General features: G+C 69.4%; 48 protein-coding genes and 1 pseudogene. 21 read left to right on the top strand and 28 right to left on the bottom strand.

The window, feature by feature from the left end; all coding sequences use genetic code 11:
- The 6 genes and pseudogenes from FFS72_RS26685 to sdhC all read right to left on the bottom strand — a co-directional run.
- A pseudogene (locus FFS72_RS26685) lies at positions 1–776 on the bottom strand (hypothetical protein); the annotation flags it as partial.
- 3 nt (positions 777–779) lie between these two features.
- A complete protein-coding gene (locus FFS72_RS22855; RefSeq protein ID WP_050063738.1) occupies positions 780–1,199 on the bottom strand; it encodes a helix-turn-helix domain-containing protein in 420 nt (139 codons plus the stop codon).
- A gap of 221 nt (positions 1,200–1,420) precedes the next feature.
- A complete protein-coding gene (locus FFS72_RS22850; RefSeq protein WP_137876088.1) occupies positions 1,421–2,197 on the bottom strand; it encodes a succinate dehydrogenase iron-sulfur subunit in 777 nt (258 codons plus the stop codon).
- Positions 2,197–3,948: a succinate dehydrogenase flavoprotein subunit gene (gene sdhA, locus FFS72_RS22845; RefSeq protein WP_137876087.1), complete on the bottom strand. Its 1,752-nt coding sequence runs from the start codon at positions 3,946–3,948 to the stop codon at positions 2,197–2,199. Before sdhA ends, FFS72_RS22850 begins: the two co-directional genes overlap by 1 nt.
- A gap of 6 nt (positions 3,949–3,954) precedes the next feature.
- Positions 3,955–4,398: a succinate dehydrogenase hydrophobic membrane anchor subunit gene (locus tag FFS72_RS22840; RefSeq protein WP_137876086.1), complete on the bottom strand. Its 444-nt coding sequence runs from the start codon at positions 4,396–4,398 to the stop codon at positions 3,955–3,957.
- 2 nt (positions 4,399–4,400) lie between these two features.
- On the bottom strand, positions 4,401–4,736 hold the full coding sequence (gene sdhC / locus FFS72_RS22835; protein ID WP_502704150.1) for a succinate dehydrogenase, cytochrome b556 subunit: 336 nt from the start codon (positions 4,734–4,736) through the stop codon (positions 4,401–4,403).
- 336 nt (positions 4,737–5,072) lie between these two features.
- Here sdhC and FFS72_RS22830 point away from each other — a divergent pair, with 336 nt between their 5' ends.
- The 3 genes from FFS72_RS22830 to FFS72_RS22820 are packed head-to-tail and all read left to right on the top strand — an operon-like array spanning position 5,073 to position 7,913.
- Complete coding sequence (locus tag FFS72_RS22830; protein WP_137876084.1) at positions 5,073–5,474, top strand: cytidine deaminase; 402 nt, start codon at positions 5,073–5,075, stop codon at positions 5,472–5,474.
- Positions 5,471–6,766, top strand: coding sequence for a thymidine phosphorylase (locus FFS72_RS22825; protein ID WP_137876083.1), 1,296 nt, complete (start codon positions 5,471–5,473; stop codon positions 6,764–6,766). Before FFS72_RS22830 ends, FFS72_RS22825 begins: the two co-directional genes overlap by 4 nt.
- 10 nt (positions 6,767–6,776) lie before the next feature.
- The gene (locus tag FFS72_RS22820) at positions 6,777–7,913 is read left to right on the top strand and encodes an adenosine deaminase (protein ID WP_137876082.1); all 1,137 of its coding nucleotides are present in this window, start codon (positions 6,777–6,779) and stop codon (positions 7,911–7,913) included.
- Here the strand turns inward: FFS72_RS22820 and FFS72_RS22815 are convergent.
- Genes FFS72_RS22815 through FFS72_RS22795 form a run of 5 tightly spaced genes read right to left on the bottom strand, consistent with a single transcriptional unit; the run spans position 7,910 to position 11,455 of the window.
- Positions 7,910–9,169 (bottom strand): SatS C-terminal domain-containing protein, encoded by a 1,260-nt coding sequence (locus FFS72_RS22815; RefSeq protein WP_137876081.1) that lies wholly within the window; start codon positions 9,167–9,169, stop codon positions 7,910–7,912. The two genes, FFS72_RS22820 and FFS72_RS22815, sit on opposite strands and share 4 nt — an antisense overlap.
- Before the next feature lie 10 nt (positions 9,170–9,179).
- Positions 9,180–9,482 carry a YbaB/EbfC family DNA-binding protein gene (locus FFS72_RS22810; protein ID WP_137876080.1) on the bottom strand — a complete coding sequence of 101 codons (303 nt, stop codon included), beginning with the start codon at positions 9,480–9,482 and terminating at the stop codon, positions 9,180–9,182.
- Between the two features lie 22 nt (positions 9,483–9,504).
- Positions 9,505–9,981 carry a hypothetical protein gene (locus tag FFS72_RS22805; protein WP_249353473.1) on the bottom strand — a complete coding sequence of 159 codons (477 nt, stop codon included), beginning with the start codon at positions 9,979–9,981 and terminating at the stop codon, positions 9,505–9,507.
- On the bottom strand, positions 9,978–11,135 hold the full coding sequence (locus FFS72_RS22800) for a C40 family peptidase (protein WP_137876079.1): 1,158 nt from the start codon (positions 11,133–11,135) through the stop codon (positions 9,978–9,980). Before FFS72_RS22800 ends, FFS72_RS22805 begins: the two co-directional genes overlap by 4 nt.
- The gene (locus FFS72_RS22795; protein ID WP_249353472.1) at positions 11,132–11,455 is read right to left on the bottom strand and encodes a type VII secretion target; all 324 of its coding nucleotides are present in this window, start codon (positions 11,453–11,455) and stop codon (positions 11,132–11,134) included. The genes FFS72_RS22800 and FFS72_RS22795 overlap by 4 nt, the downstream gene beginning before the upstream one ends.
- 190 nt (positions 11,456–11,645) lie before the next feature.
- Here FFS72_RS22795 and upp point away from each other — a divergent pair, with 190 nt between their 5' ends.
- Positions 11,646–12,275 carry a uracil phosphoribosyltransferase gene (upp, locus tag FFS72_RS22790; RefSeq protein ID WP_137876077.1) on the top strand — a complete coding sequence of 210 codons (630 nt, stop codon included), beginning with the start codon at positions 11,646–11,648 and terminating at the stop codon, positions 12,273–12,275.
- Between the two features lie 3 nt (positions 12,276–12,278).
- Here upp and FFS72_RS22785 read toward each other — a convergent pair whose 3' ends face one another.
- Together FFS72_RS22785 and FFS72_RS22780 are read right to left on the bottom strand one after the other, a co-directional pair.
- The gene (locus FFS72_RS22785) at positions 12,279–13,892 is read right to left on the bottom strand and encodes a phospho-sugar mutase (protein WP_502704149.1); all 1,614 of its coding nucleotides are present in this window, start codon (positions 13,890–13,892) and stop codon (positions 12,279–12,281) included.
- Positions 13,889–14,674, bottom strand: coding sequence for a purine-nucleoside phosphorylase (locus FFS72_RS22780; RefSeq protein ID WP_137876076.1), 786 nt, complete (start codon positions 14,672–14,674; stop codon positions 13,889–13,891). The genes FFS72_RS22785 and FFS72_RS22780 overlap by 4 nt, the downstream gene beginning before the upstream one ends.
- A 51-nt stretch (positions 14,675–14,725) precedes the next feature.
- On the opposite strand from FFS72_RS22780, the gene FFS72_RS22775 reads away from it, so the two are divergent.
- The 3 genes from FFS72_RS22775 to FFS72_RS22765 all read left to right on the top strand — a co-directional run bounded on the left by FFS72_RS22775 (position 14,726) and on the right by FFS72_RS22765 (position 17,855).
- Positions 14,726–15,424: an enoyl-CoA hydratase/isomerase family protein gene (locus FFS72_RS22775; protein WP_137876075.1), complete on the top strand. Its 699-nt coding sequence runs from the start codon at positions 14,726–14,728 to the stop codon at positions 15,422–15,424.
- 71 nt (positions 15,425–15,495) lie between these two features.
- Complete coding sequence (locus FFS72_RS22770; protein ID WP_171018793.1) at positions 15,496–16,689, top strand: M20 family metallopeptidase; 1,194 nt, start codon at positions 15,496–15,498, stop codon at positions 16,687–16,689.
- Positions 16,686–17,855, top strand: coding sequence for a M20 family metallopeptidase (locus FFS72_RS22765; protein ID WP_137876073.1), 1,170 nt, complete (start codon positions 16,686–16,688; stop codon positions 17,853–17,855). The genes FFS72_RS22770 and FFS72_RS22765 overlap by 4 nt, the downstream gene beginning before the upstream one ends.
- Positions 17,856–17,867: 12 nt before the next feature.
- On the opposite strand, the gene FFS72_RS22760 is transcribed toward FFS72_RS22765, so the two are convergent.
- Positions 17,868–18,344 carry a gamma-glutamylcyclotransferase family protein gene (locus FFS72_RS22760; RefSeq protein WP_050063721.1) on the bottom strand — a complete coding sequence of 159 codons (477 nt, stop codon included), beginning with the start codon at positions 18,342–18,344 and terminating at the stop codon, positions 17,868–17,870.
- A gap of 197 nt (positions 18,345–18,541) precedes the next feature.
- On the opposite strand from FFS72_RS22760, the gene FFS72_RS22755 reads away from it, so the two are divergent.
- Both FFS72_RS22755 and FFS72_RS22750 read left to right on the top strand, forming a co-directional pair.
- Positions 18,542–19,945, top strand: a complete 1,404-nt coding sequence (locus FFS72_RS22755) for an NAD(P)H-quinone dehydrogenase (protein WP_137876072.1) — start codon at positions 18,542–18,544, stop codon at positions 19,943–19,945.
- 362 nt (positions 19,946–20,307) lie between these two features.
- The gene (locus FFS72_RS22750) at positions 20,308–21,453 is read left to right on the top strand and encodes an aminotransferase-like domain-containing protein (protein WP_137876091.1); all 1,146 of its coding nucleotides are present in this window, start codon (positions 20,308–20,310) and stop codon (positions 21,451–21,453) included.
- A gap of 86 nt (positions 21,454–21,539) precedes the next feature.
- Here FFS72_RS22750 and glpK read toward each other — a convergent pair whose 3' ends face one another.
- Entirely contained in the window at positions 21,540–23,042 is a 1,503-nt protein-coding gene (gene glpK, locus FFS72_RS22745; protein WP_137876071.1) for a glycerol kinase GlpK, read from the bottom strand.
- 81 nt (positions 23,043–23,123) lie between these two features.
- Between glpK and FFS72_RS22740 the strand changes: the two genes are divergently transcribed.
- Positions 23,124–24,857 carry a glycerol-3-phosphate dehydrogenase/oxidase gene (locus FFS72_RS22740; protein WP_137876070.1) on the top strand — a complete coding sequence of 578 codons (1,734 nt, stop codon included), beginning with the start codon at positions 23,124–23,126 and terminating at the stop codon, positions 24,855–24,857.
- On the opposite strand, the gene FFS72_RS22735 is transcribed toward FFS72_RS22740, so the two are convergent.
- Together FFS72_RS22735 and FFS72_RS22730 are read right to left on the bottom strand one after the other, a co-directional pair.
- Entirely contained in the window at positions 24,854–25,351 is a 498-nt protein-coding gene (locus FFS72_RS22735) for a hypothetical protein (protein WP_137876069.1), read from the bottom strand. The genes FFS72_RS22740 and FFS72_RS22735 overlap by 4 nt on opposite strands.
- A gap of 28 nt (positions 25,352–25,379) precedes the next feature.
- A complete protein-coding gene (locus FFS72_RS22730) occupies positions 25,380–26,024 on the bottom strand; it encodes a TetR family transcriptional regulator (protein WP_171018792.1) in 645 nt (214 codons plus the stop codon).
- A 99-nt stretch (positions 26,025–26,123) separates the two neighbouring features.
- Here FFS72_RS22730 and FFS72_RS22725 point away from each other — a divergent pair, with 99 nt between their 5' ends.
- Positions 26,124–26,891: an SDR family NAD(P)-dependent oxidoreductase gene (locus tag FFS72_RS22725; protein ID WP_137876068.1), complete on the top strand. Its 768-nt coding sequence runs from the start codon at positions 26,124–26,126 to the stop codon at positions 26,889–26,891.
- Between the two features lie 23 nt (positions 26,892–26,914).
- On the opposite strand, the gene FFS72_RS22720 is transcribed toward FFS72_RS22725, so the two are convergent.
- The gene (locus FFS72_RS22720) at positions 26,915–27,349 is read right to left on the bottom strand and encodes a GlcG/HbpS family heme-binding protein (protein ID WP_137876067.1); all 435 of its coding nucleotides are present in this window, start codon (positions 27,347–27,349) and stop codon (positions 26,915–26,917) included.
- A gap of 152 nt (positions 27,350–27,501) precedes the next feature.
- On the opposite strand from FFS72_RS22720, the gene FFS72_RS22715 reads away from it, so the two are divergent.
- The 3 genes from FFS72_RS22715 to FFS72_RS22705 all read left to right on the top strand — a co-directional run bounded on the left by FFS72_RS22715 (position 27,502) and on the right by FFS72_RS22705 (position 29,913).
- Entirely contained in the window at positions 27,502–28,086 is a 585-nt protein-coding gene (locus FFS72_RS22715; RefSeq protein ID WP_137876066.1) for a TetR/AcrR family transcriptional regulator, read from the top strand.
- Positions 28,087–28,204: 118 nt separating this feature from the next.
- Entirely contained in the window at positions 28,205–28,567 is a 363-nt protein-coding gene (locus FFS72_RS22710; RefSeq protein WP_137876065.1) for a PadR family transcriptional regulator, read from the top strand.
- On the top strand, positions 28,564–29,913 hold the full coding sequence (locus tag FFS72_RS22705; protein ID WP_137876064.1) for a permease prefix domain 1-containing protein: 1,350 nt from the start codon (positions 28,564–28,566) through the stop codon (positions 29,911–29,913). The genes FFS72_RS22710 and FFS72_RS22705 overlap by 4 nt, the downstream gene beginning before the upstream one ends.
- Positions 29,914–29,924: 11 nt before the next feature.
- Here FFS72_RS22705 and FFS72_RS22700 read toward each other — a convergent pair whose 3' ends face one another.
- The 6 genes from FFS72_RS22700 to FFS72_RS22675 all read right to left on the bottom strand — a co-directional run bounded on the left by FFS72_RS22700 (position 29,925) and on the right by FFS72_RS22675 (position 38,690).
- On the bottom strand, positions 29,925–30,725 hold the full coding sequence (locus FFS72_RS22700; protein WP_137876089.1) for a DNA-formamidopyrimidine glycosylase family protein: 801 nt from the start codon (positions 30,723–30,725) through the stop codon (positions 29,925–29,927).
- A gap of 2 nt (positions 30,726–30,727) precedes the next feature.
- Entirely contained in the window at positions 30,728–35,281 is a 4,554-nt protein-coding gene (locus FFS72_RS22695) for an ATP-dependent helicase (RefSeq protein WP_137876063.1), read from the bottom strand.
- Between the two features lie 89 nt (positions 35,282–35,370).
- Positions 35,371–35,904, bottom strand: a complete 534-nt coding sequence (locus FFS72_RS22690; protein ID WP_212744385.1) for a fascin domain-containing protein — start codon at positions 35,902–35,904, stop codon at positions 35,371–35,373.
- Positions 35,905–36,004: 100 nt separating this feature from the next.
- Positions 36,005–37,027, bottom strand: a complete 1,023-nt coding sequence (locus tag FFS72_RS22685; protein WP_137876062.1) for an acyl-CoA dehydrogenase family protein — start codon at positions 37,025–37,027, stop codon at positions 36,005–36,007.
- Positions 37,028–37,106: 79 nt separating this feature from the next.
- On the bottom strand, positions 37,107–37,901 hold the full coding sequence (locus tag FFS72_RS22680) for a VOC family protein (RefSeq protein ID WP_137876061.1): 795 nt from the start codon (positions 37,899–37,901) through the stop codon (positions 37,107–37,109).
- A 186-nt stretch (positions 37,902–38,087) separates the two neighbouring features.
- The gene (locus tag FFS72_RS22675) at positions 38,088–38,690 is read right to left on the bottom strand and encodes a TetR/AcrR family transcriptional regulator (protein ID WP_137876060.1); all 603 of its coding nucleotides are present in this window, start codon (positions 38,688–38,690) and stop codon (positions 38,088–38,090) included.
- Between the two features lie 70 nt (positions 38,691–38,760).
- Between FFS72_RS22675 and FFS72_RS22670 the strand changes: the two genes are divergently transcribed.
- The 3 genes from FFS72_RS22670 to FFS72_RS22660 are packed head-to-tail and all read left to right on the top strand — an operon-like array spanning position 38,761 to position 42,007.
- Entirely contained in the window at positions 38,761–39,714 is a 954-nt protein-coding gene (locus FFS72_RS22670; RefSeq protein WP_137876059.1) for a patatin-like phospholipase family protein, read from the top strand.
- The gene (locus FFS72_RS22665; RefSeq protein WP_137876058.1) at positions 39,711–41,174 is read left to right on the top strand and encodes a flavin-containing monooxygenase; all 1,464 of its coding nucleotides are present in this window, start codon (positions 39,711–39,713) and stop codon (positions 41,172–41,174) included. Before FFS72_RS22670 ends, FFS72_RS22665 begins: the two co-directional genes overlap by 4 nt.
- On the top strand, positions 41,171–42,007 hold the full coding sequence (locus tag FFS72_RS22660; protein WP_137876057.1) for an SDR family oxidoreductase: 837 nt from the start codon (positions 41,171–41,173) through the stop codon (positions 42,005–42,007). The genes FFS72_RS22665 and FFS72_RS22660 overlap by 4 nt, the downstream gene beginning before the upstream one ends.
- A 10-nt stretch (positions 42,008–42,017) precedes the next feature.
- Here the strand turns inward: FFS72_RS22660 and FFS72_RS22655 are convergent, their stop codons facing one another.
- Together FFS72_RS22655 and amaB are read right to left on the bottom strand one after the other, a co-directional pair.
- Positions 42,018–43,196 carry a serine hydrolase domain-containing protein gene (locus FFS72_RS22655; RefSeq protein ID WP_137876056.1) on the bottom strand — a complete coding sequence of 393 codons (1,179 nt, stop codon included), beginning with the start codon at positions 43,194–43,196 and terminating at the stop codon, positions 42,018–42,020.
- Positions 43,197–43,289: 93 nt separating this feature from the next.
- On the bottom strand, positions 43,290–44,798 hold the full coding sequence (amaB, locus tag FFS72_RS22650) for an L-piperidine-6-carboxylate dehydrogenase (protein WP_137876055.1): 1,509 nt from the start codon (positions 44,796–44,798) through the stop codon (positions 43,290–43,292).
- Between the two features lie 71 nt (positions 44,799–44,869).
- On the opposite strand from amaB, the gene FFS72_RS22645 reads away from it, so the two are divergent.
- The 4 genes from FFS72_RS22645 (at position 44,870) to FFS72_RS22630 (ending at position 47,879) form a co-directional block, all read left to right on the top strand.
- Entirely contained in the window at positions 44,870–45,310 is a 441-nt protein-coding gene (locus FFS72_RS22645; protein WP_137876054.1) for an Lrp/AsnC family transcriptional regulator, read from the top strand.
- Positions 45,311–45,374: 64 nt separating this feature from the next.
- Positions 45,375–46,706: an L-lysine 6-transaminase gene (gene lat / locus FFS72_RS22640; protein ID WP_137876053.1), complete on the top strand. Its 1,332-nt coding sequence runs from the start codon at positions 45,375–45,377 to the stop codon at positions 46,704–46,706.
- A 115-nt stretch (positions 46,707–46,821) separates the two neighbouring features.
- Complete coding sequence (locus FFS72_RS22635) at positions 46,822–47,040, top strand: hypothetical protein (protein ID WP_137876052.1); 219 nt, start codon at positions 46,822–46,824, stop codon at positions 47,038–47,040.
- Positions 47,041–47,066: 26 nt separating this feature from the next.
- Positions 47,067–47,879 carry a tyrosine-protein phosphatase gene (locus FFS72_RS22630; RefSeq protein ID WP_137876051.1) on the top strand — a complete coding sequence of 271 codons (813 nt, stop codon included), beginning with the start codon at positions 47,067–47,069 and terminating at the stop codon, positions 47,877–47,879.
- Here FFS72_RS22630 and FFS72_RS22625 read toward each other — a convergent pair.
- Both FFS72_RS22625 and FFS72_RS22620 read right to left on the bottom strand, forming a co-directional pair.
- Positions 47,866–48,207 carry a hypothetical protein gene (locus FFS72_RS22625; protein ID WP_137876050.1) on the bottom strand — a complete coding sequence of 114 codons (342 nt, stop codon included), beginning with the start codon at positions 48,205–48,207 and terminating at the stop codon, positions 47,866–47,868. The genes FFS72_RS22630 and FFS72_RS22625 overlap by 14 nt on opposite strands.
- Before the next feature lie 78 nt (positions 48,208–48,285).
- The coding region (locus tag FFS72_RS22620) for a biotin/lipoyl-containing protein (protein ID WP_137876049.1) at positions 48,286–48,468 on the bottom strand (183 nt) is incomplete at its 5' end.

Raw genomic sequence — 48,468 nt, 5'->3', positions numbered from 1 at the left:
GTCGTCGTCGGCTCGGCGGTCGTGGTCGTCGGCTCGACGGTGGTGGTCGTCGGCTCGGCCGTCGTGGTCGTGGGTTCCACGGTGGTCGTCGGCTCGACGGTGGTGGTCGTCGGCTCGGCCGTCGTGGTGGTGGGTTCGACCGTGGTCGTTGTCGGTTCGACGGTGGTGGTTGTCGGTTCGACGGTGGTGGTGGTCGGCTCGGCGGTGGTGGTCGTCGGCTCGGCCGTCGTGGTCGTGGGTTCCACGGTGGTCGTCGGCTCGGCGGTGGTGGTCGTCGGCTCGGCCGTCGTGGGTTCCACGGTGGTCGTCGGCTCGACGGTGGTGGTCGTCGGCTCGGCCGTCGTGGTGGTGGGTTCGACCGTGGTCGTTGTCGGTTCGACGGTGGTGGTGGTCGGCTCCACGGTCGTGGTGGTCGGTTCGACGGTGGTGGTGGGCGCGACAGTCGTAGTTCTGCTCGGCCGGGTTGTGGTGGACTGTGTTCCACCGCAGTGGTTTCCGTGTCGATTGCGATCGTGGTCGCACCAGTGGCCGTGGCCGTTGCCGTGGCCATAGGCGTTGCCGTTGCCGTTGTTGCCCGGACCGTTGCCGTTGCCGTTGCCCTTGTTGCCCGGATCCTGTTCGTGGGCGACGAGGGCGGGTGTCACGGCGGAGGAGTCGCTGTCCTCGATGTCGTACTGTGCGGCGACGACGGCGGCGGGCACAGTGATCGCGACACCCAGCAAGGCGCTGGCGGTCAGGACCCGCCAGCGCCTTGCGTGTGCGAATGTGATTCGCACCTTTTACTCGGTGGAGTCCGGGGGAGTGGCAGGCAAACCTTCACTGCGCCGGAGCTTTTCGGCCATGGCGGTGAGGAGTTCCTGCGACTCGCTGGACAGATCGAAGGCACGAGCCGAGAGGCGCCGCAGCCCGTAACCGCGGAGCTGGGAGAGTAGTTCGAGGTCGTGGTCGATCCGAGCGGCGTAGATGTCGTCGAAGAAGTAGTCGGACTTGACCTTGAAGAACTGGGCAAGTGCCGCAACGGTTTCGGGTGAGGGATTGGTGCGCTGCCCGTTCCTCAACTGGGAGATGTAGGGCTTGGAGATGCGGTGGCCGGAACCGTTGAGAGCCTCGGCGACCTCGGTGTTGGTGTGCGGCTTGCGGCCTGGTGGATGCACTGTCTCGAACAGCTTGTTCAGTCGAGAAGCGAAGTCTGACTCCATTGCTGTAGGTCCCGATCCCTTCGTGTGTTTGACCCTTGAATCAGGGTCTCGACCCCGTCATCGCCATATGGTAACGGATTGGTTGCGGAAGGAACGCAGCTTCGTGATCTGAAATATGAACTTAACGCCTGACCTGGTCCGAAAGCACACAAAGGCGCGGACCCTCTCGGGTCCGCGCCTTTGTAGCTGGAAGGCGTTGTCGGGTGATCGCCCGAAGGCCGTCAGCGAGTGAACAACAGCGCCCGCTTGACTTCCTGGATGGCCTTCGTCACCTGGATGCCACGAGGGCATGCGTCGGTGCAGTTGAAGGTCGTGCGGCAGCGCCACACACCTTCCTTGTCGTTGAGGATGTCGAGCCGCTCGGCAGCACCCTCGTCACGGCTGTCGAAGATGAACCGGTGTGCGTTCACGATCGCGGCCGGGCCGAAGTAGCTGCCGTCGCTCCAGTACACCGGGCACGAGGTGGTGCAGCACGCGCACAGGATGCACTTGGTGGTGTCGTCGAAGCGAGCGCGGTCGGCCTGCGACTGGATCCGCTCGCGGGTCGGCTCGTTGCCCGAGGTCATCAGGAACGGCTTCACGGCGCGGAACGCGTCGAAGAACGGCTCCATGTCGACGACGAGATCCTTCTCGACCGGCAGACCCTTGATCGGCTCGATCGTGATGGTCAGCTGCTTGCTCGCGTCCTTCGGGAGCAGGTCCCGCATGAGGACCTTGCAGGCCAGTCGGTTGACACCGTTGATCCGCATGGCATCCGAACCGCACACGCCGTGCGCGCAGGACCGACGGAACGTCAGCGTGCCGTCCAGGTAGCCCTTCACGTACAGCAGGAGGTTCAGCAGACGATCGGTCGGCAGGGTGGGAACCTGGAAGGACTCCCAGTGCGTGCCGTTGCCGTCCTCCGGGTTGAACCGGGCGATCTTGAGGGTGACCATGACGGCGCCCTCGGGCACGGGAGGCAGCGCGGGTGCGTCCTTGTCTACAACGGGTGCGGACATCAGTACTTACGCTCCATCGGCTCGTAGCGGGTCTGGACAACCGGCTTGTAGTCCAGACGGATCGGGGCGATGAGTTCCGCCCCTTCCTTGTACGCCATCGTGTGCTGCATGTACTCGGCGTCGTTGCGATCCGGGTAGTCCTCGCGGGCGTGACCGCCGCGGGACTCCTTGCGGTTCAGTGCACCGGCGACGGTCACCTCGGCCATCTCCAGCAGGAAGCCGAGTTCGACGGCCTCGAGCAGGTCGCTGTTGTAGCGCTTGCCCTTGTCCTGCACGGTGATGTGGTTGTACCGCTCCTTGAAGCCCTTGATGTCCTCCAGGGCCCGCGTGAGGGTTTCCTCGGTGCGGAACACGGACGCGTTGTTGTCCATGGACTGCTGCAGCTCGGTGCGGATGTCCGCGACGCGCTCGTGGCCGTGGTCGGACAGGATGACCTCGAGCCACTCCTCGACCATCTTCGCGGGCTCGTCCGGCAGCGGGACGAACTCGGTGGACAGTGCGTACTCGGCGGCCGCGATGCCGGCGCGACGGCCGAACACGTTGATGTCGAGCAGCGAGTTGGTGCCGAGACGGTTCGCTCCGTGCACGGACACGCAGGCACACTCGCCCGCGGCGTACAGGCCGGGGACGTGGTCCTCGTTGTTGCGCAGGACCTCACCGTTGATCTTGGTGGGGATGCCGCCCATCACGTAGTGGCACGTCGGGTACACCGGCACGAGCTCGGTGACCGGGTCGACGCCCAGGTAGGTGCGCGCGAACTCGGTGATGTCGGGGAGCTTCTCCTCGAGCACGTCCTCGCCGAGGTGCGTGACGTCGATGTAGACGTAGTCCTTGTTCGGACCTGCGCCACGACCCTCGAGCACCTCGAGCACCATCGACCGGGCGACGATGTCACGCGGCGCGAGGTCCTTGATGGTGGGGGCGTAGCGCTCCATGAAGCGCTCACCGTCCACGTTGCGGAGGATGCCGCCCTCGCCGCGCACGGCCTCGGAGATCAGGATGCCGAGGCCCGCGAGTCCTGTGGGATGGAACTGGTGGAACTCCATGTCCTCCAGCGGCAGACCCTTGCGGAAGATGATGCCCATGCCGTCACCGGTGAGGGTGTGCGCGTTGGACGTCGTCTTGTACATGCGGCCCGAGCCACCGGTGGCGAACACGATCGACTTCGCGTGGAAGACGTGGATCTCACCGGTCGACAGCTCGTACGCGATGACGCCGGTGGCGACCGGGCCCTCGTCGGTCTCGGTGAGCGCGATGTCGAGCGCGTAGAACTCGTTGAAGAACTCGACGTCGTGCTTGACGCAGTTCTGGTAGAGCGTCTGGAGGATCATGTGGCCCGTGCGGTCCGCGGCGTAGCAGGCCCGGCGAACCGGAGCCTTGCCGTGGTCACGGGTGTGACCGCCGAAGCGGCGCTGATCGATCTTGCCTTCGGGGGTGCGGTTGAAGGGAAGACCCATCTTCTCCAGGTCGAGCACCGCGTCGATGGCCTCCTTGGCCATGATCTCGACGGCGTCCTGGTCGGCGAGGTAGTCGCCACCCTTGACGGTGTCGAAGGTGTGCCACTCCCAGTTGTCCTCTTCCACGTTGGCGAGCGCGGCGCACATGCCGCCCTGCGCCGCGCCGGTGTGGGAGCGGGTGGGGTAGAGCTTGGTCAGGACCGCGGTCCGGGTGCGGGGACCCGACTCGATGGCGGCGCGCATGCCGGCGCCGCCTGCCCCGACAATGACGACGTCGTAACGATGTTCCAGCATGAAGAGTTAGCTCCCCGGGATGAAGGTCGGGTCGAAGGTGAAGATGACATACGTGCCGGTGACGAGGATGAGGATCATCGCCACCGCGAGGACGACGTTGAGCCAGAAGCGCGTCAAGTCCTTGCGCGAGTAGTCAGCGATCACGGTGCGCAGTCCGTTGCCACCGTGGAGCATCGCGAGCCACAGCATCGACAGATCCCAAAGCTGCCAGAACGGGCTGGACCAGCGGCCGGCGACGAACGCGAAGTTGATGCGGTGCACACCCTCGTCGACCATCAACATGATGAAGAGGTGGCCGAGTACCAGGATGATGAGTGCGAGGCCGGACAGACGCATGAACAACCAGGCGTAGAGCTCGAAGTTGTTCTTGGCCTGACGCCGCGGCGAGCGCGGGCTGTCCAGGCTGGCGGGGCGGTCGTACGAGGTGGCGAGAACCTTGGCTTCACTCATTGTCAGTGCCCCGCAAACATGTTGTAGAAGATGCGACCGGCGGCCGGAATCATCACCACGAACCAGATCGCGAGGATGACCCAGAGCATCACGCGCTGGTACTGGGCGCCCTTCGACCAGAAGTCGACGAGCATCACGCGCAGGCCGTTGAGTGCGTGGTAGAGCACCATCGCGACGAGGGCGAGCTCCATGAGCCCCACGAGGGGGTTCTTGTAGGTCTCGATGACCCTGTCGTAGGTGTCCGGATTGACTCGCACCAGCGCGGTGTCGAGCACGTGGACGAAGAGGAAGAAGAATGTCGCGACACCGGTGATCCTGTGCAGGACCCAGGACCACATTCCGGGGTCGCCCCGGTATAGCGACCGCGTGCGCTCCTGTGCCGGAGCGGCTTCAGTCGTGCTACTCATCGAGTGCTGTGCCTCCAACATTTTTGGTGGACGCGCCGCACCGGGAGTTCGACTGATTCTGGGTACACCCTGGGGTTTTCAGTCTTGGTGCGACGAGAACCTGAACCGACTCCCTGCACTGTAATCCTCCCGGAATCCGGGAACTAATTCGGCGGGCGGTTCGTACGAGGCAGAAGCATCCTACTTAGGTTTGCCTGTCCAACTACATTCGACGTCGGGAGGGTGAAGTACTGCGCCCGTTCGGCATGCATGCCAGGATGGTGCACCGTGGCGGAAATCGACTGGAATGTGTTGCGGGACAAAGCTGATCGGGTGATGACGCAGGCGTATGCGCCCTACTCGAAGTTCCCCGTCGGGGCGGCGGCGCTCGTCGACGACGGTCGAATTGTCGTCGGATGCAATGTGGAAAATGTCTCATACGGGCTGGGGCTCTGCGCCGAATGTGGACTCGTCGGTAACTTACACGCGTCCGGCGGCGGACGCCTGCTGGCGTTCACCTGCCGGGACGCGAACTCGGACATTCTGATGCCCTGCGGGCGGTGCCGGCAGCTGCTGCTGGAGCACGGCGGAGGCGCGCTGCTCGTCGACACGCCGACGGGGCCGGTCCCGCTGTCGGCGCTGCTACCTGCGGCTTTCGGTCCGGACGACCTCGATCGCGTGGCACGATGAGCGGCCTCGATGCGATCTCGGTCATCACAGCCAAACGTGACGGCTGTGAGCTCACCGACACCCAGATCCGCTGGGTCGTGAGCGAGTACACGGCCGGGGGTGTCGCCGACGAGCAGATGGCGGCCCTGGCGATGGCGATCGTGCTGCGCGGCCTCGATCGCCGCGAAACCGCGGCGTGGACCCACGCCATGATCGCGTCCGGCCGGCGCATGGACCTGTCCGGACTGCCCCGGCCGACCGTCGACAAGCATTCGACCGGCGGTGTGGGAGACAAGATCACGCTTCCCCTCGCCCCGCTCGTGGCGGCCTGCGGTGCCATCGTGCCGCAGCTCTCCGGGCGCGGACTCGGCCACACCGGCGGAACCCTCGACAAGCTCGAGGCGATCCCCGGCTGGCGCGCTGACCTGGGGGCCGACGAGATGATGCGGATCCTCGCGGACCCGGCGATCGGCGCGGTCGTGTGCGCCGCGGGAGCAGATCTCGCTCCCGCCGACCGCAAGCTGTACGCCCTCCGCGACGTCACCGGAACCGTCGAGTCGATCCCGCTCATCGCCAGCTCGATCATGAGCAAGAAGATCGCCGAAGGGTCACAGTCCCTGGTTCTCGACGTGAAGGTCGGGTCCGGGGCGTTCATGCAGTCGCTACCCGACGCCCGCGAACTGGCCACCGCCATGGTCGAACTCGGAAACGATGCCGGGGTGCGCACGGTCGCCCTGCTCACCGGGATGGACACCCCGCTCGGTCGCACCGCGGGCAACGCGCTCGAGGTCGCGGAGTCGATCGAGGTGCTCGCCGGTGGGGGTCCGTCGGACGTCGTGGAACTGACCCTCACGCTCGCCCGCGAGATGCTCGCCGCCGCCGGTCTGGACGCGGTCGACCCCGTCGACGCACTGCAGGACGGGCGGGCGATGGACCGCTGGCGCGCCATGGTCGCGGCGCAGGGCGGCGACCCGGACGCTCCGCTGCCACGCGCTCGGGAACGAGAAGTGTTGTACGCAAACGCCTCCGGTGTGCTGACCCGGCTCGACGCCCGAGCCGTCGGGGTTGCCGCCTGGCGACTCGGTGCCGGACGCGAGCGGCAGGGGCAGGCCGTCCAGGCAGGGGCGGGGATACGGTGGCACGCCCGCCCCGGCGACCGGATCGAGGCCGGTGCGCCACTGTTCACCCTGTACACCGACACGCCACACCGGTTCGATTCGGCCCGGGCCGCACTCGACGGCGCCTGGGACATCGGCGACACGCCACCCGACGAGCCGCTCGTCATCGAGCGCATCGGCATGGTCCCGGTCTAACTTCTCAGACATGGGTACGCCACCGCAGAACCCCGGATCCGCACCCCTCGACCTCGCCACGGTGCGCACCGCACCCAAAGCGGTCCTGCACGACCACCTCGACGGTGGGCTCAGGCCCGCCACCGTCCTGGAACTCGCCCACCACATCGGATACGACGCCCTCCCGGCGACCGATGCCGACGACCTCGCCGTCTGGTTCGCCGCGGCCGCGGGTAGCGGCTCGCTCGAGCGCTACCTCGAGACGTTCGCGCACACCGTCGCGGTGATGCAGACGCCCGAGGGCCTCCAACGGGTCGCACGCGAATGCGTCGCCGACCTCGCCGCCGACGGCGTGGTCTACGCGGAGGTGCGGTTCGCCCCCGAACAACACCTCGAGCGGGGACTGAGCCTCGACGACGTCGTCCACCACACCCTGCTCGGGTTCGAGGACGGGATGGCCCAGGTCCGTGACCTGGGTCGCGAGATTCGCGTCGGCTGCCTGCTTACCGCGATGCGTCACGCTGCCCGGTCGCGGGAGATCGCCGAACTGGCGCTCCGGTTCCGAGACCGCGGAGTCGTCGGTTTCGACATCGCGGGCGCCGAGGCGGGCCACCCGCCGAGCCGACACCTCGACGCGTTCGAGCTGATGCGGGCCAACAACGCACATTTCACCATTCACGCCGGTGAGGCGTTCGGTCTGCCGTCGATCCACGAGGCGATCGCGTTCTGTGGGGCCGATCGCCTCGGGCACGGAGTCCGGATCACCGATGACATCACCGTCGGCGACGACGGAAACACCCGGCTCGGCAGGCTTGCGAACTACGTACGCGACCAGCGCATCCCGCTGGAGCTGTGTCCCAGTTCCAACGTGCAGACCGGCGCCGTCCCCAGCCTCGACAAGCACCCCTTCGACCTGCTCGCCCGGTTGCGGTTCCGGGTGACGGTGAACACCGACAACCGGCTGATGAGCGCGACGACCATGAGCGAGGAGATGGTCGCGCTCGCCGTGACCTTCGGCTACGGCTGGAGCGATCTCGAACGCTTCACCATCAACGCGATGAAGTCGGCGTTCATCCCGTTCCCGGAGCGGCTCCGGCTGATCGACGACGTCGTCAAACCCGGATACGCCCGGCTCAAGGGGTTCGGCACCGACAGGCCGACCCGCTAGACGAGCTGCAGGCGGGCCTCGAACTCCCGCTCCAGGTCACGCCAGGACTGCGCCTCCGCGGTGAACGGGGCGCTGGGGGCCAGCCGCGTCGGATCCGGGTTCAGCGTGTACGACACGTACCAGCCGAGCGGGGTGGACGGCGCCAGCGCCTGCTCCGTCGACTCGTCGCCGGCGAACTGTGCCGCGTCCGTGAACAGTTCGACGGCGAGGTCGAGCTGGTCGGCGTCGACCGACTGAGGTCCGTCCGCGAGGTCGTCGGCCAGACCCGGCAGCACGTACACGTTCTCGTCGGTGACCTCGACGTCGAGGGAGCCGTCCACGGCCGCGGCCTGCACCTCGGCGTAGGTGCTCACGCGTGCCAGGGCATGGTCGTGGTCGTCGGCGAGGAACCGCGCCAGCGCCCGCTCCGACGTGAACGCGAGGATCTTCCCGGCCCTGCCGAGGAAGACCGGGTCGTCGTCGAGGTAGCAGCGCAGCGTGAAGTAGGTGTCCGCCGAGGTGATGATCTTGACCGGGTCGATGCCGACCGACGTCCAGAACGTCTCCTCGTCATCGCCCTCCTCCTCGTCGGTCTCGCCGTCGAGGCTGACGTACTCGATGTCGTCGTCCTCGTCGTCGCCCTCCTCGGCGGCATCGTCCGCGTCGACGACGTTCTCCTGCGCGGCGACGATCTCCGCCTCGGCCTCCGCGACGGCGGCGGCATCGGTCTGCGGTGTCGCGACGACCGCGTCGATCGCGTCGATCACGGCCTCCCAGCCCGACGCGACGGCCGTCCCGATCTGGTCCCACCGCTGCTCGCCGTCCCGGCCGACGAACGCGGGCTCACCCGCGGAGACCGCGTCGAGCACCGGATTCGCCCCGAAGTACCGGGTCACGACGTCGAGGTCGCACACCTCGCCGATCGAGCGGACGATCTCGAACGTGTCCTCGAGCTCTCCGAGGGCGTCCGCGTCGGGGTCGCCTGCCACGAGTTCGGGCACACCGACCAGGTCGAACACGTGCGTGTCGTCGGGTTCGAACTCGGCTGCCGACAGCGCCGCGACGATCGCCCACGACGGATGCTCGACCAGATCGTGCTCGCGGTCCGAGCGGACGAACGCCGCCAGTTCGGCCGCCGAGGAGAACCCGTACAGATCGTCACCGTGGCCGAGGAAGGCCTCCCACTCGTCGTCCCCTTCACGCCAGCGCGGCGCCCACAGGGTGACGAGGTCGCCGTCGGTCAGTCCGAGTTGAATCGGGACGATGTCTCCAGCCATGGCGCGAAGCCTAATCGCTCAACCTCTCCGCGAGCGATGCCAGTAGCCGATCCCGTCGCTCCGCCACCAGTTGCGCACCGCGGGCCGCGGTCTCGACCACCGCCCGGCCCAGTTCATCGGCGTCGGCGCCGGACAGCGACTCGGGGAAGAACAGTCCGCACATGCCCCCGTGCTCGTCCACCTCGACACTGACCAGACCCGACGAATGCGTGACCCGCGCCCGCGCCGACGACAACTGGTGCAGGGTGTCGTCGAGCGCGGCGAGCCCCGCGGTGGCTCGTGCGACCACGGCGTCCATCTCTGCGCCGCTCACCGCAACACTCCGTTCGCGCCGCTCACACCGGCCTCATCCACGTCGACGCGGCAGGCGCGTTCGCATCCCGCTGCGCCTGGTCGGCGGAGAGTGCGTCCCGCTCGGGCAGCCCGAGTTGGTCGAGGATGTCGTCCCGGACGCCCGCTGCCGCCAGTTCGTCGCGCCTGCGTGCCTTCGCCTCCTGTGTCGACCTCCGGCACAGGTCCAGGATCGCCCCCGCGAGTTCGCCGCCGCCGTAGCGCAATTCCCGAGGGTCGATGCGGACGTCGATCGGTCGTCCGGTGGAGGTTGCGGTGACGGCGACGGTGCCTCGCGGATTGACGGTGGTGGCCGAGTCGGACGGGGTCGGCGGACCGGACGGCGGTTCGCCGGGGGACCGGTCACCGCGAGTGGGCTCGTCGAGGCGGTCGTCGGCGCCCGGCACGGCGGCATCGAGCGCGGGGACGCCGAGCACCGGTACCCCGAGCACGGGGCCGCCCGCATCGAACGGCGCGCTCACGCGGTGGGCCTGTAGAAGCCGTAGAAGCCCATCCCGATGTTCGCGGTCCGAACCGCCGACACCTGGACCGGGTCTCCTGCCTCGACCATCTGGCCGTTCCCGATGACCATCGCCACGTGCCCGTCCCAGACGGCGAGGTCGCCGGGCATCAGATCGCCGGAGTCGACCGGAATGCCGACGGTCTGCTCCTGGGCCGTGCGTGGGAGCTCGATACCCGCCTCGCCGTACGCCCACTGCGTCAGGCCCGAGCAGTCCAGGCCCTGGCCGGGTGCCGTGCCGCCCCACTGGTACGGGACACCCTGCTGGCTCAGTGCGTTTCGCACCGCATTCGCGGCCTCGGGATTCGGTGCCGTGGCGGTGCTGCCGTCGGGGAGTCGGATCTCGACACCGCCGCTGCTGCCCAGGTCGCCGCTGCCGAAGTCTGCGGATCCGAGGGCGGGCGCCCCCGCCTCCGCCGGTGCGCCCTGCGGCTCGGTGCCGAACGGATTCGGAGCTGTCGCGATGGCGTCGGCGAAGTGCTTGACGAACGCGTTCATGGCGTCGCCGCGCTGCTGGAGTCCCGACAGTGGACTCCCGCTCATCTCCGGTGCACCGGCGGGGGCCGGCTGCATCACGGCCCGCGCGTCGCCCGCGGTTGTCGGCGACGTCACCGGATCGGGCGCCGTCAGCTGCGCCATCGCGGCGGTGTGGACCTCGAGTTCGCCGCGCACCCGCATCACCACGGACAGGCCACGCGAGAGGTGGTCGATCGCGGCCGCGACGATCATCATCTGACCGGCCGGGGTGGTCAGCGCCGGGCCGGCCGAGATCGCGGTCGACACGAACGACTGCAGAATGCCCTGCAATTCGACGAGTCCGGCGGCAACGACCTCCGACGCGGCGGTCAGGACGCTCGCGATCTCCGTGCCCTGCTCCGACAGCTGCACCTGCTGGGTTTGTGCCTGCTCGCCCTTGGCGATCGCGGCCTGGGCGGGCGCGCCCGTCCACGCCGCACCGAGCTCGGAGAGCCCGAGTTTGCCGATGGCATACGCGGTGTCGAGCGCCGCGGACGCGACGGTGAGCGCCTGGGGTGGGCCGTCCGCGGGCAGAGTTCCCGAGCCGAACGCGGTGACGAGTTCCGTGAGGGGTCGGCTGAGGAGGTCGAGGGCGATCATGCGCTCACCCCACCCGCGGCGTCGATCGTGGCCGCGACGCCGTGGTCGGTGCCGTCGTATTCGGCAGCGGTTGCCTGAGCCGCGACCCCCATGACGTCGAGCGTGTCCGCGAGGGCGTGGAGCGCCGCCGTGTGCGAGCCGTGGGCCGCGGCGAACGCGGCGAGGAAATCGCCTCCGATCAGTCCGAACACCGGAGTCAGCGGACCCGGTCCCATCGCCTCGGCACCGATCGCCGCCCCCCTGACCCCGGACGCCATCGTCGCGGCAGCGACACCGTACGCGCGGATTCCGTCGGTCTCCGCCGAGAATCCGTCGGTCACCCCTGAGTTCCCGGTCGTCCCAGCGTTCCCGCTCATCCCGTACCCCCCGTTTGGTCGTGTCGACCGGATGCCTGCCTGTGCACCCGTCACCACGTTGGACGCGCCTGGGTGCGTTCCGGTTCCGCGGCGTTGTCGAACACTTCCGGGACGCGTCGCGCGCGCCCGGTGGTCGGCTGCCTATCCTGGGCGCATGGAGACGCACGTGGTCGACCACCCGTTGGCGGCAGCCCTGCTCACCACCATGCGCGACACCCGCAGCAGCAACCCCGTCTTCCGGGCGGCACTGCGCGAGCTGACGCACATGCTCATCTACGAGGCCATCCGGGACGCGGAGATCGAGGAGTTCGAGGTCGCGACGCCCGTCGCGCCTGCGCGGGGCGTCAGGCTGGCGAACCCGCCTCTGCTCGTTCCGGTCCTCCGCGCAGGCCTCGGCATGGTCGAGCAGGCCAGCTCGCTGATCCCGCAGTCACAGGTGGGGTTCGTCGGCATGGCCCGCGACGAGGAAACCCACGAGCCGGTGCCCTACCTCGAGTCGCTCCCTGTCGACCTCGCGGGCATCCCCGTGTACGTCCTCGATCCGATGCTCGCGACCGGCGGCTCGATGGTGCGGACCATCGAACTTCTCGCGCAGCGCGGAGCCACCGACATCACCGCCGTGTGCGTGGTCGCGGCTCCACAAGGTGTGACAGCGCTGGCCGACTCCGGGTTTCCGGTCCGGCTGGTCGTCTCGGCAGTCGACGAGGGTCTCGACGAGAATGCGTACATCGTCCCGGGGCTCGGCGATGCGGGCGACCGCCAGTTCGGTCCCCGCAACATCTAGCGGTCAACCCAGTTGGGGTGAGAATCGCGCACAGGCACGAAGCGTCTCCTGCGCGGCGGCTCGCGCGCGGGGCAGGTCGGCGTGGCTCGTCACCGGCTCGAACGCCTCGAAATAGCACTTGAGCTTCGGCTCCGTCCCCGACGGGCGCACCACCACCCGAACGTGCTCGCCCGACAGGACCACGGCGTCGGTCCGGGCCTGCCCGCGGCGGAGCAGCAGGTCCTCGCCCGACACGGGCTCGCCCGCGAGGTCGGTCGGGAGGTTCTCGCGCAGCCGGGTCATCGCTTCGGTGATCCGGTCGAGGTGCTCGACACGGTGTGACACCTGCATGGTGGCGTGCACCCCGCATTCGACCGCGAGGTCGTCGAGGACGTCCTGCAGTGTGCGGCCCCGCGCTTTCAATCCCGCCGCGACATCCGCGAGCACGACCGCGGCGGAGATGCCGTCCTTGTCGCGAACCAGATCCGGTGCCACGCAGTGCCCGATGGCCTCTTCGTACGCGTACACCAGGCCCTCGCCCGCCCGCACCAGCCACTTGAAGCCGGTGAGGGTCTGTGCGAACCGCGCGCCGCGGGCGGCCGCGATGCGGCCGAGCAGTTGGGACGACACCACCGTCGTCGCGACGAGCGGGTCGGCTCCGGCAGGTTGCGCGCGCAGCAGATGGTCGCCGAGGATCGCACCGGTCTCGTCGCCGGTGAGCATCCGCCACCCGTCCGCCGTCGGGATCCCCACGGCGCACCGGTCGGCGTCGGGGTCGAGCGCGATCGCGAGGTCGGCGTCGACGGACGCTGCCAACTGCAGCAGTGCGTCCGTTGCTCCGGGTTCCTCGGGGTTGGGGAACGTGACGGTGGGAAAGTTCGGGTCGGGCGCGAACTGGATGCCGACGGTGTGGATCTCGGAGAATCTTGCGGCCTGCAGCGCCTCGACCGCGGTGGCGCCGCCGACGCCGTGCAGTGGGGTGAGCGCGATCCGCAGGTCGCGGTCCTCGCCTCGGGCCAGGGCGGCGACGCGCGCGAGATAGTCGGCGCGCAGCGAGGTCGCGTCCGCAGATTCGACCGGCGATCGGGGCACCCCGACGGCAGGTCCGACAGCGGCGATGGCGGCTTCGATCTCGCGGTCGGACGGCGAGATCAGCTGCGCGCCACCGTCGAGGTACACCTTGTAGCCGTTGTCGGTGGCGGGGTTGTGAGACGCGGTGATCTGCACGCCGAGTTGCGCCCCCAACGCCCGGACGGCGTAGGCGAGCACCGGCGTCGGGGTCGGTCCGGGAAGCAGGACCACCGAGAATCCCGCGCCGGCAAGCACTTCCGCCGCCGTCGTCGCGAACAGTGCGGATCCGTGGCGTCCGTCCCTGCCGACGACCACCACCGACCCGCCGAGGCACTTCGCCTGCAGCCAAGCCGCGATGCCCGCGGTCGCGCGGGTGACGACCGCGACGTTCATCCCGTTCGGACCTGCTCGGAGGGGGCCACGCAGTCCTGCGGTACCGAACGTCAGCGGCGCCGAGAAACGGTCCGCCAGTTCGGTGTCCGACAGTGCCCGCAGGTCGGCCCGGGCGGCGGGGTCGGGATCGCCTGCGATCCAGTCGTCCACCAGGCGCCGCAGCTCCGGCGTCACAGTGCCGACACCAACTCGCGCAGCAGAGTTCCGATGCGTCCCGCCGACGCCGCTCCCGCCGCGAGGACCTCCGCGTGGTCGAGTCGTTCGCCGGTGATGCCCGCGGCGAGGTTGGTGACCAGGGAGATGCCGAGTACCTCCGCGCCGAGTTCGCGGGCGGCGATCGTCTCGTGGACGGTCGACATCCCGACGAGGTCGGCGCCGAGGATGCGAAGCATCCGGATCTCGGCGGGCGTTTCGTAGTGCGGTCCGGGCAGTCCCGCGTACACGCCCTCGTCCAACGCGGGGTCGATCGACCGGGCGAGTGCGCGCAGGCGGGGCGAGTAGGCGTCGACGAGGTCGACGAACCGGGCGCCGACGAGGGGGGAGCGGGCGGTCAGGTTGAGGTGGTCGGCGATCAGCACGGGCTGACCCACGGACAGTCCGTCGCGGATGCCCCCGGCGGCGTTGGTCAGCACGACGGTGCGGGCGCCGGCGGCGACGGCCGTCCGCACCGGGTGGACGACCCGCGCGAGGTCGTGGCCCTCGTAGGCGTGGGTGCGTCCGAGCAGGACCAGTGCCCGGTGGTCGCCGACCGGGACCGACAGGACGGTTCCCGCGTGACCCGAGGCGGACGGCGCCGCGAAGCCGGGGAGGTCGGCCATCGGAACACTCGCGGTCGCGGAGCCGAACGCGTCCGCTGCCGCCTGCCACCCGGAGCCGAGCACGATCGCGACGTCGTGCCTGGCCGCGCCGGTCCGTTCGCCCAGTACCCGCGCGGCCTGCTGCTCGAGGGAGTCCATGAGGGCACAGTACTGGCGACAACGGAAGTTACCCGTAGGTAGTATTCGGGCATGCCTTACCTCGAGCGCGACGGCGACGTCCACATCCTGTACCTCGGTGACCAGGGTCAGACCGACAGCGAGAACCGCTTCCACCCCGACTGGATCGACGCGTTCCACGCCACCCTCGACGAGGTCGAGGCCGTGGAGGGACCGGCGTCTCTGGTGTTCGCGGCGTCCGGCAAGTTCTTCACCAACGGACTCGACACGGACTGGCTGTTCGGCAACCTCGACCAGATCCACGCCTATCTCGACAAGGTGCACACGATCTTCACTCGGGTTCTGACGTTCCCGATGACCACGGTCGCCGCCGTCGGCGGCCACGCGTTCGGCGGGGGCACGATGCTCGCGGCGTCCAGCGACCAGCGGGTGATGCGTGCCGACCGCGGGTTCTGGTGCCTGCCGGAGGCCAAGCTCAACATGCCGTTCACCGTGGGAATGAACGCCCTGATGACCCTGCAGCTGCCCCGTACCGTCGCCGTCGAGGCGATGACCACGAGCCGCCGCTACGGCGGCGCCGATGCGCTCGCCGCAGGCATCGTCAACGAGATCGCCGACGGGGACGGGGTCCTCCCCGCCGCGATCGCGCGGGCCGCCGCCACCACCGCGCTGCACGGCGCGAACCTGCGCAAGATCAAGTCCGACCTGCACGCCCCGATCCTCGAGGCGTTCGCCGTCCCGACGACCCCGGAGAACCTGACCTTCGGGTGATGCGCCTCCGCAGTGGTGCAACATGCGCACCACTGCGGCTCCGCTGCCCCTGTGGTGAGACACTGGGAGCTGTGACCTCGGAAGTGGACGACGCGATCGCCGGTGCGCAGGCGGATCTGATCGCGCTGTCCCACTCCATCCACGCCGAGCCCGAACTCGCCTTCGCCGAGCATCGCAGCGTCGCGAAGGTCGCGGAAGTGCTGTCCCGGTACGGCTTCGACGTCACCGTTCCCTATTTCGGCCTGCCGACCGCGCTGTGCGCCGAGTACGGCAGCGGCGACTTCGTCGTCGGTCTCCTCGCCGAGTACGACGCTCTCCCGGAAATCGGGCACGCGTGCGGACACAATGTCATCGCCGCGGCGGCCGTCGGTGCCGGGATCGCATTGGCGCCCCTGGCCGATCGACTGGGAATCACGATCCGGGTGATCGGCACCCCGGCCGAGGAAACGGGCGGCGGCAAGGTCCTGATGCTCGAACGCGGGGCGTTCGACGACCTCGCGATGGTGGCGATGGTCCACCCCGGACCCGAGGACATCGCGGGCGCCCATTCCCTGGCGATGGCGGATATCGCCGTCACCTTCCGTGGGCGGGAGGCGCACGCGTCGGCCGCGCCGCAGCTGGGACTCAACGCCGCCGACGCCGCGACCGTCGCGCAGGTCGGACTCGGCCTGCTGCGCCAGCATCTCGAACCGGGTCAGCAGATGCACGGCATCGTCAGCGACGGTGGCATCGCACCGAACATCGTGCCCGCCCACACCGAGATGCTCTACTACCTCCGTGCAGGCACGTCCACCGCGCTGTCCGCGCTGACCGACCGGGTGTTCGCCTGTTTCGAGGCGGGCGCGCTCGCCGCCGGCTGCACACACGAAATTCGCACGGTGTCACCGAATTACGACGAACTGCGCCCCGACCCCTGGCTCGTGGGGGCGTACCGGGAACAGATCGAGATGATGGGCCGCTCGCCGCTGCCCCCCGACCGGGAAGGATCGCGCCCGCTGGGCAGCACCGACATGGGAAACGTGACGCAGGTGATTCCGGGGATCCATCCGGTGATCGGGATCGATTCGGGTGGCGCGGTCACCCACCAACCGGAGTTCGCAGCGGCCTGCGTGACCGACTCCGCCGATCGTGCCGTACTCGACGGCGCCCGCGCGCTCGCGGAGACGGTGGTCGCCGCGGCAACCGACCCGGCGCAGCGGACACGGCTGCTGGGCGCTGCCGCGGCGCGATCGGACGCACAGGAGCGACGGGGGACCGCACGGTGACCGGATGGATCGACCGGTGGGTCGACGAGCACGCCCGCGAACTGTCCGGGTGGCGCCGCCACATCCATGCCCACCCGGAACTCGCCCGCCAGGAGTTCGCGACCACCGCCTTCGTCGCGGACACGCTCACCGCAGCCGGATTGACTCCGCGCATCCTGCCGGGGGGAACAGGTCTCGTCTGTGACATCGGTCCCGACGGTCCGCGCGTCGCCCTGCGCGCGGACATGGACGCGCTGCCCCTGCAGGAGGACACCGGCGCGCCGTACGCGTCCACGGTCCCCGGGGTGTCCCACGCCTGCGGTCACGACGCACACACGACGATCCTCCTGGGCGCGGGCCTCGCGCTCGCGCAGTCACCGGACCCGCTGCCCAATGGCGTCCGACTGGTGTTCCAGCCCGCAGAGGAGGTAATGCCGGGCGGCGCGCTCGACGTCGTCGCCACCGGGGCGATGGAAGGCGTGTCGAGAATCTTTGCGCTGCACTGTGATCCGCGCCTCGCGGCGGGACGGGTCGGAGTCCGGCTCGGCGCCATCACCTCCGCTGCCGACACGGTCGAACTGCTGCTCGACTCGCCGGGCGGCCACACCTCACGACCCCACCTGACCACCGACCTGGTCTACGCGCTCGGCACCGTCATCACCGGCCTGCCGGGCATGCTCAGCAGGCGCATCGACCCGCGCACCAGCACGGTGATGGTGTGGGGCGCGGTCAGCGCGGGCCAGGCGCCCAACGCGATTCCGCAGACGGGACGACTGATCGGGACGGTGCGCACCGGCGACCACGACACATGGGCGCTGCTCGAACCGCTCGTTCGGGAGATCGTGCACGGACTGCTCGCCCCGACCGGCGTCCGCTACGAACTCAACTACCGGCGCGGGGTGCCGCCCGTCGTCAACGACGAGGTGTCCACCCGCATGTTCGAGCACGCCATCTCACAGCTCGGACCCGACGCGTTGTCGGACACCCCTCAGTCCGGTGGCGGCGAGGACTTCTCCTGGTATCTCGAGGAGGTGCCGGGCGCGATGGCCCGGCTCGGCGTCTGGTCGGGGGTAGGCGAGCAACTCGACATCCACCAGCCGACCTTCGACCTGGACGAACGGGCGCTCGGCGTCGGGGTGCGGGTGCTCGCGAACCTGGCGATCGGCGGCGAGCCGACGGTTCCCTGACTAGTCGGCGGTTCAGCCCGAGTAGCCGGGCGTTCCCGGGCCGACGTTGCGGCTGTTGCGGGTGCGCAGTTCGCGGACGTAGTCGGCCGGTGCGCCCGCGATCTCGGCGGCGTCCGCCATTACACCCAGGTAGCGGGCCGACGGGAGGCCGCCCTCGTACGCGTCGAGCACGTACAGCCAGGCGAGGACGGAGTCACCGGAGTCGGTGTCCACCCGGACCCGGATCTTGCGGTGAATCCCCAGCTCCGAACCCTCCCACCGGTCGAGGCTCGCCTCGTCCTCGTCGGGCACGTCGTACAGCACCACGAACACCCGTGAGTCCGGGTCCTCGACGACCGTCGCCAGTGCGCCCTCCCAGCCGATGTCTCCGCCGCTGAACGTCAGACGCCAGCCGTCGAGCCAGCCCGTCCCGGCCATCGGCGAATGGGGGCACCGCAGCAGCATCTGCTCGGGGTGCATGTTGGATCCGTACGCGGCGTAAATCGGCACGGCGAAAGCCTAGACCGTGCGCGTACGAGCTTCGAACTGTCGACCTCGGATCCGGGTCGCGCGGCGTGGCCGCCGTCCACCGCAGCAACGGCTCCACTCGCCGCACAGCCACCCGCTCGATGTGCAGGGCACCACCCGGGTGGAATAGCGTGGATGCACCGAGAACTGTGCACACGCTGCCGAAACATGGAGGACGGATGACCCGGATCGTGATCATTGGCGGTGGCCCCGCGGGCTACGAGGCGGCGCTCGTCGCGGCAGCTCACGGGGCAACGGTCTCCCTCGTCGATTCGGACGGCGTCGGCGGTGCGTGCGTGCTGTGGGACTGCGTCCCGTCGAAGACGTTCATCGCGTCCACCGGTGTCCGCACCGACATGCGTCGCGCCACCGATCTCGGAATCTCCCTCGATCCGGCGCAGGCCACCATCTCCCTGCCGCAGGTCCACTCCCGGGTCAAGAGCCTCGCGCAGGCCCAGTCCGCGGACATCCGGGACAAGCTGCAAACCGCGGGTGTCGAACTGCTCGCAGGCACCGCGGAGTTGATCGACTCGGTCATCGGCATGGCCTCGCACAAGGTGAAAGCGCACCTGGCCGACGGTGGCGAGCGGGTGCTGGAGGCGGACGTCGTTCTCATCGCGACCGGGGCGTCGCCCCGTGTGCTGCCGGGGGCCGAGCCGGACGGTGACCGCATCCTCAACTGGCGTCAGCTCTACGACCTCGAGACACTGCCCGAGCATCTCGTCGTCGTCGGCTCCGGTGTGACGGGCGCCGAGTTCGTCTCGGCCTACACCGAAATGGGTGTGCACGTGACGATGGTGTCGAGCCGCGACCGGGTGCTGCCGCACGAGGACGCGGATGCGGCGATGGTCCTCGAGGAGGCGCTGTCCGAACGCGGCGTCACCCTGGTCAAGCACGCCCGGGCCGACTCCGTCGTGCGCACCGCCGACGGCATCCGCGTGACCCTGTCCGACGGCCGCACCGTCGACGGCAGCCACGCCCTCATGACCGTCGGTTCCACCCCCAACACCTCGGGGCTGGGACTCGAGAAGGTCGGCATCGAACTCGATCGCGGCGGCTACCTGCGGGTCGACCGGGTGTCCCGGACATCGGTGTCCGGGGTCTACGCGGCCGGTGACTGTACCGGCCTGCTCCCACTCGCCTCGGTCGCCGCCATGCAGGGCCGCATCGCCATGTACCACGCGCTCGGCGAGGGTGTGAGTCCCATCAAGCTCAAGACCGTCGCGTCCGCCGTGTTCACCCGCCCCGAGATTGCGAACGTCGGCGTCAGCCAGGCTGCCATCGACAACGGCGACGTGCCCGCCCGCACCGTCATGCTGCCGCTCAACACCAATCCGCGGGCCAAGATGTCGTCGCTGCGTCGCGGATTCGTGAAGATCTTCTGCCGCCCCGCGACCGGCGTCGTCATCGGCGGTGTCGTCGTCGCGCCGACGGCGTCCGAGCTGATCCTGCCGATCGCCATCGCCGTGCAGAACAACCTCTCGGTCAACGACCTCGCGCAGACGTTCTCGGTGTACCCGTCGCTGTCCGGGTCGATCACCGAGGCCGCGCGGCAGTTGATGCGGCACGACGATCTGGACTGATCTGTCCGACATGTGGGATCGATGGTTCACATGTCGAACACGATGATGCGATAGTGGAAGGCGGCCGGCACCCCCGGCCGCCTTCCGTACCTACCGCCCGTGGATCCGCCGGCGACAGGTCGTCTCCAGGGCATGTCTCCCGATCCCCGTTTCGGTGCCCCTGGCGCCTGATCGCCGCCCTGTCGCGTCGTCGACCCCGGTATCGGTTTCTCCTCCGCACAGGGCGGAGCCCCGCGCGAGTCCTGGGCCTTCCGGGACGACGATCATCTCGCCAGGTGCATCCGACAGCGATCAGGAGACACGCCCGTGTCCCCACACGCCGATCTCCGGGAGTTGTCGTGTCTCCAGTTCTCGCGCGCCGTATGGCCGCACTCCGTTCGTCCGCCATCCGCGACCTGCTCGCGGTCGCCTCCCAGCCTGACGTCATCGGCCTCGCCGGTGGGCTACCGGATCCGAATCTTGTTCCTGTCGAACGGATTCGAAACGCCGTCGACGCCGCTCTGGGTGTTCCCGCGGCGCTGCAGTACACCGAGACCACCGGTGTCGCACGTCTGCGTGAGGTCGTCGCCGCGCGCGAGTCCGCGCGATGCCGGCGTCCGGTGGACGCCTCGCAGGTGGTCGTCACCCACGGCTCCCAACAGGCGCTGAGCCTGCTCGCACAGGCGCTGGTCGATCCCGGTGCCACCGTCGTCATCGAGGAACCCGCCTACACCGGCGTCCTGCAGGTGCTGCGGTCGTCCGAGGCCCGGATCGTCACCGTGCCCCTGGACACCGACGGCATGCGGGTGGACGTGCTCGCCGACCTGCTGGCGTCGGGGGAGCGGCCGGTCCTGGTGCACACCGTCAGCACGTTCCACAATCCGCGCGGCGTCACCCTGTCCGCCGATCGGCGTCGCGCGTTGGCCGAGCTCGCCGAGCGGTACGGCTTCCTCGTCGTCGAGGACGATCCGTACGGCGAGCTGTATCACACGACCGCGCCACCGGAGTCCGTTGCGGTGCAGTCGAACCGGGTGATCCGGTTGTCGAGTGCGTCGAAGACGCTCGCGCCCGCGCTTCGGGTCGGCTGGCTGGTTGCCGACCCGAAGGTCTGCACCGCGGTCGAACTGCTCAAGCAGGGCGCGGACCTGTGCGGATCGCAGCTGACGCACCTCGTCGCGGCCGACCTGCTCGCGGACGAGTCCTGGTTCGCAGCACACCTCGCGGGTCTGCGCGCGGAGTACGGCAGCCGCGCCGGAGCGCTCCGGGAAGCGGTGGACCGGGAGTTGGCCGGGGCGGCGGTGCTCGGGCGGATCGACGGCGGGATGTTCGGGTGGCTCGAGTTCGTCGACGACACCGACACCGACGCCCTCCTGTCGGCCGCCCTCGCGGAAGGGGTCGCGTTCGTCCCCGGATCCGCCTTCGCGGTGGACGGTGGTCAACGGCACAGCGCGCGACTGTGCTTCACGACGAACACGCCCGACCGGCTGCGCGACGCCGTCGCACGGCTCGCCGCTGCCCACTCCCGCTGAGCAGGGCCACTTCCTGAATGGCCCACCCATTCGGTCAGATCGAATGAATGGGCCATTCAGGAAGAAGGCGGGGAGGCAGGCAGCGGTCAGTCGACCCAGTCGTAGGTGCGCTCGACGGCCTTGTTCCACTCCCGGTACAGGCGGTCCCGCTCGTTCGCGGCCATGTTCGGGGTCCACGTGTGCCCGATCTCCCAGTTGGCCCGGATGTCGTCCTCGGAGTTCCAGTACCCGACGGCCAGGCCCGCGGCGTAGGCGGCGCCGAGCGCGGTGGTCTCGTTGACGACCGGCCGGATGACGGGAACATCGAGGATGTCCGACTGGAACTGCATGAGGGTCTCGTTGAGCACCATGCCGCCGTCGACCTTGAGCGAGGTGAGGGTCACGCCGGAGTCGGCTTCCGCCGCCTCGATGACCTCGCGGGTCTGGAAGGCGGTGGCCTCGAGTGCCGCGCGGGCCAGGTGCCCCTTGTTGACGAAACGGGTGAGCCCGACGATGGCGCCGCGGGCGTCGGGACGCCAGCGCGGAGCGAACAGTCCGGAGAAGGCGGGGACGATGTAGGTGCCGCCGTTGTCGGGGACCGCGGACGCGAGCAGCTCGACTTCCTTGGCGGAGTTGATGATTCCGAGATTGTCGCGCAGCCACTGCACGAGCGACCCCGTCACCGCGATCGACCCTTCGAGTGCGTAGACGGCTGCCGCGTCACCGATCCGATAGCAGACGGTGGTGAGCAGTCCGTGCTCGCTCCGCACCGGTGTCGTTCCGGTGTTGAGGAGCAGGAAGTTGCCGGTGCCGTAGGTGTTCTTTGCGTCGCCGGGCGACAGGCACGCCTGCCCGAACGTCGCGGCCTGCTGGTCGCCGAGGATGCCCGAAACGGGAACGCCCGCCAGGTTTCCGCGGCCACGGGCGGCGCCGTAGACGTGGGACGAGCTGCGGATCTCGGGCAGCAGCGACATCGGGATCTGCATGTCCGAGCAGATCTGCTCGTCCCACTCGAGGGTGTGCAGGTTCATGAGCATCGTGCGGGACGCGTTGGTGACGTCGGTGGCGTGGACGCCGCCGGACACCCCGCCGGTGAGGTTCCACAGGATCCACGAGTCCATCGTCCCGAAGCAGAGGTCTCCGGCCTCGGCTCGGGCCCGGACGCCGTCGACGTTGTCGAGGATCCAGCGAAGCTTCGGTCCCGAGAAGTAGGTGGAGAGGGGAAGTCCGGTCGCCTGCCGATAGCGGTCGGGTCCCTCGTCGCCGGCGAGTTCCTCGCAGAGCTCGGCGGTGCGGGTGTCCTGCCAGACGATGGCGTTGTACACCGGTTCGCCCGTGCTGCGATCCCACACGACGGTTGTCTCGCGCTGATTGGTGATGCCGACCGCGGCGAGGTCCGTATGGGCGAGGTCACGTTTGGCGAGCGCGCTAGCCACCACCTCGCGGGTGCTGCGCCAGATCTCGCTCGCGTCGTGTTCGACCCACCCGGCCTGGGGGAAGATCTGACGGTGTTCCTGCTGCGCGGAGGTGACCACGCGGCCGGCGTGATCGAAGATCATGCAGCGGCTCGACGTGGTGCCCTGGTCGATCGCGGCGATGTACCGGGTCACTGGCGTCCTACTCTCTCGGCGGTCTCGGCACGAAGCTACTAGGCTGAGCCACGATTTGCCGTCAAGCTCGGGAGCGAAGCGTTGGACAAGCAGCCTGGTGTGCAGTTCCTCGGCCCCGACCAGCGAAAGCTGGCCTGGGAGCAGTTGGGCGCCGAACAGTTCGACGTGGTGGTGATCGGCGGCGGTGTCGTCGGCGCGGGCACCGCCCTCGACGCGGCGACCCGAGGACTCAAGGTCGCGTTGGTGGAGGCGCGTGACTTCGCGTCCGGAACGTCGTCGCGGTCGTCGAAGATGTTCCACGGCGGACTGCGCTACCTCGAACAGCTCGAGTTCGGTCTGGTGGCGGAGGCGCTGCACGAGCGGGAACTGTCGATGTCGACGCTCGCGCCGCATCTGGTCAAGCCGCTCGAGTTCCTGTTCCCGCTGACGCACCGGGTGTGGGAACGGCCCTACATGGCAGCCGGTTTCATGCTGTACGACCGGATGGGTGGATCGAAATCCGTTCCCGCGCAGAAACATCTGACGAGGGCCGGCGCGCTGCGGATGTCGCCGGGATTGAAGCGGAACGCTCTCATCGGTGGAATCCGCTACTTCGACACCGTCGTCGACGACGCCAGGCACACGATGACCGTCGCCCGCACCGCCGCGCACTACGGCGCCGTGGTGCGCACGTCGACCCAGGTGGTGGGGTTCCTTCGGGAAGCGGACCGGGTGTCCGGTGTGCGTGTGCGCGATTCGGAGGACGGCAGCACGACCGAGGTGCGCGGACACGTCGTCATCAACGCCACCGGCGTGTGGACCGACGAGATCCAGGCACTGTCGCGTCAGCGGGGTCGGTTCCGGGTGCGTGCCAGCAAGGGCGTGCACATCGTCGTGCCGAGGGATCGCATCGTCAGCGACGCCGCGATCATCCTGCGCACCGAGAAGTCCGTGCTGTTCGTGATTCCGTGGGGTGGTCACTGGATCATCGGAACGACCGACACGGACTGGAACCTCGACCTGGCGCATCCGGCGGCGACGAAGGCCGACATCGACTACATCCTCGGGCACGTCAACAAGGTGCTCGTCACGCCGCTCACCCACGACGACATCGACGGCGTGTACGCCGGACTGCGGCCGCTGCTGGCGGGGGAGAGCGACGAGACGTCGAAGCTCTCGCGTGAGCATGCGGTGGCCCGCGTCGCGCCCGGTCTGGTCGCGATCGCAGGCGGCAAGTACACGACCTATCGGGTGATGGGCATGGACGCCGTGGATCTGGCGTCGGAGGACATTCCGGCACGGATCGCACCGTCGATCACCGAGCGTGTTCCCCTGGTCGGGGCCGACGGGTACTTCGCTCTCGTCAACCAGTCCGTGCACCTGGGGAGGCTGCACGGGTTGCACCCCTACCGCGTCAAGCACCTCCTCGATCGCTACGGCTCGCTCATCGACGAGGTCCTCGCACTGGCCGCGGAGACTCCCGAACTGCTCCAGCCGATCACCGACGCCCCGGACTATCTCCAGGTCGAGGCGGTGTACGCGGCCGCGGCCGAGGGTGCACTCCACCTCGAGGACATCCTCGCGCGGCGCACGCGCATCTCGATCGAGTACTCCCATCGCGGGGTGAACTGCGCCGAGCAGGTCGCCCGACTCGTCGCTCCCGTCCTCGGGTGGGACGAAGCCGGAATCGACCGGGAGGTCGCGACCTACCGCGCGCGTGTCGAGGCCGAGGTGATGTCGCAGGCGCAGCCGGACGATCCGGGCGCCGACGCGCTCAGGGCCGCGGCACCCGAGGCGCGAGCGGAGATCCTGGAACCGGTGCCGATCTCGCGTTAGTGGGTCAGGAACAGTTTGATCGCGACGATCACGACCGCGATCACTCCCAGCACCAGTGACCCGATCAGGGTCTGACCGGTCGGGCGTTCGCCGCGCAGGCGGGTGATGACATAGGTGATGCCCGCGATTCGGGTGACCACCCAGATCTCCGCGAGGATCAGGGCGGTACCCAGTTCGATCCAGCCGAGGCCGCCCATGCCCACGACAACCGTGGGGACGATGCCGGAGGTGAGGACCGGGACGGAGTCGCGCAGTTCCGCGATGCGTTCGGTGGTGGTGAGCTGCCTACCGCTGCGGGCACTGCGACCCACCGATTCCGCGAACGCGTGCGCCACGAACGTGGACAGCGAGGTGGCGATCACCACCAGACCCGCGCGGGTGATGCCGGTGCTGTGGTTCAGCGGTATCAGCGCGGTCAGGACCAGGATGTTGCCGTACACGTACGCGCTGATTCGGCTGGCGTAGTCCTCGACGGGTATCGGCGTTCGCGACATGAGCTACAGCGTCCCATGGACGTGCCTGTCACGCGGTTTCGAGTGATGGGAGTCCCGCGGTGAGTGTCCGGATGCAGCGCACCGCGATGTCCGCGGGCCTCGGAGCCCCGGCGGTGTCGTCGCCGGTCCCCGCCCACGTCTGGATTGCGAGCCGCATCGCCGTGTTGCCGGCGACCGCGGCGAGTCGGACGTCGACGGGATCGGCGTCGGGGCCCATCAGGAGCCCGAGGGTCGCGACGAGCTTCTCCTCGGTGTCGTTGACGACGCGGAACCACACCGACTCGAGGCCGGGATCGCCGGGGACGGCGCGCAGGAGGTCGCGGCTGAGCTGCAGGGCCCGGTAACCGGACGGCTCGGACGCGACGAGCGCTCGGCGTGCGGACGCCTCGAGCGCCGCCGCGACCGGGGTGCCGGGTTCGGTTCCGGCGAGGTCGACCAGCCAGTCGTCGATACCTGAGGTGATCAGCGGCGCGACGGCCTCCTCCTTGGTGCGGAAGTAGCGGTAGAACGTGCGCAGTCCGATCCCTGCTGCGCCGGCGATGTCCTCGGCAGTGACGGCGGCGGCGCCGCGCTCGGCGAAGAGTCGGGCGGCGGATCGGGCGATGTCGAGCTGGGTCTGTGCCTTCCGTCGTTCGGTCAGCGACACGAGGGGTTGCGCATTCGGGTCCGCCATGTGCACCATCATCACATGATGGCACGACGTGCCACCATGGCGTGAACTGTCAATGAGGAAAACGTCAGCTATCCGGTGAAACGAGAGGAAGTGCGGTTGATGAATCGCTTCGAGGGACGCAAGGTGCTTGTCACCGGTGCAGGATCGGGAATCGGGCAGGCCACCGTCGCCCGCATCCTCGAGGAGGGCGGAATCGTCGCTGCCGCGGATGTCAACGAGGCAGGCCTCGAGGTGACGAAGGCGCGTGCCGAGGAAGCGGGTACCGCGGGCCGGCTGAGCGTGACGACGGTCGACATCTCCAGCGAGGACTCGGTCCGCGAGAGCATCGGCGGCGTCATCGACAACCTCGGCGGGTTGCAGGTGCTGATCAATGCCGCGGGCATTCTGCGGTCCTCCCACACCGCCGACACGACGCTCGACTTCTGGAACACGGTCATCGGCGTCAACCTCACGGGAACCTTCCTCGTCACCCGTCAGGCACTGCCCGCGCTGCTCGACTCGGGCAAGGGTGTCGTCGTGAACTTCAGTTCGACGTCGGCGCATTTCGCGCATCCCTACATGGCTGCCTACGCGGCGTCGAAGGGTGGCATCCGGTCGTTCACCCACGCGATCGCCCTCGAGTACGCCAAGCAGGGCCTGCGGGCCGTCGCCGTCGAGCCGGGATCCATCGCGTCCGGCATGACCAGCAACCCCGGGTTCCCGACCGAAGGGGTCGACCCGTCCCTGATCGGGAAGCTGTACCCGTGGATCGGTGACGGCTTCGCGCCGCCGGAGGACGTCGCGGGCGTCATCGCGATGCTGGCGTCCGACGACGGAAAGTTCGTCACCGGCACCGAGATTCGGATCGACGGCGGAACCCACATGTGACGTGCTCGGCGGGCGGTCGGCAGCTACGACGCCGACCGCTCGCCGATTGCCCGGAGGGCGGCGATCCCGGCGCGGGCGAACGCGACGTCCTCGTCGGGGTCGGCGCCGCTGACGCCGATCGCACCGACGACGTCGACGCCGAGGCGGACCGGCACGCCACCGGCCAGGGTCGTCATCGGCTGCGGCGTTTGTGCGCCGATGAGGTCGAGCAGCTCCGGGTGGGCCGCGCGCAGTCCGGCGAGGTCGCCCGATGCCGCGCCCATGAGCGCTGCGGTCGCGGCCTTCGCCCGCGCCACTCCGGCGGTGAACCACGGTGCCCCGTCACCGCGAAGCACCAGTACGTCCTGTCCTCGATGATCGACGACAGCGATGCTGATTCGTTTGCCGTCGCGCTCGGCCGCTGTCAGTGCTGCCTCCGCTGCCGCGCGGGCCCGGGTGAGATCCATGTCGTTCTGCATTCGGCGACCGTACCCGGCAGCGTCCGTTCGGCAGGGTGGATGTGTTGGCGCCCTTGTCTTCACGGCCGCGTCGCCCGCCCGTCGTCGCGGTCGGATCACGCCGACCGGGCTCGGGTGGCCGGTCGCATCCGCTGCCCTAGACTCGGGAAACAATGAACACCGTTAGGCCCGACCTCGACCAACGCCGCAGGCAGCGGCGCACCCGGCTGCTCGAAGTCGGGATCGAACTGCTGGGCGCGGCGGAGAACCCCGCCGTCAGTGTCCGTGCGGCCTGCCGTGCTGCGGGGCTCACCGAACGCTACTTCTACGAGAGTTTCGCCGACCGCGACACCTACATTCGCGAGGTCTACGAAGAGGTGGGGGAACGCGCGCGTACCGCGCTCGTGGCTGCGGTCGAACAGGCCTCCAGCGGGACCGAGCTGGCCGAACTGGCGATCCGCGCGTTCGTCGCCCTCGTCCTCGACCACCCGGAGGCGGGTCGCGTGCTGCTGCTCGCGCCGCTTCGCGAGCCCACCCTCGGCGGCCGCGGACTGGCCCTGGCCCCGAATTTCGTTGCGCTGGTGCAGGCCCAGCTCGGTGCCGTCGACGACCCCGACGAACGAGCCCTGCGTGCACTCGGTCTCGTCGGCGCCCTGACCAGTCTGTTCATCGGCTACCTCGACGGCACGGTCACGGTTCCGCGCGAGCGGCTGATCAGGCACTGCCTCGACCTGATGGCGCGAACGGGACATCCCTGAGCTCCCCGAGCCCGCCGTTTCACAGCATTCCGAATTCGACATGCGCGTGGAGTGACATCGCCCGTCATACCTAGAGCTGCTAGGGTCCATGCCTAGATCATCTAGGCATGGAGGGGTCGTGCACATCGACAAGGATCTGGTTGCGGCGTCGGCGACACTGCTCGTCCTCGGCATCCTCGCCGAGGGCGAGTCGTACGGATACGCCGTCCTCAAACGGGTGCACGAACTGTCCGGCGGGCAGATCGAGTGGACCGACGGCATGCTCTATCCGCTGCTGCACCGTCTCGAGCGGTCGGGGTACGTGACGGCGTCGTGGGGCACCTCGGACGTCGGCCGTCGACGCAAGCACTACGCGATCACCGCTGCCGGCCGAAACGTGCTCGCCGAGCGGCGCAGTCAGTGGGACGTCGTCGCGCACGCGCTGAACGCGGTGTGGCAGAACGCGGGGTTGCCGCCGAGTCCTGCTCCCAGGTGGGCGTGATGACAGACACTGCGCTCGAATCGCAGATCGGCCGGTGGCGGGGGTACGTCGAGCGGCACCAGGTGATCTCGACTTCCGACGCAGACGAGATGGAAGACCATCTGCGGGGTCGGATCTCGGAACTCGTGGCATCCGGGCTGACCGACGACGAAGCCTTCCTCGTCGCGGTCAAGCGGATGGGGAGTGTGGACGCCATTTCCCGCGAGTTCGCCCGGGAGCATTCCGAACGACTCTGGAAGCAACTGGTGCTCGTTCCCGCCGAGCAGGGCGAGCGCACGCGGGCGCCGCGGCGTGAGCTCGTCGTTGTCCTCGCTCTCGCCGTGTGTGCCGGGGTGGTCCTCGAGGCGGCACTCCGGGCCGGGCTCGACGGCAGCCTCTTGGCACGCAACGCCGCGGCCCTCGTGTTGCCGTTCCTCACCGGCTACTTCGCGTGGAAGCGGCGTGTCACGTCCGAAGTCGCGGCGGTGCTGGTGGTTCCGTTCGTGGCGATCACATTGGCGCTCAACCTGTTTCCGTTCGCATCCGAGGGTGCCACGGAGATCGTCGCCGCGATACACGCGCCGATCGTGCTGTGGTTCGCCGTCGGCCTCGCATACGTGGGCGGGGATTGGCGGTCCCACCGCAGGCGGATGGACTTCATCCGGTTCACCGGCGAGTGGGTCGTGTACCTGACGCTGCTGGCGCTCGGTGGAGGCGTCCTCATCGGTCTCACCGTCGGGGCGTTCAACGCGCTCGGCACGGACATGGAGTGGGTGATCGAGGACTGGGTGTTGCCGTTCGGCGTGCCGGGCGCAGTGATCGTCGCCGCCTGGCTCGTCGAGGCGAAACAGGGGGTGGTGGAGAACATCGCGCCCGTCCTCACCCGGGTGTTCACCCCGATCACGATCGTGATGCTGCTGGTGCTGCTCGTGGCGTTCGCGCTGGACGGGAACCTCGTCGACGTCGACCGCACCCTGCTGATCCTGATGGATCTCATTCTCGTCGTGGTGCTGGGCCTGCTGCTGTACTCGATCTCGGCGCGGGACCCGCTCGATCCACCGGACCTGTTCGACCGCCTGCAACTGGTGCTCGTCGTCAGCGCCCTGGCGGTGGACCTGGTGATGCTGACGGCGATGCTCACCCGGATCGCGGAGTTCGGGGTGAGCCCGAACAAGGCGGTCGCTCTCGGCCTCAACCTCGTACTGTTCGCGAATCTGGCGTGGTCCGCGAGACTGCAGATCGGGTTCCTGCGCGGACGTCGCCGATTCGAGGCCGTGGAACTCTGGCAGACGCGGTACCTACCGGTGTTCGGTGCGTGGGCGGCGCTCGTCGTCGTGCTGGTACCACCGCTGTTCGATTTCGTGTGAGCCGGGAGCGGCTACCGGGGCGTTCCGGGGCCGGGAAGCGGCTGGCAGGACGGGCACCAGTAGATCGTGCGCTCGTGGTCGTTCTCGCCGAGATCGCCGTGCCGGACGAGTGTCCCGCAGCGCAGGCAAGGCTTCCCGCTGCGGCCGTACACCCACAGCTCCCGGCCGCGCCGCCGCTCGCCGGTGGTGACGCGGACCGGGCGGTCCCGATTCGCGACCAGCACGCGGTGTGCGAGCGTCACCCACGGCAGTGGGTCGCCTGCCGCCGCAACGGGAGTCGCAGGGTGTGTGCCACGCAGGAAGCACAGCTCGCTGCGGTAGACGTTGCCGATCCCCGCGAGTACTCGCTGGTCGAGGAGCGCGACCCCGACGGCGCGCGCCGGGTCGGAGGCCAGGTTCGCCGACGCGAGCTGCTCGTCCCAGTCCGCGCCGAGCAGATCGGGACCCAGGTGTCCGACTGCCTCCGATTCCTGTTCGCGCGGTATCACTTCCACGATGCCGAGCTGGAACCCGACCGCGAGGTGCGTCGCGGTGCCGAGCAGGATTCGCGCCTGCCACGAGGGCCGACGCCATCGCGCGCCCGCCGGGTAGACGTGCCAGGCGCCCTCCATCTTCAGGTGGGTGTGGACGCTGAGGTCGCCGACGCGGATCAGCAGGTGCTTGCCGCGACTGACCACCTCGTCGACGGGTCCCGGCGTGAGGTCAACCGTGGCGAACGCCGGCACTCGAATGTCGCAGAGCGTCAACGCCTTCCCTTCGAGAGCGGCGCGCAGACGGGTCGCGGCCTGCCACACGGTGTCACCCTCGGGCACGGTCACCGCCCCGCATAGGGCGTCCGCTTCCGCAGGCCGCGGGGCGTGGCCGAGAACCCGGCCTCGACCAGGGTGGGTGCCAACGGGCTGGAGTGGACGGACTCGCCGTCGACCTTCTCCACGACGATCTTCTCGACGCCGCCGCGGTCGACGAGTTCGCCGAGGGCGAGCGCCGCGGCGTGCCGATCGCCCGGGTCGGCGGTGAACGTCAGCAGGGTCTTCCCCCCTCGCTCGACATACAGCGCCAGGTCCCCGTCGACGAGGACGACCATGGCACCGGCCTTGCGGCCCGGCCGATGCCCCCCTTCGGTCGCAGGCCAGCCGAGGGCCGCGCCGTACGGGTTGGCGGGGTCGGTCGCCGCCAATGCCACGGCGGCGCGGGGCCGGTCCGGAGCGGGCGCGTCCGCGTAGCCGCGAAGACGGTCGACGACGTCCGACGTCGAGAACTGAGCGGCACCGAGACCGTCGACGAAATAGCCGCGTCTGCACCGGCCGCTCTCCTCGAACTCGCGCAGCACCTTGTACATCAACGCGAACCCACCGGGAACGTCCTCCGCGACAACGGAACCGCGGGTCACGACGCCGTGGCGGTCGAGCAGCAGGTCGGCCCGGCCGTGCGCGCGGATCGTCGGGTCCGGTTCCGGTTCGGGAAGCAGCGACCACCGGCCGCCCACGGTCGGTGGCCCGGTCCGGGACGGCATCGTGGGCCGCGGCAGGGCGCGATAGGCGCGGGTCCGCGGCGCGCGGCGCGGAGCGCGGTGGCTGGGCGTGGCGCGTGTGGTGCCCGACAGCAGCGCCCGCAGCGGGGCGAGCGAATCGTTGCCGACGTACCCGCCCCACACCAGTTGCCACAGCGCGTCGGTCAGTGCCGCATCGTCGGTGGCGCCGATCTGGTCGGACAGGTTCCGGAAGAAGAAGGCGCCACCGGGCGCGAGGGTGTCGAGGATCGCGCGGTGCATCTCGGTCAGCTCGATCTCCTGCGGCGGCGTCAGCGTCAGTGGCGCCGTGTCCGCGAGGTGCAGCCGCACCCACCCATCGCTCCCCGAGATGTGCCCCGCGCCCGACCACAACACCTCCCCGGTGGTGGTCAGTTCGTCGAGCATCGCGGGGGTGTAGTCGCGCACGCGGGACGGCAGGACGATCGACTCCCACGCCGACGCCGGAATCGGCGCCCCGGCAAGCTGGTCGACGACGGCGGCCACCCCGTCGACGCCGCGTAGACCCCCACCGACGTGCTGCCAGTCGGGCAGGAACCGGCCGAGCGCCTGCTGCTCCACCGGCTCGACGTCCCTGCGGGCGGCGGCGAGCGACCGGCGTCGCAGGCGACGCAGGACCTCGGTGTCGCACCACTCCGATCCGGTTGCGGCGGGACGGAACTCGCCCTCGACGACGCGCTTTTCCTGGGCCAGTCGCAGCAGGACGTCGCGGACCACCGAGACTCCGAGGCCGAATCGCGCGGCGGCGTCGGCGAGGGTGAACGGGCCGTGGGTGCGGGCGTACCGGCCGATCAGGTCGCCGAGCGGGTCGTCGACCGGTTCGACGAACGCGGCGGGCACGCCGATCGGCAACGGCACACCGAGCGCGTCCCGCATCCGCGGTGCGTCCTCGATCGCCACCCACCAGTTCGCGCCCGCGAAGGACACCGCCAGCGCGCGTTTGCGGGATTCGAGTTCGCCCAACCACGGCAGAGGATCCGCGGTCGCTCTGGCCGCGACCTCGGTCTCGGTGAGGGGGCCGAGGAGTCGCAACAGGTCCGCGACTCCCTCCGCGTCCCTGGCGTGGCGCTCGGGAACGAGGCGCTGCAGTTCGAGTTCGGTCTGCTCGATGACGTTGTCGTCGAGCAGTTCCCGCAACTCCACCCGGCCGAGCAGTTCCGCCAACAACGTCGAGTCCAGCGACAGGGCGGCCGCCCGACGTTCGGCGAGGGGACTGTCGCCCTCGTACATGAACGCGCCGACGTAGTCGAACAGCAGCGATGTCGCGAACGGTGACGGTGACGCCGTCTCCACCTCGACGATCCTGATCCGGCGGCGTCCGACGTCGGTGAGCAGTCGTGTCAGCGACGGCAGGTCGTACACATCCTGCAGGCACTCCCGCACGGTCTCGAGGAGGATCGGGAACGTCGGGTACTTGCGGGCGACGTCGAGGAGCTGAGCCGCGCGCTGGCGTTGCTGCCACAGCGGCGCGCGGCGGCCCGGGGTGCGCCGCGGCAGCAGCAGTGCGCGGGCCGCGCACTCGCGGAACCGGGACGCGAACAGGGCCGACCCGCCCACCTGCTCGGTGACGACGTCCTCGATCTCGTCGCGGTCGAACACGAACAACTCCGCGCCGGGCGGAGCGTCCTCGGTGTCGGGGAGTCGCACGATGATTCCGTCGTCCGATGCCGTTGGTGCGGAGTCGATTCCGAAGCGCTCCTGCAGTCGGGCGCCGATGGCCAGTGCCCACGGCGCGTGCACGGGCATCCCGTACGGCGAGTGCAGAACCAGGCGCCAGTCGCCGAGTTCATCCCGGAACCGTTCCAGGACCAGTGTTCGGTCGCTGGGGACCTGACCGGTCACCGCGGCCTGCTCGGAGACCAGCGCGAGGAGGTTGGTGACGGCGTTGTCGTCGAGACCCTGGGACGCGAGCCGTGCCCGAAGTTCCTCGGGCTCGCCGAGTGACGTCTCCCGCAGAAACTCGCCGAGTGCTGCGCCCAGCTCGGCGGGGCGGCCCAGACCGTCGCCGTGCCAGAACGGCAGGCGTCCGGGCATTCCGTAGGCGGGGGAGACGAGCACGCGGTCGTGGGTGATCTCCTCGATCCGCCAGCTCGTGGCGCCGAGGGCGAAGACGTCCCCGACGCGGGACTCGTAGACCATCTCCTCGTCGAGTTCGCCGACCCGGCTTTGCTTCTCGCCGACCATGTAGACGGTGAAGAGGCCGCGGTCGGGGATCGCGCCGCCAGACGTGACGGCGAGGCGTTGCGCGCCCGGCCTGCCCGTCAGGACGTCGGCGTCGCGGTCCCACACCAGACGCGGGCGCAGCTCGGCGAACTCGTCGGACGGGTAGCGGCCCGCGAGCAGGTCGAGGGTCGCGTCGAACGCGGACCGGGGCAGCGTCGCGAAGCTGCCGGTGCGCCGCACCGCGTCGAACCAGCTCGCCGCATCGATCGGGTCGAGCGCGCACGCCGCCACGGTGTGCTGGGCGAGGATGTCGAGCGGATTCGCGGGCACCGCGAGCGCTTCGATCCTCCCCGTCGTCATGCGCTCGACCGTGACGGCGCAGTGGATCAGGTCGGTGCGGTGTTTGGGGAACAGGACGCCGCGGGAGATCTCGCCGACCTGGTGTCCGGCGCGGCCGACGCGCTGCAGCCCGCTCGCCACCGACGGCGGCGCCTCCACCTGGATCACGAGATCGACCGCACCCATGTCGATGCCGAGCTCCAGGCTGGACGTGGCGACGACGCACCGCAGCCGCCCGGACTTGAGGTCGTCCTCGATCAGGGCGCGCTGATCCTTGCTGACCGAGCCGTGGTGGGCCCGGGCGAGCAGGGGATCGGCGCCGTGATTGACCTCCGATGTGGCACCGATCAGCGCCGGTGTCCTGTGGACGGTGGTCGCCGGGTCACCTCGGCGGGCCGCGCCGTCCTCACCGAGACGTTCCGCGTACACCTCGTTGAGGCGGGCGGTCAGCCGCTCCGCGAGCCGCCTCGAATTGGCGAACACGATCGACGACGAGTGCTCGAGCACCAGGTCCACGATCTGTTCCTCGACGTGCGGCCAGATCGAACCCTGCTGCGGGGCAGGCGAAGCGGACTCCTCATCCGGTGTGGTGACGCCGAGCTCCGTCATGTCCTCGACCGGGACGCGCACCGTCAGGTCGAACGTCTTGGGTGACGCGGGCGCCACGATGTGTACCGGTGCGGAGCCGGCCAGGAACCGCGCCACCTCCTCGTGCGGGCGCACGGTCGCCGACAATCCGATCCGTTGCGCGGGACGATCCAGCAGCATGTCCAGCCGCTCGAGCGAGAGTGCCAGGTGCGCACCACGTTTCGTCGCAGCCACCGCGTGCACCTCGTCCACGATCACGGTGTGCACCGAGGCGAGGGTTTCGCGCGCCGCCGAGGTGAGCATCAGGAACAGCGACTCCGGCGTCGTGATGAGGATGTCCGGGGGAGTGCGCAGCATGGTGCGACGGGCCGCGGGCGTGGTGTCGCCGGATCGCACGCCGACGGTGACCTCGGGAGGTGTCAGACCGAGCCGCTTCGCCGTCTGTGTGATGCCGACCAGTGGGGCGCGCAGGTTTCGTTCGACGTCGACGGCGAGGGCCTTGAGCGGCGACACGTACAGCACCGACGTGCCCGGCTTCCGGTCCGAGTCATGCGGGCGTGAGGCCAGCTGGTCCAGGGCCCACAGGAATGCCGACAGCGTCTTGCCGGACCCCGTCGGGGCGACCACGAGGGCGTGCGCGCCGTCGGCGATCGCTTCCCACGCGCCGAGCTGCGCGGACGTCGGGGCCGGGAAGGCGCCCTCGAACCACTCACGGGTGGCCGCGGAGAACCTGCCGAGCACCGAATCCATGGATCCATACTGCCCGCAGGGTCGGACATCGTCAGTACAGCGGACGGCACCACCGGCACGTGTGCCGGCGGTGCCGGAGGGAACCCCGGTCAGTGCCCGCAGGTCACGTGGAACCGTTCCCAGGCTCCGACCTGCGTCGCGTCGGAGTGGATCGCGTCGCTTACTCGGCCGCCACCGTCGACTGCGGTCAGATACCGGCCGTTGACCGTCGAGATCGAGTACCAGTCGCCACCGAGGGAGTGCAGCGTGAGCTTCTCCCAGCCGCGCAGCCACGTGGCATCCGAGTGCATCACGTCGGTGATGCGTCCGCCGCCGCCGACGGCGGTCAGATAGTTGCCGGTCATGGTCTGGACGCCGTATGCGATCTCCGGAGAGCCGTCGCGTGAGTCGACGAGCGTGAACTTCTCCCATCCACGGATCTGTGTCGCATCGGTGTGGAGGACGTCGGTCGTGCGTCCGCCGCCGCCGACGGCCGTCAGGTAGTTCCCGTTCACCGTCTGGAAGGCGCAGCCGGAGACGGGACCGTTGTAGGCGCTCGCCGACGCGGCGCCGAAGAGTCCACCGGCCATGACGGCGGCCGCCGCGAGTCCGGCGGTGATGAAACGTTTGGTACGACTGGACATGATGGTCACCTCAGGGGTCGGTTCGGATGTTGACCCCAGCCTCACCCGGGACGGCCGTGGGAAACACCGACCCTTGGGTGCAAACGGACACCACCCGGTGTCAGTGGGTGCCGCGACCGAACCGGTCCAGCAGCGCCGACCGGATCTGCGGTCGGGACGCCGCGACCAGCGTCAGCGTCGCCTCCCGCATGAGACGTTCGGCGGTCGCTCCGGCGATGGATGCTGCGCTGCCCGTCGCCGTGACCAGTGCGGCGGCGGTGCGTACGGCTAGTTCCGACGCCGCCGCGCGCGCCGTGCTCAGGTCGCCGGTGCCCGCGAACGCCCCGTCCAGGCTCGCGCGGACCTCCTCGGCGTCAGAGGCGAACCGGCGGACGTCCACTCCCCGTTCGGCGAGTTCGGTGCGGGCCCGCCGCGCGACCCCCGTCGCCATGCAGCCGTTGAGCCACGACCCGAACAGCTGTCCGGCGGCGAACACGGCCGGGTCGACGACGCCGACCACCTGCTCGTCCGGCACCGCGAGCCCGTCGATCCGCAACCGCACGGTGTTGCTGCCGCGGGCGGCGATGAGCGGCAGATGTTCGACGGTGATGCCCTCGGTGGCCACGGCGTCGACGAGGACGTGGACGATCGAGTCGTCGAACTCGTCCCGCGCAGACAGTTGCAGCACGTCGACGATGCCCCAGCCGGTGACGAACGGGGCCACTCCGTCGAGGATGTAGCCGTCGCCGTCGACCCGACGCGCGTACAGCAGCGGTGGTTGCGGGATCGCACCCGCGAACGCGACACCGCCGCGCACCGACCCGGAGACCAGACCGTCCCAGAACCGTTCGCGCAGCGCGGTGTTGGGGCTGGCCGCGAGCGCCGCGACGACCCCGTGATGCTGCATCCAGGTGAACGTCGTCGCGAGGCACCCGCCGCACAGCGTCTCGACGACCGCGACGAGGTCGCCGATGTCGATGGTCGGGCCACCGAGTTCGGGGCGTACGGCGAGACCGTAGAACCCCGCGTCGGCGAGTGCGTAGAAGTGGCTCGACGGGATCTCCCCGTCGGCGTCCACGCTGTCGGCGACCGGGAACAGCACGTCCTCGGCGATGTCGTGAGCGAGCTCCGGCCAGTGCGTCACGGCGCCAGCGTATTGCCCGCGGGTCCCGTCTGCCCGGAGGCGGACCGACGGGACCCATCAGTTTTTACATGCCGAGTGTCTACATGCCGGCCGGTGGGTGGCCCAGGGAGAAGGCCGCGCCGAACGGATCGGTGACCGTCGCGAGCGTCCCGTACGGGGTGTCCTCGGTGGGCATCAGGACCGTGCCGCCGAGCGATTCGACCTGCGCGACGGTGGCGGCGACATCGTCGGATGTGACATACGCCTGCCAGAACGACGGCACCTCGGGAGGGCTGAGCTTCGAGGTGTCCATGATTCCCGAGTACGACGAATCGCCGACGAAGACCTGGCTGTAGGCATCCGGTCCGGGCGAGTCGTCCCCGCCCGTACCGATCTCCTCGAGCCGGGCGCCGATCACCTTCGGGTAGAAGTCGATCGACTTCGCATAGTCCTTGCTGTGGCACTCGAACCAGTACGGCGTCCCGTGCTCGCCCCACTGGCTGAACCCCTGATGCCGGTCGGGCTGCCAGAACCCGATCACCGCCCCCGCGGGATCGGTCACCACAGCCATGGTTCCCTCGTCGCCGACCGCCATCGGAGGAACCATCACCGAACCTCCCGCGGCTTCGGCCGCCTCCAAAGTCGCCGCCGCGTCGTCGGTGCGCAGGTACACCGACCAGATGTTCGGCGGGCCGCCGGCCTCCTCCATCCACGGTGCCAGGCCCGCCACGCGCCGCCCGTTCTTCGTGAAGTTCTGGTAGCCGCCGAACTCCTCGCGTGGTGCCTCGACCTCCCAGCCGAAGATCGCGCGATAGAACTCCGCGGCCTTCGCGGGGTCGCTGCTCATCAGATCGAACCAGACTGGGGCACCAGCAGGTGCCGAGTACTCGGACATGATCGAACCCTTCTCGGACGCAACGTTCTCGGATGCAGGTACTGACCGCTGTCGCGTCCGATTCTCATCGGCGCGCCGGTGGATCGCCACCTGTCGGCGGAATCGTCCGCCGCTCCGCGTCCCGCGGATCGAGCGTGACGAGCGAGGCGCACCACCCTGCGCGAGCCCGGCCGGTGCGTCACGGGCTCACGGGCCGTCTCCGGAACCGCCGAGAAGCGCGCGCAGGTTTCGGGTGATCACCGAGGTCGAGATCGTCGGGTCGATGGCCCGCTGGATGCCGAGTCCGACTCCGAAGCTCAGTGCGCTGGTGGTCGCGTCCTCCACGGACATCGGCAGGGTGACCTCGCCGGACGCCACGAGCGCGCCGAGGACGGCCCGCACGATGTTGTGTGTCGAGGACAGGTTCGTTGCCAGCGCCGTCCGCAGTTCGGGGTCGTGACGGGTGGCTGCGATGAACTCGAACTCGAGCATCGTCCATTCGACGTCGCCGAGGGTGCGCTGCGCCCAGTCCTCGAATGCGATCAGCCGGTCCTCGAGCGGCACCGGCCTCGCCATCACCTCGGCGATCTCGCTGCCCTTGGTCGCGTGGATCAGCTGGAGGACCTCCAGGCAGAGCTCCTTCTTGTTGCGGAAGTTCGAGTACACGGCACCCTTCGAGTAGCCGGCCTCCTCCGCGACCTTCTCGAGGGAGGTGACGCCGTAGCCATGGGCGAGGAACAGGTCGCGGGCGGTCGCTATCAGGTGGGCCCGCGTCTGGGCCTGGCTTTCCGACCTGGTCATCCGGGCCATCGACACTCCGTTCGCAAGAAACTCTCCATTTGGCATACCGATGGTATTCGAATACTGCTAGTTTCTGAATATGACTTCGAGTGACAGACACCTTCGTCGGGGACTGGTCATCGGCTGCGGCGGCACTCTCGGTGCGGCGTGGACGGTCGCGGCACTGGCCGCCGTCCGCGACGCCCTCGATTGGGACCCGCGTGAGGCGGACGTCCTCGTCGGGACGTCGGCGGGCGCGGAACTCGTCACGATGCTCGGCAGCGGTGTCGGCGTGGACGAGCTGGTGGCGATGCAGCTGGGCGAGCAGGTCGCTCACCCGGCGCTGCGCACACACCTGGCCGACGCACCCGGCCGGCTCCCGCCCCTGCCGCGTCTCGGGTTCGGGTCGCGGCGACTGGTCCGGAACCGCGGCGTCGGTACCGTCACCGCACTGAGCGGGCTGCTCCCGCCCGGCGGCGGGGACGCCGCATGGCTCGATCGGCTCGCATCCCGGATGGCGCCGGATCGTGCGTGGGTGGCGCACCCCGCGACCTGGCTCGTCTCGATGGATTACGACACCGGCGAACGCGTCGCGTTCGGATCTCCGGGTGCTCCGGACGCGACGCTCTCGCAGGCGCTTCGCGCGTCGTGGGCGATCCCCGGCTGGTTCCCGCCGGTGCGGATCGGTGGCCGTCGATTCGTCGACGGCGGTGCCGCGTCGACCGCTTCCGCGGACCTCGTCGCGCCGCTCGAACTCGACGAACTCGTCGTTCTCGCGCCGATGGCATCCGCCGGCCGGGTGCCTGGGCGCGGCGCCGCTCGACTCGAACGTCTGATCCTGCGCGGATGGATGAGTGCGGGTCTCGATGCCGAACTGGACGTCGTGCGCGCCGCGGGAACCCGGGTGATCCGCCTCGACGCGACTGCCGAGGACCTCGCCGTGATGGGACCGAACTTCATGGACGACCGCAGACGGCTCGCGACGCTGGAGTCGTCGCTGCGGACCACCCGGGCCGCCGTGGCCAGCCAGATCGAGAACGGAGTGACGCGATGACCCGGCCGGAACACGTCGAGTTCGCCATCATCGGAGCCGGAATCTCCGGAATCGGTGCGGCGATCACCCTGCGACGCATGGGCATCACCGACTTCGTCGTCCTGGAGAAGGGCGACGCACTGGGCGGCACGTGGCGCGACAACAGTTACCCCGGATGTGCGTGCGACGTCCCGTCCGGGCTCTACTCGTACTCGTTCGCCCCCAATCCGGAGTGGACCAGGTTGTTCGCCGGGCAAGGGGAGATCCTCGACTACGTCGACCGGATTGCCGCCGAACACGGCGTCGGGGAGCACGTCCGCTTCGGCACCGAGATGACCCGTGCGCAGTGGGACGAGACCCGCCACCGGTGGGTCGTCGACACGAACCACGGAACCTTCACGGCCGGTTCGGTGATCGCGGCCGCCGGGCCGTGGAGCGAACCGCTGGTGCCCGACATCCCGGGACTCGACACCTTCGACGGCGAGGCCTTCCACTCGTCCCGGTGGAACCACGACCTCGACCTGACCGGGAAGCGGGTCGCGGTGGTCGGAACCGGTGCGTCCGCGGTGCAGTTCGTGCCCGCGATCGCGCCCGACGTCGAGCAACTGCACCTGTACCAGCGCACCGCCCAGTGGGTACTGCCCAAGCCCGACCACTACGTGCCGAAGGTCGAACGGTGGGTCATGCGGCGCGTTCCCGGTGCGCAGCGGGCCTTGCGGTCGATCGAGTACACCATCATGGAGGCGCTCGGCGTCGGCTTCCGCAACCCGTGGATCCTGCGGATCGTGCAGCAGATCGGCCGAGCCCAACTACGAGCGCAGGTGCCCGATCCCGAACTGCGACAGGCACTCACACCGGACTACACCCTCGGCTGCAAGCGGCTGTTGCTGTCCAACACCTACTATCCGGCGCTGACGCGGCCGAACGTCGAGGTGCACGCGAATGCCGTCGCATCCGTGCGCGGCAACACCGTCATCGGGACCGACGGCGCCGAACGCGAGGTCGACGTCATCATCTTCGGCACCGGCTTCCACATCCTCGACATGCCCATCGGCAGCAAGGTCTTCGACGGTGCCGGCCGCAGCCTCGACGACCACTGGAAGGGCAGTCCACAGGCCTACCTCGGGACCACGGTCGCGGGATTCCCCAACGCCTTCGTCCTCCTCGGTCCCGCGCTCGGTACCGGACACACCTCGGCATTCACCATCCTCGAAGCGCAACTGGAGTACATGGCGTCGGCGATCGTCGCGGCCCGCGCCGGAGGGTGGACACGGATGGAGACCCGCGCCGACGTGCAGGCCGCCTTCAACGCCGACGTGCAGCAGGCGCTGGCGACCACCGTCTACAACGCGGGCGGCTGCCAGAGCTACTTCCTCGACGTCAACGGCCGCAACAGCTTCAACTGGCCGTGGTCGACGGGCCGAATGGTGCAGCGACTGAACGAATTCGATCAACGAGCATACGAGGTGTCGACACGATGAAGTACCCGGAGATCTCCCTCGGCGGCGCGGTCGTCCTCGTCACCGGCGCGGGACGCGGCATCGGACGGGCCACCGCGCAGGCGATGGCGGCGGGCGGAGCGCGCGTCGCGGTGGCCGATCTGGACCGCGCCGCAGCGGACGCCGCGGCCGCCGAGATCGGTTCGGCGGCGCGGGCCTACACCCTCGACGTGCGTACCCGGGCGTCGTGGGACGCGTGTGTCGCCGCGGTCGTCGCGGACCTCGGGCCGATCGACGTCCTGGTCGGCAACGCGGGTGTGATGCCGGTGGCGCCGTTCCTCGACGAACCGGACGAGATCGGCGAGGCAACCCTCGACGTGAACGTGTGGGGCCTGATCCACGGCATGCGGGCGGTGGCGCCCGCGATGATCGAGCGGGGTAGCGGGCACATCGTCAACGTCGCGTCCCTCGCCGGGAAGATCGCGATCCCCGGGCTGGCCGTCTACAACGCCAGCAAGTTCGCGGCCGTCGGACTGTCGGCGGCGGCGCGACTGGAGTTCGCCGAGCACGGCGTGAGCGTGTCGACGGTGCTGCCCAGCGCGGTGCGCACCACCCTGACGTCGGGCCTGCCGCTCGGCAAGGGGCTGCCCACGGTCGACCCCGAGGACATCGCGGCCGCCGTCGTCCGGACCTGCCGCACCCGGCGGGCCGAGACGCCCGTGCCCGGGTACCTGGCGGTCCTCGACCTCGGGCTCGCCGCGGCGCCGGAGTCGCTGATCCGGCTCGTGCGGCGCGTCGTCGGCGGCGACCGGGCCGTCACCTCCGTCGACTCTGCGGCGCGCGCGGACTACGACGAGCGCGTCCGCCGGCTGTGACCGGTGTCGATCACCGACCTGCCTCGTTCGCGAGGACCTCGGCGAGGGCGCGGAAGGTCGCATCGGCCGGATGCACGTCGGGAACGTTCGACTCGTTCATGTACACGACGATGCTCGCGCCCGTGCCGGGGTCGTGGAACGTCGCGGCGGTGAACCCGACGCCCTCGCCGTTGTGGCCCCACCAGCCGCCGGTCTCGCCCATGCCGACCGCGTACAGGTCGTACGGCGGTCGCGGGATCGGGTGTCCGACCTGACGCAGCTCCTGCGTCTCGGGCTTCAGCAGCGCACCGGTGCCGAGGGTGTGCGCCCAGACCCGGCCGTCGTCGAGGGTCGAGAACAGCGCTCCCGCGGCACCCAGGATCGAAGGGTTCTCGTCCTGGCCCTCCGGGATCCCGTCGGTCACGATGTAGCCGACGGGATGGGGTGCGGCCCAGTCGTCGACGTCGGTCAGATAGGCGGTGCCGGACTGTCCGAGCGGCCCGAGGATGCGCTCGTCGAGCGCTTCGGCGTAGGACTGACCGGTGACCTTTTCGATCACGGCGCCGAGCAGGTTCGTGTTGGCGTTCGTGTACTCGTGGTCGCTGCCGGGGGCGAACTGCGCCGGCTGGTCGATCACGAAGCTGTTGAGTTCGTCGAGGGTGTAGATCTTCGTCGGGTCCGCGCTGAAGTCGTCGATGAAGGCCTGGCCCACGTAGTCGGCGTTGCCGCTCGACATGTTCGCCAGCTCGAGGAGGGTGATCTCGTCACCGTCGGTGACCCCGTCGACGTACCGGTCGATGGTGTCGTCGAGGCTCAGCTTGCCCTCGTCGGCGAGCTGGAGCACGAGGGTGACTGTGTACGACTTGGTGACGCTCCGGATGGGCCAGGTCATGTCTGTGGTGACGGGGACGTTGCCGTCGACGTCGGCGAGGCCGACCGCCGTCGTCCACGAGCCCTGCCCGGGAACCCAGACGCCCGCGGCAGCGCCGGGCACGTCGTACTCCGTCATGACCAGCTCGACCGCGTTCCGAAGCCGGTCCTGGAGTTCGGCGGGTAACTCGCCCTCGGGTGCGGCCGGTCGGGTCGCCGATGGAGCGGTGTCGGCGTCGTCACTCGGTGCGGCGGTGCATCCGCCGACCAGAAGGCCGAGGGCGGCGATCGCGCCGACCGCGAGACGTCGGGATGGTCGCACGGCATCGTGGGTCGTCATCGTTCGCCTCACCGAGAACGGGCCGAGCCACGCCGACTCGCGCCTCGGCTCTCATGCTGGGCGACGCGGGCGCGCGCCGCAATCCGACAACGCCTACCCGAAGTGCACTCCCTGCGCGAGGGGGAGCTGGTCGGAGTAGTTGACGGTGTTGGTCGCGCGGCGCATGTACGCCTTCCACGAGTCGGAGCCGGACTCGCGGCCACCACCGGTCTCCTTCTCGCCGCCGAACGCGCCGCCGATCTCGGCGCCCGACGTGCCGATGTTGACGTTCGCGATGCCGCAGTCCGACCCGTCGGAGGCGAGGAAGCGTTCCGCCTCACGCTGATCGAGGGTGAAGATCGAGGACGCCAGACCTTGCGGGACGGTGTTGTGCAGCGCGATCGCCTCGTCGAACCCGTCGTACGTCAGCACGTACAGGATCGGTGCGAACGTCTCCTCCAGGACGACGGCGGTCTGCTCGGGCATCCGCACCAGCGCGGGTGACGCATAGACACCGTCGCGGTCCACCCGCTCGCCGCCGCACACCACCGTGCCCCCGGCGTCGCGTGCCCGACTCAGCGCGGCCGTCATTGCCTCCCATGATCGTTCGCGGATCAGCGGGCCGACGAGTACGCCCTCCTCGAACGGATCACCGATCCGGAGCTGTCGGTACGCGTCCGCGACCCGCTCGACGACGGTGTCCACGACCGACGAGTGCACGATCAGCCGACGCAATGTCGTGCAGCGCTGCCCCGCGGTGCCCGCGGCGGCGAACACGATCCCGCGGACGGCGAGGTCCAGATCCGCGGACGGCGCGACGACCGCGGCGTTGTTGCCACCCAACTCCAGCAGACACCGTCCGAACCGGGCCGCCACCCGGGGCCCGACCTCGCGACCCATCCGCACCGACCCCGTCGCGCTGACCAGGGCGACCCGCGGGTCGTCGACGAGCTGTTCACCGACCGATCCGCTCCCGAGCAGGACGGAGTGAATGCCGTCCGGTGCACCGATTTCCGTCGCCGCCTGCTGCAGCAGCGCATCGCACGCGAGGGCCGTCAACGGTGTCAGCTCGGACGGCTTCCACACCACGGGATCGCCGCACACCAGGGCGATCGCCGTGTTCCACGCCCAGACCGCGACGGGAAAGTTGAACGCGGAGATCACCCCGACCACGCCGAGCGGATGCCAGGTCTCCATCAGCCGGTGGCCGGGACGCTCCGACGGCATGGTCCGACCGTAGAGCTGCCGCGACAACCCGACCGCGAACTCGCAGACGTCGATCATCTCCTGCACTTCGCCGAGGGCCTCCGACGGGATCTTCCCGGCCTCGATCGTGACGAGGTCGGCGACCGCGTGCTTGTGCTCGGTGAGCAGCTCGCCGAGGCGACGCACCAGTGCCCCACGAGCAGGCGCGGGCACGACCCGCCACTGCGAGAACGCCTGCTGCGCATGCTCGATCGCCGCCGACACGTCGTCCGGTGTGCTCTCGCGCAACGTCAACAGCACGGTGCCGTCCACCGGAGAGAGGGCGGGCAGGTCGTCGCCGGACGGGACGGCGACACCGCACGCGCGCAGGGCGTCGGTGGCGCGGTCGCGCAGGTCGAGGGGTGCGGTCTCGGTCATCGCGGTGCCTCCGTCGGTCTCGCGGTTCGGAACGTGTCGGGTTCGAGTACGTACTGGGCTAGCCTGCCCCCATGTCGGAGCCATTGGACGAGATCGACACGCTGCTCGTGCGCGAACTGGTCGAGGACGGCCGCGCCACGCTGTCCGCGCTCGCGCAGAAGGCGGGGTTGTCGGTGTCCGCGGTCCAGACTCGGGTGCGGCGCCTCGAATCCAGGGGAGTGATCCGCGGGTACGGTGCCCGCGTCGACCCCGCCGCGCTCGGTGACGAACTGTCGGCGTTCGTGGCGATCACTCCCTTCGATCCGTCGGGCCCGGACGACGCTCCGGCGCGGCTGGCGGACATTCCCGAGATCCATGCGTGTCACTCCGTTGCAGGCGAGGACAGCTACGTGTTGCTGGTGCGGGTGGCGTCCCCCCGGGAGCTCGAGCACCTGTTGCAGCGCATTCGGACCGCCGCGAACGTCCGAACCCGCAGCACCATCATTCTGCAAACATTTTACGATCGAACGTAGCCCGAACCGGAATTGTTACACCAACTCAGTGCATTTCCGTAAGTTTTGCGCCTAGCCTGGCGGTATGAGCGGCGCGATCGATCAGCGACCCGGCCCCGGGCGTATCGGGCCCGGCGATGTTCTCCGCGTGCTCGGCGAGCACCTCCTGGTCGACGGATTCGACCTCGTCCTCGACCTGAAACGGTCGCGGGGCCGCACCCTCGTCGACGAACGCGACGGCACCGAATACCTCGACATGTTCGGGTTCTTCGCCTCCTCCGCGCTCGGGATGAACCACCCCGACCTCGCGGACGATCCCGCGTTCCTGCTCGAGCTCGCCGAGGCGGCCGTCAACAAACCCAGCAACTCCGACGTCTACACCACCGAGATGGCACGGTTCGTCGACACCTTCGAACGGGTCCTCGGCGACCCCCGACTACCGCACCTGTTCCTCGTCGACGGTGGCGCTCTCGCCGTCGAGAACGCACTGAAGGTCGCGTTCGACTGGAAGAGTCGCCGCAACGAGGCCGCCGGCCGCGACGCCGCGCTCGGCACCAAGGTCCTGCACCTGCGGCACGCCTTCCACGGTCGCAGCGGCTACACCCTGTCCCTGACCAACACCGACCCGATCAAGGTCGCCCGCTTCCCGCGGTTCGACTGGCCGCGGATCGACGCTCCCGCAGTCGAGACCGGCGTCGACATCACCGCCGCCGAGGAACTAGCTTTGAGCCAGGCGCGCCGGGCCTTCGCCGACCATCCCCACGACATCGCCTGTTTCGTCGCCGAGCCGATCCAGGGCGAGGGCGGCGACCGGCACCTGCGTCCGGAGTTCCTGCAGGCGATGGCCCGGCTCTGCATCGAACACGATGCCCTGTTCGTCCTCGACGAGGTGCAGACCGGGGTCGGGCTCACCGGAACCGCCTGGGCCTACCGGCAACTCGGCCTCGAACCGGACATCGTCGCGTTCGGGAAGAAGACCCAGGTGTGCGGGATCATGGCCGGCGGACGCGTCGACGAGGAGCCGCACAACGTCTTCCACGTGAGCTCCCGAATCAACTCCACCTGGGGCGGCAACCTCGCCGACATGGTCAGGGCAAGACGTGTTCTCGAGGTCGTGGAACGGGACCGGCTGATCGACCGGGCACGGCTGCTCGGCTCGCACCTGCTCACCGAGCTGGGCGCACTCGCCGCGCGTCGTCCCGGTGTCGTGACCGACGCGCGGGGACGCGGACTCATGTGCGCGGTCACCCTCGACACCGCGACCCGACGGGACGCGGCCGTCACCGCACTGCGCGAGCGCGAACACGTGCTCCTGCTCGGCACGGGTGAGCGGGGGATCCGGTTCCGGCCACCGCTGACGGTCACGACCACCGAACTGTCCGACGCCGTTGCTGCGCTCGACCGGGTTCTCGACTGATCGACACAGGTCGACAGGGCAAAACCCGAACCTGTCGTACCCCCCTGTCATTCTGAGCGGCTCCGGAAGTGGAGCGGCGGATCTCGCATACGGCGTTGATCGACAACGTCCGATCGTGGACACCGCCCCGAACGCTCCGAAGGACCACCACGTGACCCACCCGTTCGAACCGCCCGCGCACGTCGACCGCGACCTGACCCGAGCCACCTGGATGATCGGCGTTGCCTCAGCGCTGGTGCTCGGCATGACGATCGGAGTGGCCGTCGGTGACGCCGCAGGTCCGGCAGTATGCGGCCCGCGTGAGGGCGCCGTCGCGACACCGACGGGCCAGTGACGGATCGCGTGGTTTACCGTGCAGGCATGAGCATCCTGCGGCCTGTCGGTTCCCTCATCCCCGTCTCCTCCGTGCCGAACCTGCGTGACGCAGGCGGCTACCCCGCCGGTGCCGGAGCGACGGTGCGCCGGGGAGTGCTCTACCGGTCCACCGATCTCGGTGCCGTCACCGACACCGACGCGGTCGCACTCGACGACCTCGGCATCACCACGGTGTTCGACCTGCGCACCGTTGCGGAACGGGAGGTGCGGCCCGACCGCATCCCGACCGGCGCGAAGGAGGTGTCCCTCGACGTCCTCGCGGACCGTGATCCCTCGGCGGCGCCCGCGATGATGCTCAAGCTCCTCGAGGACCCGAAGCTCGCCGAGGAGGCGCTCGGCGGCTCGGAGGCCAGCGAGCACCTGCTGAGCAGCTACCGCGAGTTCGTGTCGCTGCCGTCCGCGGTCGCGGCCTACCGGTCCCTCTACACGGACCTCGCCCGCGGGGCCGATGCGCCGGCACTGATCCACTGCACCACGGGCAAGGACCGCACCGGCTGGGGCGTCGCCGCGCTGCTGCTGCTCCTCGGAGTCGACGAGGAAACGGTGTTCACCGAATACCTGCTCACCAACGAGCACCTGCTGCCTGCGCTCGCGCCGGTGTTCGACCGCTTCCGTGACGCGGGCGGCAACCCGGACATTCTGCTGCCGATTCTCGGTGTGCGTCGGGAGTACCTGGCGACGGCGATCGACGAGATGAGCACGACGTTCGGCGACATCGAGAGCTACTTCACGCGGGGACTCGGACTCGAAGCAGAGGACGTGAACGCGCTGCGGGAGCGTCTGCTCAGCCGCGACTGACCGTCAGCCCGAGTCCCGCCGCACCGAAGCGCTGCACCGATTCCACGGCGGCGTCGAGTGCGTCGTCGTGGCCGGGGCGCGCCCGTCCGGTCAGGGACGCGGCGTCCCCGTGCAGGGTCAGGCCGACCTCGGCGAGCAACTCGCCGGTGGTCGGCTCGCACACGGCCCACGAGTAGTGCTCGTCGGACGCCCACTGCGCGGCGCGCGTCGCAACGTGCTCGGGGTCGGTGATGCCGCAGTCGGCAAGCGCGGGCCGGTCGTCGACGCGTTCGTCGGACCGCAACGCGCGCAGATACCAGGATCCGGCGTTGATTTCGATCGGTTCCATGAGATTCCTCAGGTGCCTGGCGCACGTGCGCGAGTCCGGTAGCCGGAGCCACCGAACTCGCGCACGTGCCCGGAGGGCCTACTTCAGTTCGGCGAGGACGGTGCCCTGCGTGATCGCGGCACCCGGCTCGACAGCCAACCCCGTCACGACACCGGCCTTGTGCGCGGTGACCGGGTTCTCCATCTTCATCGCCTCGAGGACCACGATCAGATCGCCCTCGGCGACCTCCTGACCCTCCTCGACAGCAACCTTGACGACGGT

The sequence above is a fragment of the Rhodococcus sp. Q genome (assembly GCF_005503035.1).
In the GTDB taxonomy this organism is placed as follows: Bacteria; Actinomycetota; Actinomycetes; order Mycobacteriales; family Mycobacteriaceae; genus Rhodococcus_G.
This window is presented reverse-complemented; position numbering and strand designations above follow the sequence as displayed.

Excerpts from the sequence above, each read along its gene's own strand:
- FFS72_RS22855 (WP_050063738.1), bottom strand. The coding sequence starts at position 1,199 with ATGGAGTCAGACTTCGCTTCTCGACTGAACAAGCTGTTCGAGACAGTG.
- FFS72_RS22850 (WP_137876088.1), bottom strand. The coding sequence starts at position 2,197 with ATGTCCGCACCCGTTGTAGACAAGGACGCACCCGCGCTGCCTCCCGTG.
- sdhA (WP_137876087.1), bottom strand. The coding sequence starts at position 3,948 with ATGCTGGAACATCGTTACGACGTCGTCATTGTCGGGGCAGGCGGCGCC.
- FFS72_RS22840 (WP_137876086.1), bottom strand. The coding sequence starts at position 4,398 with ATGAGTGAAGCCAAGGTTCTCGCCACCTCGTACGACCGCCCCGCCAGC.
- sdhC (WP_502704150.1), bottom strand. The coding sequence starts at position 4,736 with ATGTGGTCCTGGGTCCTGCACAGGATCACCGGTGTCGCGACATTCTTC.
- FFS72_RS22825 (WP_137876083.1), top strand. The coding sequence starts at position 5,471 with ATGAGCGGCCTCGATGCGATCTCGGTCATCACAGCCAAACGTGACGGC.
- FFS72_RS22820 (WP_137876082.1), top strand. The coding sequence starts at position 6,777 with ATGGGTACGCCACCGCAGAACCCCGGATCCGCACCCCTCGACCTCGCC.
- FFS72_RS22815 (WP_137876081.1), bottom strand. The coding sequence starts at position 9,169 with ATGGCTGGAGACATCGTCCCGATTCAACTCGGACTGACCGACGGCGAC.
- FFS72_RS22800 (WP_137876079.1), bottom strand. The coding sequence starts at position 11,135 with ATGATCGCCCTCGACCTCCTCAGCCGACCCCTCACGGAACTCGTCACC.
- upp (WP_137876077.1), top strand. The coding sequence starts at position 11,646 with ATGGAGACGCACGTGGTCGACCACCCGTTGGCGGCAGCCCTGCTCACC.
- FFS72_RS22780 (WP_137876076.1), bottom strand. The coding sequence starts at position 14,674 with ATGGACTCCCTCGAGCAGCAGGCCGCGCGGGTACTGGGCGAACGGACC.
- FFS72_RS22775 (WP_137876075.1), top strand. The coding sequence starts at position 14,726 with ATGCCTTACCTCGAGCGCGACGGCGACGTCCACATCCTGTACCTCGGT.
- FFS72_RS22755 (WP_137876072.1), top strand. The coding sequence starts at position 18,542 with ATGACCCGGATCGTGATCATTGGCGGTGGCCCCGCGGGCTACGAGGCG.
- FFS72_RS22750 (WP_137876091.1), top strand. The coding sequence starts at position 20,308 with ATGGCCGCACTCCGTTCGTCCGCCATCCGCGACCTGCTCGCGGTCGCC.
- FFS72_RS22735 (WP_137876069.1), bottom strand. The coding sequence starts at position 25,351 with ATGTCGCGAACGCCGATACCCGTCGAGGACTACGCCAGCCGAATCAGC.
- FFS72_RS22730 (WP_171018792.1), bottom strand. The coding sequence starts at position 26,024 with ATGGCGGACCCGAATGCGCAACCCCTCGTGTCGCTGACCGAACGACGG.
- FFS72_RS22725 (WP_137876068.1), top strand. The coding sequence starts at position 26,124 with ATGAATCGCTTCGAGGGACGCAAGGTGCTTGTCACCGGTGCAGGATCG.
- FFS72_RS22720 (WP_137876067.1), bottom strand. The coding sequence starts at position 27,349 with ATGCAGAACGACATGGATCTCACCCGGGCCCGCGCGGCAGCGGAGGCA.
- FFS72_RS22715 (WP_137876066.1), top strand. The coding sequence starts at position 27,502 with ATGAACACCGTTAGGCCCGACCTCGACCAACGCCGCAGGCAGCGGCGC.
- FFS72_RS22695 (WP_137876063.1), bottom strand. The coding sequence starts at position 35,281 with ATGGATTCGGTGCTCGGCAGGTTCTCCGCGGCCACCCGTGAGTGGTTC.
- FFS72_RS22690 (WP_212744385.1), bottom strand. The coding sequence starts at position 35,904 with ATGTCCAGTCGTACCAAACGTTTCATCACCGCCGGACTCGCGGCGGCC.
- FFS72_RS22680 (WP_137876061.1), bottom strand. The coding sequence starts at position 37,901 with ATGTCCGAGTACTCGGCACCTGCTGGTGCCCCAGTCTGGTTCGATCTG.
- FFS72_RS22675 (WP_137876060.1), bottom strand. The coding sequence starts at position 38,690 with ATGGCCCGGATGACCAGGTCGGAAAGCCAGGCCCAGACGCGGGCCCAC.
- FFS72_RS22670 (WP_137876059.1), top strand. The coding sequence starts at position 38,761 with ATGACTTCGAGTGACAGACACCTTCGTCGGGGACTGGTCATCGGCTGC.
- FFS72_RS22665 (WP_137876058.1), top strand. The coding sequence starts at position 39,711 with ATGACCCGGCCGGAACACGTCGAGTTCGCCATCATCGGAGCCGGAATC.
- FFS72_RS22660 (WP_137876057.1), top strand. The coding sequence starts at position 41,171 with ATGAAGTACCCGGAGATCTCCCTCGGCGGCGCGGTCGTCCTCGTCACC.
- FFS72_RS22655 (WP_137876056.1), bottom strand. The coding sequence starts at position 43,196 with ATGACGACCCACGATGCCGTGCGACCATCCCGACGTCTCGCGGTCGGC.
- amaB (WP_137876055.1), bottom strand. The coding sequence starts at position 44,798 with ATGACCGAGACCGCACCCCTCGACCTGCGCGACCGCGCCACCGACGCC.
- FFS72_RS22645 (WP_137876054.1), top strand. The coding sequence starts at position 44,870 with ATGTCGGAGCCATTGGACGAGATCGACACGCTGCTCGTGCGCGAACTG.
- lat (WP_137876053.1), top strand. The coding sequence starts at position 45,375 with ATGAGCGGCGCGATCGATCAGCGACCCGGCCCCGGGCGTATCGGGCCC.
- FFS72_RS22630 (WP_137876051.1), top strand. The coding sequence starts at position 47,067 with ATGAGCATCCTGCGGCCTGTCGGTTCCCTCATCCCCGTCTCCTCCGTG.
- FFS72_RS22625 (WP_137876050.1), bottom strand. The coding sequence starts at position 48,207 with ATGGAACCGATCGAAATCAACGCCGGATCCTGGTATCTGCGCGCGTTG.